The organism is Streptomyces sp. NPDC002536 (assembly GCF_053594995.1).
The window spans coordinates 1-54958 of the sequence record NZ_JBSFWU010000050.1 but is presented as its reverse complement, the minus strand read 5'-3'; the positions used below and the strand labels follow the sequence as shown (position 1 = coordinate 54958).

General features: G+C 73.6%; 43 protein-coding genes, 1 tRNA gene and 1 pseudogene. 31 read left to right on the top strand and 14 right to left on the bottom strand.

Features of this window, described 5'->3' with window-relative positions; translation table 11 throughout:
- Positions 1-293 precede the first annotated feature (293 nt).
- On the top strand, positions 294-623 hold the full coding sequence (locus ACWD4B_RS19545) for a GNAT family N-acetyltransferase (protein WP_451421908.1): 330 nt from the start codon (positions 294-296) through the stop codon (positions 621-623).
- Here ACWD4B_RS19545 and ACWD4B_RS19540 read toward each other — a convergent pair.
- Positions 528-1451 (bottom strand): class I SAM-dependent methyltransferase, encoded by a 924-nt coding sequence (locus ACWD4B_RS19540; protein WP_451421907.1) that lies wholly within the window; start codon positions 1449-1451, stop codon positions 528-530. The genes ACWD4B_RS19545 and ACWD4B_RS19540 overlap by 96 nt on opposite strands.
- Before the next feature lie 110 nt (positions 1452-1561).
- On the opposite strand from ACWD4B_RS19540, the gene ACWD4B_RS19535 reads away from it, so the two are divergent.
- Positions 1562-2410: a helix-turn-helix domain-containing protein gene (locus tag ACWD4B_RS19535; RefSeq protein WP_451421906.1), complete on the top strand. Its 849-nt coding sequence runs from the start codon at positions 1562-1564 to the stop codon at positions 2408-2410.
- Positions 2411-2423: 13 nt separating this feature from the next.
- On the opposite strand, the gene ACWD4B_RS19530 is transcribed toward ACWD4B_RS19535, so the two are convergent.
- On the bottom strand, positions 2424-3968 hold the full coding sequence (locus ACWD4B_RS19530) for a N,N-dimethylformamidase beta subunit family domain-containing protein (protein ID WP_451421905.1): 1545 nt from the start codon (positions 3966-3968) through the stop codon (positions 2424-2426).
- A gap of 121 nt (positions 3969-4089) precedes the next feature.
- On the opposite strand from ACWD4B_RS19530, the gene ACWD4B_RS19525 reads away from it, so the two are divergent.
- The gene (locus ACWD4B_RS19525; RefSeq protein ID WP_451421904.1) at positions 4090-4704 is read left to right on the top strand and encodes a hypothetical protein; all 615 of its coding nucleotides are present in this window, start codon (positions 4090-4092) and stop codon (positions 4702-4704) included.
- Between the two features lie 232 nt (positions 4705-4936).
- Positions 4937-6277 carry a phosphatase PAP2 family protein gene (locus tag ACWD4B_RS19520; protein ID WP_451421903.1) on the top strand — a complete coding sequence of 447 codons (1341 nt, stop codon included), beginning with the start codon at positions 4937-4939 and terminating at the stop codon, positions 6275-6277.
- Between the two features lie 13 nt (positions 6278-6290).
- Here ACWD4B_RS19520 and ACWD4B_RS19515 read toward each other — a convergent pair whose 3' ends face one another.
- Entirely contained in the window at positions 6291-7709 is a 1419-nt protein-coding gene (locus ACWD4B_RS19515) for a glutamate decarboxylase (protein ID WP_451421902.1), read from the bottom strand.
- Between the two features lie 134 nt (positions 7710-7843).
- On the opposite strand from ACWD4B_RS19515, the gene ACWD4B_RS19510 reads away from it, so the two are divergent.
- Together ACWD4B_RS19510 and ACWD4B_RS19505 are read left to right on the top strand one after the other, a co-directional pair.
- Positions 7844-8377 (top strand): TerD family protein, encoded by a 534-nt coding sequence (locus ACWD4B_RS19510; RefSeq protein WP_451421901.1) that lies wholly within the window; start codon positions 7844-7846, stop codon positions 8375-8377.
- Between the two features lie 41 nt (positions 8378-8418).
- Positions 8419-9012, top strand: coding sequence for a DUF4291 domain-containing protein (locus ACWD4B_RS19505; RefSeq protein WP_451421900.1), 594 nt, complete (start codon positions 8419-8421; stop codon positions 9010-9012).
- Positions 9013-9034: 22 nt separating this feature from the next.
- Here ACWD4B_RS19505 and ACWD4B_RS19500 read toward each other — a convergent pair whose 3' ends face one another.
- Positions 9035-9487: an SRPBCC family protein gene (locus tag ACWD4B_RS19500; protein ID WP_451421899.1), complete on the bottom strand. Its 453-nt coding sequence runs from the start codon at positions 9485-9487 to the stop codon at positions 9035-9037.
- Positions 9484-9864 (bottom strand): ArsR/SmtB family transcription factor, encoded by a 381-nt coding sequence (locus ACWD4B_RS19495; protein WP_451421898.1) that lies wholly within the window; start codon positions 9862-9864, stop codon positions 9484-9486. The genes ACWD4B_RS19500 and ACWD4B_RS19495 overlap by 4 nt, the downstream gene beginning before the upstream one ends.
- Before the next feature lie 34 nt (positions 9865-9898).
- Between ACWD4B_RS19495 and ACWD4B_RS19490 the strand changes: the two genes are divergently transcribed.
- The 5 genes from ACWD4B_RS19490 to ACWD4B_RS19470 all read left to right on the top strand — a co-directional run bounded on the left by ACWD4B_RS19490 (position 9899) and on the right by ACWD4B_RS19470 (position 15236).
- Positions 9899-11983: an ABC transporter ATP-binding protein gene (locus ACWD4B_RS19490; RefSeq protein ID WP_451421897.1), complete on the top strand. Its 2085-nt coding sequence runs from the start codon at positions 9899-9901 to the stop codon at positions 11981-11983.
- Between the two features lie 312 nt (positions 11984-12295).
- Entirely contained in the window at positions 12296-13282 is a 987-nt protein-coding gene (locus tag ACWD4B_RS19485) for an ArsR/SmtB family transcription factor (protein WP_451421896.1), read from the top strand.
- A 301-nt stretch (positions 13283-13583) separates the two neighbouring features.
- Positions 13584-14441 carry a hypothetical protein gene (locus ACWD4B_RS19480; protein WP_451421895.1) on the top strand — a complete coding sequence of 286 codons (858 nt, stop codon included), beginning with the start codon at positions 13584-13586 and terminating at the stop codon, positions 14439-14441.
- Positions 14442-14644: 203 nt separating this feature from the next.
- The gene (locus tag ACWD4B_RS19475; protein ID WP_451421894.1) at positions 14645-15091 is read left to right on the top strand and encodes a hypothetical protein; all 447 of its coding nucleotides are present in this window, start codon (positions 14645-14647) and stop codon (positions 15089-15091) included.
- 71 nt (positions 15092-15162) lie between these two features.
- Positions 15163-15236 (top strand) — tRNA-Lys (locus tag ACWD4B_RS19470).
- Between the two features lie 46 nt (positions 15237-15282).
- On the opposite strand, the gene ACWD4B_RS19465 is transcribed toward ACWD4B_RS19470, so the two are convergent.
- On the bottom strand, positions 15283-16287 hold the full coding sequence (locus tag ACWD4B_RS19465) for a helix-turn-helix transcriptional regulator (RefSeq protein ID WP_451421893.1): 1005 nt from the start codon (positions 16285-16287) through the stop codon (positions 15283-15285).
- Between the two features lie 184 nt (positions 16288-16471).
- Here ACWD4B_RS19465 and ACWD4B_RS19460 point away from each other — a divergent pair, with 184 nt between their 5' ends.
- The 13 genes from ACWD4B_RS19460 to ACWD4B_RS19400 all read left to right on the top strand — a co-directional run bounded on the left by ACWD4B_RS19460 (position 16472) and on the right by ACWD4B_RS19400 (position 41420).
- Positions 16472-16666 carry a hypothetical protein gene (locus ACWD4B_RS19460; protein ID WP_451421892.1) on the top strand — a complete coding sequence of 65 codons (195 nt, stop codon included), beginning with the start codon at positions 16472-16474 and terminating at the stop codon, positions 16664-16666.
- A 57-nt stretch (positions 16667-16723) separates the two neighbouring features.
- Positions 16724-16942, top strand: coding sequence for a response regulator transcription factor (locus ACWD4B_RS19455; RefSeq protein WP_451421891.1), 219 nt, complete (start codon positions 16724-16726; stop codon positions 16940-16942).
- Between the two features lie 454 nt (positions 16943-17396).
- Positions 17397-17921, top strand: coding sequence for a hypothetical protein (locus ACWD4B_RS19450; protein ID WP_451421890.1), 525 nt, complete (start codon positions 17397-17399; stop codon positions 17919-17921).
- A gap of 60 nt (positions 17922-17981) precedes the next feature.
- Positions 17982-25160: an amino acid adenylation domain-containing protein gene (locus ACWD4B_RS19445; protein ID WP_451421889.1), complete on the top strand. Its 7179-nt coding sequence runs from the start codon at positions 17982-17984 to the stop codon at positions 25158-25160.
- 41 nt (positions 25161-25201) lie between these two features.
- Positions 25202-26833, top strand: coding sequence for a lyase family protein (locus ACWD4B_RS19440; RefSeq protein WP_451421888.1), 1632 nt, complete (start codon positions 25202-25204; stop codon positions 26831-26833).
- Positions 26796-27785: a GHMP family kinase ATP-binding protein gene (locus tag ACWD4B_RS19435; RefSeq protein WP_451421887.1), complete on the top strand. Its 990-nt coding sequence runs from the start codon at positions 26796-26798 to the stop codon at positions 27783-27785. The genes ACWD4B_RS19440 and ACWD4B_RS19435 overlap by 38 nt, the downstream gene beginning before the upstream one ends.
- 2 nt (positions 27786-27787) lie before the next feature.
- The gene (locus ACWD4B_RS19430) at positions 27788-30040 is read left to right on the top strand and encodes a pyridoxal-phosphate dependent enzyme (RefSeq protein ID WP_451421886.1); all 2253 of its coding nucleotides are present in this window, start codon (positions 27788-27790) and stop codon (positions 30038-30040) included.
- A 50-nt stretch (positions 30041-30090) separates the two neighbouring features.
- Positions 30091-30309, top strand: coding sequence for an MbtH family protein (locus ACWD4B_RS19425; RefSeq protein ID WP_451421885.1), 219 nt, complete (start codon positions 30091-30093; stop codon positions 30307-30309).
- Between the two features lie 53 nt (positions 30310-30362).
- Complete coding sequence (locus ACWD4B_RS19420; RefSeq protein WP_451421884.1) at positions 30363-32123, top strand: condensation domain-containing protein; 1761 nt, start codon at positions 30363-30365, stop codon at positions 32121-32123.
- Positions 32120-35323: a non-ribosomal peptide synthetase gene (locus ACWD4B_RS19415; protein WP_451421883.1), complete on the top strand. Its 3204-nt coding sequence runs from the start codon at positions 32120-32122 to the stop codon at positions 35321-35323. Before ACWD4B_RS19420 ends, ACWD4B_RS19415 begins: the two co-directional genes overlap by 4 nt.
- Positions 35324-35351: 28 nt before the next feature.
- Positions 35352-38561, top strand: coding sequence for an amino acid adenylation domain-containing protein (locus ACWD4B_RS19410; RefSeq protein ID WP_451421882.1), 3210 nt, complete (start codon positions 35352-35354; stop codon positions 38559-38561).
- Positions 38562-38606: 45 nt separating this feature from the next.
- Positions 38607-40142: an amino acid adenylation domain-containing protein gene (locus ACWD4B_RS19405; protein ID WP_451421881.1), complete on the top strand. Its 1536-nt coding sequence runs from the start codon at positions 38607-38609 to the stop codon at positions 40140-40142.
- 12 nt (positions 40143-40154) lie between these two features.
- On the top strand, positions 40155-41420 hold the full coding sequence (locus tag ACWD4B_RS19400) for an MFS transporter (protein ID WP_451421880.1): 1266 nt from the start codon (positions 40155-40157) through the stop codon (positions 41418-41420).
- 74 nt (positions 41421-41494) lie between these two features.
- On the opposite strand, the gene ACWD4B_RS19395 is transcribed toward ACWD4B_RS19400, so the two are convergent.
- Positions 41495-41869: a DUF488 domain-containing protein gene (locus tag ACWD4B_RS19395; RefSeq protein WP_451421879.1), complete on the bottom strand. Its 375-nt coding sequence runs from the start codon at positions 41867-41869 to the stop codon at positions 41495-41497.
- 103 nt (positions 41870-41972) lie between these two features.
- Between ACWD4B_RS19395 and ACWD4B_RS19390 the strand changes: the two genes are divergently transcribed.
- Complete coding sequence (locus ACWD4B_RS19390; protein WP_451421878.1) at positions 41973-42410, top strand: SRPBCC family protein; 438 nt, start codon at positions 41973-41975, stop codon at positions 42408-42410.
- A 77-nt stretch (positions 42411-42487) separates the two neighbouring features.
- The gene (locus ACWD4B_RS19385) at positions 42488-42700 is read left to right on the top strand and encodes a hypothetical protein (protein WP_451421877.1); all 213 of its coding nucleotides are present in this window, start codon (positions 42488-42490) and stop codon (positions 42698-42700) included.
- 20 nt (positions 42701-42720) lie between these two features.
- On the opposite strand, the gene ACWD4B_RS19380 is transcribed toward ACWD4B_RS19385, so the two are convergent.
- Entirely contained in the window at positions 42721-42954 is a 234-nt protein-coding gene (locus tag ACWD4B_RS19380) for a hypothetical protein (RefSeq protein ID WP_451421876.1), read from the bottom strand.
- 263 nt (positions 42955-43217) lie between these two features.
- Here ACWD4B_RS19380 and ACWD4B_RS19375 point away from each other — a divergent pair, with 263 nt between their 5' ends.
- The gene (locus tag ACWD4B_RS19375; RefSeq protein WP_451421875.1) at positions 43218-43754 is read left to right on the top strand and encodes a hypothetical protein; all 537 of its coding nucleotides are present in this window, start codon (positions 43218-43220) and stop codon (positions 43752-43754) included.
- Positions 43755-43942: 188 nt separating this feature from the next.
- On the opposite strand, the gene ACWD4B_RS19370 is transcribed toward ACWD4B_RS19375, so the two are convergent.
- Positions 43943-44722 (bottom strand): GNAT family N-acetyltransferase, encoded by a 780-nt coding sequence (locus tag ACWD4B_RS19370; protein WP_451421874.1) that lies wholly within the window; start codon positions 44720-44722, stop codon positions 43943-43945.
- A 48-nt stretch (positions 44723-44770) separates the two neighbouring features.
- Positions 44771-45736 carry an LLM class F420-dependent oxidoreductase gene (locus ACWD4B_RS19365; RefSeq protein ID WP_336412137.1) on the bottom strand — a complete coding sequence of 322 codons (966 nt, stop codon included), beginning with the start codon at positions 45734-45736 and terminating at the stop codon, positions 44771-44773.
- A 293-nt stretch (positions 45737-46029) separates the two neighbouring features.
- Between ACWD4B_RS19365 and ACWD4B_RS19360 the strand changes: the two genes are divergently transcribed.
- A complete protein-coding gene (locus ACWD4B_RS19360; RefSeq protein WP_451421873.1) occupies positions 46030-47196 on the top strand; it encodes an Ig-like domain-containing protein in 1167 nt (388 codons plus the stop codon).
- A 105-nt stretch (positions 47197-47301) separates the two neighbouring features.
- Positions 47302-49092, top strand: a complete 1791-nt coding sequence (locus tag ACWD4B_RS19355; RefSeq protein ID WP_451421872.1) for a bifunctional metallophosphatase/5'-nucleotidase — start codon at positions 47302-47304, stop codon at positions 49090-49092.
- Positions 49093-49099: 7 nt separating this feature from the next.
- Here the strand turns inward: ACWD4B_RS19355 and ACWD4B_RS19350 are convergent, their stop codons facing one another.
- On the bottom strand, positions 49100-50101 hold the full coding sequence (locus ACWD4B_RS19350) for an AMP-binding protein (RefSeq protein ID WP_451421871.1): 1002 nt from the start codon (positions 50099-50101) through the stop codon (positions 49100-49102).
- 86 nt (positions 50102-50187) lie between these two features.
- Positions 50188-51294, bottom strand: a complete 1107-nt coding sequence (locus tag ACWD4B_RS19345) for a PP2C family protein-serine/threonine phosphatase (RefSeq protein ID WP_451421870.1) — start codon at positions 51292-51294, stop codon at positions 50188-50190.
- 156 nt (positions 51295-51450) lie between these two features.
- On the opposite strand from ACWD4B_RS19345, the gene ACWD4B_RS19340 reads away from it, so the two are divergent.
- Positions 51451-52896, top strand: coding sequence for an NAD(P)/FAD-dependent oxidoreductase (locus ACWD4B_RS19340; RefSeq protein ID WP_451421869.1), 1446 nt, complete (start codon positions 51451-51453; stop codon positions 52894-52896).
- Here the strand turns inward: ACWD4B_RS19340 and ACWD4B_RS19335 are convergent.
- Both ACWD4B_RS19335 and ACWD4B_RS19330 read right to left on the bottom strand, forming a co-directional pair.
- A complete protein-coding gene (locus ACWD4B_RS19335) occupies positions 52883-53545 on the bottom strand; it encodes a hypothetical protein (RefSeq protein ID WP_451421868.1) in 663 nt (220 codons plus the stop codon). The genes ACWD4B_RS19340 and ACWD4B_RS19335 overlap by 14 nt on opposite strands.
- Positions 53546-53689: 144 nt before the next feature.
- Positions 53690-54475 (bottom strand): phosphodiester glycosidase family protein, encoded by a 786-nt coding sequence (locus ACWD4B_RS19330; RefSeq protein WP_451421909.1) that lies wholly within the window; start codon positions 54473-54475, stop codon positions 53690-53692.
- Between the two features lie 389 nt (positions 54476-54864).
- On the opposite strand from ACWD4B_RS19330, the pseudogene ACWD4B_RS19325 reads away from it, so the two are divergent.
- Positions 54865-54958: pseudogene (locus ACWD4B_RS19325) on the top strand (Ig-like domain-containing protein); the annotation flags it as partial.

Below are 54958 nucleotides of genomic sequence, written 5' to 3'. Positions count from 1 at the left end.
GACCCCGCGAGTGATGGCCCGCCGGCTCGGTGCGGACCCCGAACAGCCCGCGCTGGTCTACGTGCTGCGCATGTTCGGCCCCGGGGTGGTGCGTCGACTGCGGGTCGTCTATGGCTGGTCGCGCAGTTCCCCGCGCCCCTTACGGGGCACGGGACCCCGTTTAGGTGCACGGGCCGAGGACTTCGGCCCGCTGACCTCGCCGACGCGCTCGCCGCCGCGCACCTCGCCTTCGGCGAACCCGGCACCCGCATCGGCGCGACGGCCCCGCCCAACTGGCCGGGAAGGCAGGTGACTTGACCGAGGACGCCTCGGTCGCACGCCTGGAGGCCGGTACGTTGGTGCTGGTCGCCGCGCTGCGCGACGGCACGGTGCTGTGCTCCGGCCAGCACCAGCCCGTGGGCTCCGTCAGCGAGGTCGCCGGCATCGGCACCCTGCCGACCGAACGGCGGCGCGGTCTCGCCCTCGCGGTCACGGCGGCCCTGGTGGCGGATGCGCGGCAGCGGCTCGGCGTGGAGACCGTCTTCCTCTCAGCAGGCGACGACGCCGTGGCCCGGGTCTACGCCCGGGCCGGTTTCCGTCGCATCGCCACCGGACTGATCGCCGAACCGGCGGACGGCGCCTGACCCGGAGCAGTGGATCACCCGGGCGCTGACCGCGTCGGCGTCGGGGACGGGCTCGTCGACGTACCGGGCGATCAGTTCCCGCCCGGTGAGGTCCTCGACGCGGCCCAGTTCCAGCGCCTGCAGCTCGTCGGCGATGTCCTCCGGGGCGAAGCAGGTGAGCCAGGGCTCACCCAGCTCCGCGACCATCTCCGCCGCGGCCTCGCGCACGGCACGGAGTTCCGGGGACAACGTCGGCGGCGCTTCGCCGCAGTAGTCGAACACCGCCTGTACCGGCGCGCGGTGCCCGGCCATGAAGCGCAGGGTGGCGAGGACGGCGTCCCGCGTGAGGTAGGGCGTGACCCCGAGCCAGAGGAAGAACGCCGGCCGTGTGCGGTCCAGCCCGGCCGCGGTCAACGCCGCGGCCAGGGTGTCGTGTTCGAAGTCGACGGGGGCGAAGGTCACGGACGGCGGGATGCCGATCCCGGCCGCCGCCAGCTGCTGCCGTTTCCACGCCTGGGTGGCCGGGTGGTCGACCTCGAACACCCGCAGCCCGGCATGGGGGTTGCGGTACGCGAACGTGTCCAGGCCGGCACCGAGGACCACGAGCTGCCGGGTGCCGCCGGCCACGGTGGCGGCGAGCGCGTCCTCGGCGAAGCGGCTGCGTGCGGCGAGAAAACGGATGCCGAACAGGTCCGTCGGATCGTCCGGCAGCGGCGGCAGGTCGTCGGCATCGAGCCGCAGGATCCTCGGCGCCAGCGGGTCGGTGAGGATCCGCCGGGGATCGCTCTGGTGACGGGCCCGGCTGTGCGCTGCGCGCAGGGCGGTACGACTCGGCCGGCCGGCTTCCATGGTGCCTCCTGGGGAGTTGTCGGGACGTGATCCAGGATCGGGCCGGGGCCGGTGGCGTGACAGGGCAGCTTCTGCCCCCTGTGCCGTCACCGGCGGGGGAAAATGCCCGGATGGACCGCAAGACCGCGCTGCGCGACTTCCTCGTCTTCCACCGCTCACGGCTGAGCCCCGGCGACCTGGGACTCCACGTCCACGGCCCGCGCCGGGTCGCGGGCCTGCGCCGCGAGGAGGTGGCCGCACTGGCCTCGGTCAGCGTCGACCAGTACATCCGCCTGGAACGGGGTCACACGTCGCTCGTCTCGGACGCGGTTCTCGACGCGGTCGCCGGTGCGCTGCGGCTCACCCCCGGCGAACGGCGCTATCTGCGTGCCCTGGCAAGGCGCCCGGTGACGGACGACGCCCCGCCCCGGGCGGGGGAGTGGAGCGTGCGGGACAGCCGGCAGCGCATCCTCGACTCCCTGCGCGATTCCCCCGCCTACCTCGTCGGCCGCAACGGCGCCGTCCTGGCGTGGAACCGGCTGGCCACACGCGTCTTCTTCGACTTCCCCCGGATCCCGTCGCGCGACCGCTCGCTCGGCCGGCTGATGTTCACCCATCCCCGCGCCCGTTCGCTGTTCCTCGACTGGGAGCGCACGGCGCGCGAGATCGTGGCGTACCTGCGCACGGAGACGCTGCGGCGGCCGCACGACACCGAACTCGCGGCGCACGTGGGCGGGTTGCTTGCCGAGAGCGCCGACTTCCGGCGGCTGTGGTCGGCGCAGTTCCCGTTCAACAACACCCACGAACCTTCCAGACTGGCCTGCACCGAGCTCGGCACCACGCTGCAGTTGTCCTGGGAGGCGTTCGAGCCGACGGACGCCGCCGACGCCTGGATGGTCGTCTACACCGCGGCCGAGGGGTCGCCGTCGGCCGACGCCCTGCGCAGGCTGGCGAACAGCCCTGCCGTACCGGCAGGATGAGGGCGCCGCGTCCTCACCACAGGTTCCGCCCGGCCCATATCGGATCCCCGGCGTACGGGTCGTACGCCTCCAGGTTGTCCACGGCCGGGTGCTCGCGCCCGGCCGGCCCGCTCGCGAACGCCCGCAGCAGATTCGCCGTCACCCGGCCCGTGAACCGCGCCGCCCCCGGCGGTATCCCGTGCCCGCCGTCCCCCGTGAGCGACTCCACCCACCGCATGGTGCCGCTGTTGAACACCCCCGCCCCGCTGCCCACCGTGTAGTACGCCGTGTCCGCGAACGACCGCACCCCGCGGCACACCAGCCGCGAGTGGGCCAGGATCTCGATCGGGCGCGGGGTGGCCGGGCCGGCGTCGACTCGGTCGTACTCCGTGCCCACCAGGTTGGGGAAGGCGGTGCCCCGCACCGCCCCGGTGCCCTCCAGGAGCCAGTGGCCGGGCTCGGCCACCACGTAGTCCGCGTTCGTCGGGTTCGACTCGTACAGCGTGCCGGTCAGCGAGTTCTCCGGATCCGCGTGCGGCGGCTCGCGCCAGTCCGTCGTCACGGCCGAGTCGTCCTTGCCGTACAGCGGATCCCGCTGCCAGTCCGTCTTGTAGCAGACGACCAGGCGCTGCTCCAGGCGGATGCGGCGGAAGCAGGCGTTCGCCCCGAGGAAGGCGACGTTGGTTCCGGCGTCCCGGGCGGCCGTGACGTGCGCCCGCATCGCCGGGGTCCAGTACTCGTCGTGCCCCAGCGAGACGACGGCGTGTGCGCCGCGCAGCAGCTGCGGGTCGCGGTCGAGGTCCATCGAGGTCGTGTACGCCAGCGGCAGTCCGAGCCGTTCCGCGAGCGCGATGGCGGGCTGCTCGTACGTGGTGAACAGCGGCGCGCCGTCCCGGTCGTACGGCCGGTCGCAGCTGACCGCGAGCGAGCGCGAGCCGGAGTCGTCCTTGCCGCCGGGGCCGTAATAGAGGCTGTACCCGCCCCAGGTGTTGTACGCCTGCCAGGTGGCGACCGCGTTGACCAGGACCAGCCTGCCCGCGGCGCTCGCGGACCGGACGGTGAGGGGGACGTGGCGCTGGTCGCCGGAGTCGGCGGTGAGTCGGATCAGGTACGCGCCCTCGGGCCAGCCGTGGGTGGAGACCCGGAGCGACGGCTGCCAGGAGGCGGCGACGGTCCGCGTCTCGCCGGCCGGCCGGGCCGGGGGCTGCACGGTGCCGGGTATTCGCTCCGACGCCCAGACCCTGCGCGCCTGCGCACCCCCGTACCAGCCCATCCGGAAGGCCTCGGCGCGGAAGCCCTTGGCCGTGGTGGAGACGCACAGGGAGAACACCTCTCCCGGCAGCACGCTGACGCGGTCCGCGTACCCCTCGACCGCGCGGTCCGCGCCCCGTTGCCGCAGGTCCCAGTCGCGGTCGCCGGGGCGCCCGTTCTCGGCCGGGACCGACAGCCGCCCGTCGCCCGCCGGCGCCGCCTCCGGGCCGGGGCCGGAGTCCGCCGTGCACCCGGCGAGGAACGCGCCGGCCCCCGCCGCGGCGCTCGTGCCGAGGAAGTGCCGTCGGTCCCATCCGTGCCTGGCCATGTCGGGCCCATTACGCGCGAGCGCGCAGGGCCCTGCAACCGCAGAGCGCGCCGCCCTGCTCCGATCGGGCGTAGGGGGGGACATGTGGTGTTACCCCTGGGAAAACCGGCAGCATGTTCGCATGAAACGAGCCTTACGTCTCACCCTCGCCCCGGCGGCCGTGCTGCCCCTCACCTTCCTCGCCTGTGGCACCGGCCAGGCGGCCGCCGCCGACCGGGCCGGACTCGAAGCCCGCGCGGAGGCCATCAGGACCACGACCGACTCGATCTACGTGGCATCGATGCCCGGCTTCGTGCCGGCTGTCATGTCGGTCGGCGACGACGGCAATGGCGGCTTCCAGGAGGCGTACGCCGGCCCGGACGGCAAGGTCGTCTGGCTGCGGGTCGAGCGCGGGACGGTCACCGACGCGAACTGCACCCAGGGCGGGATCAGCGTCATCGGCGACGGCACGACGACGTGCGAGCGGGACGGTGCGGCCTGGTACCGCACGATGTCCGGCGCCCATGAGTACGCCCTGAACCTCGACGGCCGTGTCCTGCGCGTCACTTCTTCCCTGAAGGAGGCGGACCGGGCCACCCTGCGTGCCGCGGTCCGCTCCGCGCACCTCGCCGACGACCGGGAGCTGGACGAGACCCTGCCGCCGCTGCGGGAATACCAGGGTCCGACGGAGCGGGGCGACCTGCCGCCGGGCGGCGGCGCTCCCGACAACCGCCCGCCGGAGGGCATGGGCTACTGACGCGCCCGGGGGCGGGTGTCATGGCCACGTTCTTGAACACCCACCCCCTCCGCCATTTCTCCTCGGACCATCCCCGGTACCGGCCGACCGCTCCCCCCGACTGCTCCGATAGCATGTTCGACCTTGCGGTGATCACCCTCATCGCCTGCCCTGCACCGGAAGACATGCCATCCACCACGACGAGCAGCCCATTTAACCAACACCCAGTAAATCGGCCGGACAATTGATACCCATGTCATCGCGAATTTCTTCGCGAATAAAATCCAGAAATGCTTTCGCCGCATTGCGCCGGCCACGGACGATATTGTGGGCCGCGGCGGGTGCAATAACCCTCGGATTCCTCATCGCACTGGAGATCGCCGCGCGTCACTACGGCCTTCCGGGGCCGATGACCAATCAGGCGAAGGAGGTGATACTCGCCCCCAAGTCGGGACCCCTGCTGTACGGCAGCATGGGGCTGATGATGGTGGTGCTCACCTGGCGGGAACGGTTCATCGCCTTCGGTGTCGCGGTCGGCATCGATATCGCCTTCTTCCTGGTGCGCTGGGCGGTCGGCGCCAAGATGATGTTCGGCAACGGCGCGTTGTGGGTGGTTCTGGGCTACGCGGTCATCGCCGTCACGCGCCGCACCGGCCGGGAACGCATCCTGCTGCTGAAGGGCGTCGCGCTGGGGCTGCTGCTGGTGACCGGCCGCAAGACCGGCGACACCTGGCTGCTCATCACGTCGAAGACCCGCCCGATGGTGCTCGACCAGTACCTGGCGACCGCCGATCATGCGCTGGGCAACCCGTCGTGGGTGGTGGGCCGGCTGGTCAGGGCCGGCGGTCCGATCGGCTCCCACATCCTCGACTACGTCTACATCCAGCTCGCGGTGGCCGCGGTCGTCGTCGCGCTGTACCAGCTGCGCAACGTGGCGGCCGAGCGCCGCTTCCCGCGCCATCACCTGGTGCGCACCTTCCTGGTGATCGGCCTGCTCGGGCCGGGCATCTACATGATCTTCCCGGTGGTCGGACCGACCTTCGCCTACACCGTCGGCGACGGCGGGCACTGGGCGCTGGGCAACATGTGGCCGGACACGCTGCCGGCCAATTTGCCGCACCACATGCCCTTCGACGGGACCACCCCGCGCAACTGCATGCCCAGCCTGCACACGGCGTGGGCCACCGCGATCTTCATCCATTCCCGCAAGGGCCCCCGCATTCTGCGGTTCTTCGGTGTGTTCTGGCTGATCGCCACGCTCGGCGCCACGCTGGGCTTCGGCTACCACTACGGCACGGACATCGTGGCCGGCGTGGTGTTCACGCTCACGATCGAGGCGGCCCTGCGCGCGGAGGAACGCGGCTGGGACCGGTCGGGACTCCGGCTGGCCGCCTACGGTGCCGCGGTCTTCGCCGCGCTCCTGGTGGCCTACCGCTATCTGCCGGTGCAGATGGCCGCGCATCCATGGGTGTTCGGGCCTCTCGTCCTCCTGGCGATGCTCTCGGTGATCTACGGCTACATACGGACCACCAACCAGTGGGAACCGAAGGCCGCACCGGTGCGGAAACTGGAACCGCAACCCGAACCGGTGTGAACGCACCGCACTTTCAGTGATGGAACGCCGTCGCCACGCTCTCGGGCCGCCCCAACGGCCCGTGCTGGCGACGCAGTTCCGGCAGGAGGGCGCGCAGATCCTCCAGGAAGTGCTCGGCGAGGTCGCGCGAGAAGCCGTTGCGGCAGACGACGCGCAGCACCGACAGGTCCTCGCGGTTCGGGGGGAAGCTGTAGGCCGGCACCAGCCAGCCCCGCTCCCGCAGCCGGCGCGAGACGTCGAACACGTCGTAGCTGTCGACCCCGTCGGCCGTGGTGAAGGCGAAGACCGGCAGCTCGTCGCCCCGGGTCAGCAGGCGGAAGTCGCCCAGTGCGCCGACCCCTTCGGACAGCGTGCAGGCCACGTCCCGCGCGTTCTGCTGCACGGCGCGGAATCCCTCGCGGCCCAGCCGCAGGAAGGTGTAGTACTGCGCGGCCACCTGGGCGCCGGGGCGTGAGAAGTTCAGGGCGAAGGTCGGCATGTCGCCGCCGAGGTAGTTGACGCGGAAGACCAGCTCCTCGGGCAGCGCCTCCTGGGTCCGCCACAGCGCCCAGCCGACCCCCGGGTAGACCAGCCCGTACTTGTGGCCCGAGGTGTTGATGGACGCCACCCGCGGCAGGCGGAAGTCCCACACGAGGTCCTCGTCGAGGAACGGCGCGATCATCGCGCCGGACGCGCCGTCCACATGGACCGGCACGTCCAGGCCCGTACGCTCCTGCAGCGCGTCGAGTGCGGCGCACACCTCGGCGACCGGCTCGTACGACCCGTCGAACGTCGAGCCCAGCACGGCGACGACGCCGACGGTGTTCTCGTCGCACAGCGCGGCGGCGGCCTGCGGGTCGAGGTGGAAGCGGTCGCCCTCCATCGGCACCTGGCGCGCCTCGACCTCCCAGAAGTTGCAGAACTTCTCCCAGCAGACCTGCACGTTGGCGCCCATCACCAGATTGGGCCGGGCCCCGGCGTGCGGGTAGCGGTCCGGGTGGGCGAGCGCCCAGCGGCGTTTGAGGGCGAGCCCGGCCAGCATGCACGCCTCGCTCGACCCGGTGGTCGAGCAGCCGACGGCCGAGGCCGGGTCGGGGGCGTGCCACAGGTCGGCGAGCATCGTCACGCAGCGCTGCTCGAGTTCGGCGGTGCGCGGGTACTCGTCCTTGTCGATCATGTTCTTGTCCCGGCACTCGGCCATCAGCGCCGTCGCCTGCGGTTCCATCCAGGTGGTGACGAACGTCGCCAGGTTGAGGCGGGCGTTGCCGTCGAGCATCAGCTCGTCCCGGACGAACTGGTAGGCCGTGTGCGGGGCCATCGGCCCGTCCGGCAGACGCAGCCGGGGCGGCTCCACCGCCATGCCGGCGACCGGGTCGGCCTCGCCGTAGAAGGGATTGACCGCATAGCCGCGCTTGCGGGCCGTGCCGCCGCGTCCGCCCTTGTGCAGTGCCATATCCGTGACAATACGGACCAAATCTCTGCGGGAGGCGGGGGCTCACCGCAGGGCCGCGCCGCGGATATCGATCCCCTGCACGGGGTACGTGCATCAGCACGGAGTGGGCGGCATGTGCCAGGGAGGGGAGCCCGGTGAGCGGACTGAACAAGGGGATCGAGAGGGTCGAGGTGCAGCTCAGCTGGGATCCCGCGCCCGTGGGGGCGCCGGACCACGACCTGGACCTCATCGCGGCGACGTACCGCACGGACGACCGGTACGGCGACCCCGCGTACCTGGTGCACTTCGACAGCAGGGCGCCCGACGGCACGATCACCCTCAACCGGGACAGCCGCACCGGCCGGGGCTTCGGCGCCGACGAGGCGATGACGCTGGAGCTGGGCCGCCTGTCGGAGTCCTACGGGCGCGTGGTGGTGGGCGTGGCCATCCAGCAGGGCGGCGGACGCCTGACGTTCGGCGACGTCGCCCGCCCCGGGGTCCGGGTCACCGAGGGGTACCGCGAGCTGACCGTGGACGGCTTCGCGGCCGTCGCGTGGGCGACGGCGGCGACGGTCGCGGAGTTCGTCCGGGACGGGGCGGGGGCCTGGGTCCACCGCCCCGGCGTCCGGGGGTTCGACGCGGACCCGACGGCCTTCGCGGAGCTGATGGGCAGGAAGCCGGAAGCGTAATCCAGTGGCGCCCGTGGGCCGTTCACCTGCACTCTGACCCGGTGAAAGAACCCGAACACCGGATCAGGGCGCAGTACGGCGCGTCCACCGTCACCGTCTACCAGGCCTACGACCCCGGGATCGGGCTGCCCGCCGCGCGCGACGGCCGGTTCCCTCCCGCCTGGAAGCGGGACCGGATGACCTGGATCAAGCCCTCTTTCCTGTGGATGATGTACCGCTGCGGCTGGGGCGCCAAGGAGGGGCAGCAGACCGTCCTGGCCGTCGAGATCACCCGCGAGGGCTTCGAGTGGGCGCTGCGCCACGCCTGCCTCTCGCACTACGCGCCCGGTGTGCACGCCGACCGGGACGACTGGAAGCGGCAGTTGACGGCCGCGTCGGCGCGCGTGCAGTGGGACCCCGAGCGCGATCTGCACCTGCAGCCGCTGCCCCACCGCTCGTTGCAGCTGGGGCTCTCCGGCGAGGCCGCGCACCGGTACGCCGACGAATGGCTCGTCGGCATCCGCGACGTGACGCCGCTCGCGGCCGAGATCCGTGCGCACGTCCGCGAAGGCCGCACGGAACGGGCGGCCGCGCTGCTGCCCGAGGAGCAGCCCTACCCGGCGGACGACGAACTCCTCGGCCGCCTGCGGCGCTGACGGCCCGCCCGCGCGCTGCGGCTCACATGCGGTCGAGCAGGTCCTGCAGACCGGGCAGTACGCGGGACGTCCAGCCGCCGCCCATGATGGAACGGGCGCGCTGCTGCAGGGGGTTGTCCGGGTCGAAGCCCTCGTGCGCGAGGAACAGGCGGGTGCCGGTGCCCTCCGGGTGGAGGGTCCAGGTGATCGTCCAGTCCACGTCGGCGCCGGGCGCCGGGTCGGCGTCCTGCCAGCGGATGCTCAGCATCTTCTCCGGCTCGAACGCCAGCACTTCGGCCTGGACCGTGCCGGAGAAGCCGGTCGCGGGAATCGGTACGGCCTGCATGGTGTAGCGGTGGCCGACCACGAGCCGGAAGTCGCCGGGCATCAGCCACTGGGCGATCAGCTCCGGCTCGGTCAGTGCGCGCCAGACCTTCGCGGGCGGGTGGGACAGGAACCGGTCCGTGCGGACGGCGGTGAGGTCGTCGTCGGTCATGGTGCGTCGTCTTTCTTGTCGGTCTTGTCGGTCTTCTCGTCGGTGTCTTCCATCCGGTCCAGCACGTCCTGCAGCCCGGCGAGCCTCTCGCGCCAGAACCGCTCGAACGGGCCGAGCCACTCCTGCACCTCGTGCAGGGGAACCGGCTCCAGCCGGTACAGCCGCTGACGGCCCGCCCTCCGCTCGCTGACCAGCCCCGCCTCCCGCAGCACCCGCAGATGCTCCGAGAAGCTCGGGCGGGCCATGGCGAAGCGGCCGGCCAGCGAGGAGACCGGCTGAGGCCCCTCCTCGCGCAGCATCCGCAACACCTCGCGCCGCACCGGGCTGGCCAGTGCCGCGAAGACGCGGTCGTGGCGGGTCTCTGCAGTCGTCGGCATGCCCCCACTATAGGTAGGAGATTTCCTACGTGTCATGTCGATCTCCGTGCGGCCGCCCCGGCCCCGCGCCCCACGAACGGGTGGATTGCCGCGGTTCGCCGGGCATCCCACCGGGGGGCTGCGGCATCGTGCAACCGCTCCCACCCGAGCTGTGCAGTACTGCCAACTGCAAGAGAAGGGGACCGAGTTGACTGCAGAGACCGACCGGAGGACGGAGGCGGCGGAGGAGGAATTACGATTCCGCTCGCCCACCCTCGCCGTCTTCGAGAAGAACCCCCTCACCGCCCGCTCGATGAGCAGGCGCCTGCCCCGCCTCGTCCGCAAGGCGCTCGGCCTGGCCTGGCGGGTGGACCGGCGTGCCGTGGTCGCGCTGCTGTGCTGCCAGGGCCTCTCCGGGGCGTTCGAGGCCTTCGGGCTGCTGGCCACCACCGGCACCATCACCGCGCTGATCGCCTCCGGCCACGTCCAGGACCGGCTGCGGGAGGCGCTGCCCTCCCTGGTGGTGCTCGCCGGGGCGGCCGGGGTGCGCGCCCTGCTGGGCATCGCCGTCTCCCACCTGTCCAGCAGACTGGCCCCGCGGATCTCCCGCGAGGCCGAGCTGCAGATGCTCGACGCCGCGCTCGGCGCCGAGCTCGTGGCCTACGACCACCCCGGCTTCAACGACAAGCGCGAGGCCGCCGACCGGGGCGCGGACGTCGCCCAGGACCTGCTCACCGAGTCCCAGGACCTGATGGCCTGCACCGCCTCGCTGATCGCCGCGGCGGGCGTGGTCACCCTGCTGCATCCGGTGCTGCTGCCGCTGCTCGTCCTGGCCGCGGTCCCGCAGGGCATCGCCGCCGTGCGCGGCGCCCGCGTGCACTACCGGACCTCGAAGGCCCTGAGCGCCGACCGCCGCGTCCTCAGCCACCTGCGCTGGTACGCCACCGAGAAGGACTTCGCCGACCAGCTCCGCTCCGGCACCATGTCCGGCTTCCTGCTGGGCCGTTACCGGGCCATCGGCGACCGCATCGACCGCGCCACCGACGCGGCCGTCCGGCAGAGCTCCCGCTACGCGCTGGCCGGGGCGCTCGCCGGAGGGGTGGCCTCCGGGCTGGTCTGGACGGCGCTGGCCGGGCTGCTGGCGACGGGGCACATGTCGGTCGCCTCCGCGGGCACGGCGGTCTTCGCGCTGCGCTCGGTCGGCTCGTCGCTGCGCGGCATGGTCGGGTACGGCGCGCGCCTGTTCCGCACCGGGCTGTACCTGGACGACTGGGCGGACTTCATCGCCGAGGCCGGCGGCCACCAGGTGCAGCGCGGCGGCGCGGACCCGGGGCCCGAGGCGCCGCAGACGGTCCGGGCCGAGGCGCTCACCTACTGCTACCCGGGTTCGGACCGCCCGGCCCTGGAGAAGGTCGGCCTGGAGGTGCGCCGCGGCGAAGTCCTCGCCCTGGTGGGGGAGAACGGCTCCGGCAAGACCACCCTCAGCAGGCTGCTGGCCGGGCTCTACCTGCCCACCGACGGCAGCGTCACCTGGGACGGCCGAGACACCGCCACCCTCGATCCGCAGGCGCTGTGGCACCGCTCGGCCGTCGTTCCCCAGCACTTCGCCCACTGGCCCCTGACCGCCCGCGAGAACATCACCCTCGGGCAGCCGCACGGCTCCGGGGGCGACGAGGCCGTCCTGCGCGCCGCGGAGCACGCGGGCGCCGGCGAGGTCGTCGACGGGCTGCGCAGCGGACTCGACACCCTGCTGGCCCGGGAGTGGTTCGGGGGAGTGCAGCTGTCCGGCGGGCAGTGGCAGCGCATCGCCATCGCGCGGGCCTTCTACCGGCCGGCGGGGCTGCTCGTGATGGACGAGCCGACCAGCGCCCTCGACGCGCGCGCGGAGCACCGCATCTTCGCGGGCCTGCGGGAGGCCGCCCGGGACCGCGCCGTCGTCCTGGTCACGCACCGGCTGGCGAACGTCGCCGTCGCGGACCGCATCGTCGTCCTCGACCACGGCCGGGTCGTCCAGTACGGCACGTACGCCGAACTCGTCACGGCCCCCGGGCTGTTCAGGGAGCTGTGGGAACTCCAGAACGACCGGGGGGTGCCGACGCAGCGCGGCGCGGGGGCGGACGGCGAACCGGTTGGCACGTGAATGTCATTTTCGTGTACGGCGGAGCGGTGGCGGGCCGGGCTGGGCGGCAGGTTGACGCACTGTCCAGCTGGAGTTGACGAGCCGGACCCGGACGGCGCCGGTCCGTTCCCGCCGTGGGACGCCCACGGCACCGCCGCCACCTGCGAGCTTGGCGCGCCGCCGGGCCCCGGCGCCGCCGGGAAACCGCACGGAGTGGCCGGAACCGGTGGACATCCGTTGAACGCCGGGCAGGCTGCGCACACGATGTAGCCGGACCTGGCGACCGGGTGGCCGGCCGAGTGCGCCCGCCGGGCCGGTGGGAGGCGAGGGCCCGTGGCACTGCGTATCCACTTCAGCAGCGAGGACTTCCCGCAGACGCGGCTCGCCCAGGCGCCCGACCCGCTGTGGGAGGTCCTGCTCAGCCTGCACATGCTGCAGACCAACGACGGGCCGCTGGTGTTCGACCAGTGGCGCCGCCGCACCCGGGCCCGGCTGGACGGGAGCATGCGGCAACTCCTGGCCCTGGCACCGCCGCGCGGCTACTCGCCCGACTTCCTCACCCCCGCGGCCGCCACCGGAGGCCTGGAGGCCGGTATCGGGGCCGTGCTGTCCACCCCCCGGGCCCGGCTGCGCGATGACCTGATCCAACTCGCCGTCTCCCAGCGGAGGATGCCGCCCGGCGCCCGGCTGCTGGCCGAGGGCGACCCGCGGGCCCTGCGCGAGCTGGGAGAGGCCGTCCGCGCGTACCACCGGGTGGCCCTCGCCCCCTACTGGTCGCGGCTGCGCAGCGACATCGGTGCGGACCTGGCCGCCCGTACCCGGGCGGCCACGGGGTCCGACGCCTTCTTCGACCACCTCCTGCGCACCCTGCACCCCGGCCTGCACTGGGAGCGGCCCGTGCTGACCATGCTCGGGTCGCACGTGGACGGCGACCTGCATCTGGGCGGCCGCGGGCTGCTGTTGCTGCCCTCGTACTTCTGCTGGCGCAAACCCACGATGCTGCGGAACCAGGACCTGCCGCCGGTCGTGGTCTACCCGGTCGAGCACGCCACCGGGCGGCTGCTGCAGGACCCCGCGGGCCAGGGCGGCCTCGCCGCGCTCGTCGGACGGACCCGGGCGGCCCTGCTGGAGACCATCGCCGAGGGCAGCACCACCACCGAACTCGCCCGCTCCGCCGACATCGCCGCCGCGACCGCGAGCCATCACCTCACGGTGCTGCGTGAGGCCGGCCTCGTCGTCACCCGGCGTGTGGGCGGTGCCGCGCACCACACCCTCACGCCGCTCGGCGCGGAGCTGCTGGGCAGCGGTTGCGCCCCGTAAGGGGCGCGGGGAACTGCGCGACCAGCCCTCCACGGCCCGCAGCCGACGCACCACCCCTGTGGTCCGGGGCGAAGCCCCGGGAGCTTCGACTGCGGGTGCGTCGTGGCTGGTCGCGCAGTTCCCCGCGCCCCTTCGGGGCGCCCCCGCTGACCTCGCGGATTAGATACCGGTCTAATGCCGTGGCCGTACGGCCACGACTCCGGCACCCTGGGTCGGAGAAGACGGGGGATGCGGGGGAAACGGGGGATCCACCGTGACGAGTCGCGGGCCGTGGCACGCAGGAGGACCAGTCCGGCCGATCATGGCCACTGCCCTGGTACTGGCCTTCCTGGTGGTGTCCGTCACCACAGGTGTGGCGCGGTCCGCGCACTCGGCAGCGGCCGTGATGCCGGCGGGGATGACCGCCGGGGTCGCCGTCTTCGACCGCCGGACGGGGGCGTTCACCGAACGGGTCGGCGCGGACCGCCCCTTCCGGTCGGCATCGGTGGTGAAGCTGCTGATCGCACTGGACGTGCTGTGGGACCGGGGCCCGTCGTACGACCTGCCGCCCGACGACCGGGCCCGGCTGGAGGTGATGCTCACCGCGAGTGACGACGATGCGGCGAGCCACTACTGGGCGCAGCGCGGCGAGTCGGCCCTCGTGACGCGCATGGTCTCCCGGCTCGGTCTGCAGAACACCGCGGGGCCGCCCTCGGAGTTCCCCGGCTACTGGGGATATTCGGCCATTACTGCGGCCGACACCGTACGCATCTACCGGTACCTGCTGGACTCCGCACCAGGCCCGGTGCGCGAGTTCGTGATGGGAAACCTGCGACGGTCCGTGCCGTACGGGACGGACGGGTTCTTCCAGCACTTCGGCATCCCGGCGGCGTTCGAACGCCCGTGGGCGGTGAAACAGGGCTGGTCCGGCTTCACTTCGCCGGCCCCCACCACGGGCCCCACCCCGGACGACCGCAGGCGGGCGGCGGTGACGGGCATCGACCTGGTCCGCCCGGCGCTGCACACCACCGGCACCGTGGGCGACGGCGACCGCAGCATCGTGGTCGCCCTGACGCTGCAGCCCGTCGGCACCACCGCCGACGCCGCGTACGCGGCCGTCGACGACCTCGTCCGCTCCCTCCCGGTGCCCGGCGCGACGCCGAGGCGGCCACCGGCGTAGGGCCTGCCCGATGGATCCCCGCGCCCCTGACGGGGCGTCCCGCACCGCCGTGGCGGAGCCGCGAGCGCTCGTCCGGGCAGGTGATATATCGAGGCCATCGACGGCGGTCGCCCGCCGACGGGTGCCCCGCCGCGCGACGATGCCCGGGCCGGGTCGTGCACTGCCGTCCCCGGTTCCGACCGTCGTCGTCGCGTGGAGGTGCCGTGTATACCGCCGAGCTCGCTGTCAAGACCCTCGAACCCACCGCCCAGGAGGACCAGTTGGCGGAGGACTACGCCAGCATCCTCGACACCGTCGCCCACATCGACCGGAGCCTGCGGGACGGTGAGTGGCACAGCGTCCGGGACGGCCTCGACCAGCTCATCAGCGCCGCCGAGGACATGTGGTCCTCGCTCTCCGCCTCCGATCCCGGAGCCGAGGACCCGGACGAGGACTTCGACGACGGCCGGCCGGACCCGGCCCTGGACACCGACACCGCGAAGGTGCGCCAGCTCGTCGCTGTCTACACCGAGCCCCACGCCCTCGGCCGCACTCTCTACCCGGTGAGCGACATCAACGACCCGCAGCTGCGTGCCGCGGTGGAGCGCGAGGACGCCGGGCAGGAGCCCGTACGGGAACAACAGGGCGTATCCGCCGAACTCGTTCACTGAAACCCTGCACCGTGTGCCGCCATCGCGGACCCCGGCACGACCACGCCAGCGGATCGGGTAATATTCCTATCGCGCCGCTAGCTCAGTTGGTCAGAGCAGCTGACTCTTAATCAGCAGGTCCGGGGTTCGAGTCCCTGGTGGCGCACTGGACAGTGAGGGCCCCGCCGACCGGCGGGGCCCTCGTCCGTGTGTCAGCGGCCGGCGGGCGGTGCCGGTTCGACGGCGGAGCGGAGCAGGCCGCGGGAGACGGCGGTCGCCCCGGCCTGGAACCGGCTCGTGGCGTCCAGTTCGTCCATGATGTCGGCGATATGACGCCGGGTCGTGCGCAGGGACATGCCGAGGCGGCGTGCGATCGCCTCGTCCTTCAGGCCGGCCGCGAGCAGTTGCAGGATCGTCTCGTCGACCTCCCGGGCCACCTGCTCCAGACCCTGGCCGGCGGCGTCGGCGAACGGGGTCGCACGGTCCCAGGTCTGCTCGAAGATCTCGCACAGGTAGGCCACGGTGGACGGTTCGCGGATCACCACGGCACCCCAGGAGCCGTCCGCGACGGGGATGAAGGCGAGCTCCCGGTCGAAGGCGATGAGCCGGCCGAACAGTTCGTGCGCGGTGCGGTACCGGGCGCCCAGGGCGGAGGCGGCGGCGACGTAGGCCTGGCTGGGGCCGTTGAAGCGGGCCGTGTGGTGGTAGAGCGTACGGATCCGGATGCCGCGCTCCAGCATGGCCCGGTCGCGGCCGAGGGCCTCCTCCATGGCCGCGGGCACCCGGGAGCCGCCGCCCGGCTGGCTGGTGAGCATCTCCTCGCGGCAGCGCGACGAGGCCAGGTTGAGCGCGTCGCGCACCTCCTCCAGGCTCTCGACGACCTCCACCGCCGCGGTGCGCGAGCGGCGTTGGTGGTAGTACGGCACGAAGCGGTCGAGCTCCTCGCGGAGCGTGGCAAGCTCCTGCTGCTGCTCGCGGATCCGGGCCTCCAGCGGCGCGGACAGCCGCTCCGCCGCCTGCTCGGGCGCCACCGCGAAGCCCGCCCCCGGGTCGTCCGGGCTCTGCCGCACCAGACCCGCCGCGAGCAGCCGCTTCATGCCGAGCCCGGCCTCCTCCGGGGGGAGCCCGGTGCCCGCGGCGACCGCCCCGGGATCCGTCAGGCGGTGCTCCAACACCCAGGCATAGACAGTCAGGTCGGCATCCTGCAGGCCGTTCACGGCCCAACTCCAGCCACTCTGACCTATTTCTTCCACATCCGTCCCCGGGTCGCTTTGCTGCCAGACAGTTTGGTGAGGCATTCGCCCCATAGCGTCAGGATAGGCACCCGCACAGACTGTTCGTACCACCGCACAGCAGAGGCCCCCGCGATCCGGGGCCCGTACCGAGCACCCGAGGACCGTCATGAACCCCCCCAAGCTGCCCAAGAAGTCCGCCCTGGCCGTCCTGGCCGTCGCGCTGCTGGCCGTCGCCGCGCCCACTGCGTCCGCGAGTCCGGCCCCGGCCGCCGCCGATCAGCCGCACAAGATCGTGATCACGGGCCAGACCGGTCCCCGGGGCGGCGGCCACCACACGGCCGACAGCTCCTGGGGCGGCTGACCGGCCCGGTCCCCGCGCACCTCCTTCTCCGCCACCCCCCTGCCATCGGAGCCCGACATGCCGGACACCGCCGTCTCCCCGCCCGTGTTCTCCCGCCGTGAGCAGGAAGTGCTCGTGCTGCTCGCCCGCGGCGAGACCTACGGGACCATCGCACGGCAGATGGGGCTCAGCCCCCATACCGTCGACACCTATCTCCGCCGCCTCCGCAGCAAGACGGGCGCCGCCAACCGCACCCAACTCGCCTTCCACGCCTTCCGCCTGGGCTACGGGGCCTAGGGTGCGTCCGGCGGATCCTCGCCCCGTCAGGGGCGCGGGGCTGTTGACATATGTGCGACTCCGCCGCGTGGGCGCGACCAGCCACGACGCTCCGGCAGTCGATGTCCCCGGGGCCTCGCCCCGGACCCCTGGGTAGTGCGTCGGCTGCAGGCCGGCTGTGGCTGGTCGCGCAGTTCCCCGCGCCCCTGACGGGGTGCTGTGGTGCCGCACGACGAAGATCTGCCGGACACGCCCTGACCCCCGCCCCCGCCGGGCTCCCGCGGCGGCGCGCGTCCACCCCTGTCGCGCCGGTCCGTCGCCGACGGCCGTTCCCCTGCACCCAGCCGTGCACGGGAACGGCCGTCGCCGTGTTTCCCCGGCCGTTCCCGTGTCACGTGAATCCGGTACCGGACATGCGGTAACCGCCCTGCGTGTAACGGAATTCCGTGGCTGTACCGGCCGTGCGGTGCCCGGCATGCTCGTTACTGCCACCGGGAATTCCGGCGGGCCGAGAATTCCGGACGAGGAGTGCTTTCCCGTGTGCCTGGGGGCAGCAGTGCAGCAGGAGTGTCCGCCGCAAGGGCAACCGGACGGATTCCAGAGGGAACTGGCCCGTTTCCTCCGGGGGCACCTCGGGTGCGGTCCGGGCCTGCTCTGGCCGGAGTACGAGGACGGCGACCCCGCGGACTGGGACCGCCCCTGGGCGGACCGGCTGGCCACCGGGCTCACCCGCCTCCTGGGCCGCCCCGTGCACCATGTGCCCGGCGACTCCGCCCGGTACGTCACGGCCGGCCCCGAAGCGCAGCACGACCTGCTCGTCCTCCAGGCCACGGGGGGAAGCGGCTGGCACCTGCTCCCGCCCGACGGGCCCGACGTCCCGCCGCGGGCCCTGCGGCTGCGCGGCGGCGAGGCGCTCTACATTCCGGCCGGCTGCCCGGCAGCCGTCCGGCAGCGGGCCGGCGCACGTCACCTGCGCTTCGTCATCGGCGCCCCGGGCTGATCCACGGTCCCGCCCGGATCCACCCATCGGAAAGCGTTGCACGACCCCAGGGAATTCATCGTGTCCATTGACGACCGCCCCGATTCCGCACTCGGCCCCCACGATTCCGGGAATTCCTTTCCGGCGTCCCGGGAACAGCGCAGGATGTATTTTCTGCACCGGCTGGAGGACGGCGGAACCGCGTACCACATGCCCGTCTTCCACGCCTTCGACGGCCCGGTCGACGGCGCCGTCCTCGCCGAGTGCGCCCAGCGGCTGCTGGACCGGCACGAGGCCCTGCGCACCCGGTTCGCGCTGCAGGACGGCGAACTGTTCCAGGTCGTCGACGACGATGCCCGGCTCGTGTGGCACACCGCCGACGCCGCCGGGGCGGAGGACGTCGAACGCTGGATGGAGGCCGAGCACCGCCGGCCCTTCGACCTGCACACCGGACCGCTCTTCCGCGCCGGACTGCTCACGGCTCCGGACTCCGCGTACCTCGTGCTGAACATGCACCACATCGTCGCGGACGGCTGGTCGGTCGGCGTCATGATGCGCGAACTCCTGAGCGACTACGCGGCACTGACAGGTGACGGTGCACCGGACACCTCGAAGGCCTCGGACGAGGAGCCCGGTTTCCAGTACGCCGACTACGCCGCCTGGCAGGAGGAGTGGCTGGACAGCCCGGCCGCACAGCGCCGGCTCGCCTACTGGGCCGCACAACTCGCCGGAGAACTGCCGCAGTCCGCCCTGCCGCGCGACCACCGCTCGCCGGCCCCCGGCCTCCGCGACACCGCCGCCCTGCACGAGTTCCCCGTCCCGGCGCCCGCCCTCGACGCCCTGCGCGCCCTGTGCCGGGAGACCGGCAGCACGCTCTACACGGGCATGCTCGCCGTGTTCCAGGTGCTCATGAGCCGGTACACGGGACAGGACGACGTCCTCGTCGGAACCCCGGTCGCCAACCGCAACCGCAAGGAGTTCCAGGACACCGTCGGCCTGTTCGTCAACACCGTGGTCATCCGCTCCGGTCTCGCCGACGGCCCCTCCTTCCGGGAGCACCTGGAGCGCGTCCGCGACACGGTCCTCGACGCCCAGGACCACCAGGACCTGCCGTTCGAACGGATCGTGGAGCACCTCAACCCCGAACGCACCGGCGACGGCGCCCCCCTGTTCCACGTGATGTTCGGCCACCACGACGAGAGCGGCATGACACAGGGCCTGCCCGGCCCCCGCGCCCGGTACGTCGAAGGCCCCGCAGGCAGCGCCAAGTTCGACCTGACCTTCGACGTCGTGGAGGGCGACGACGGCGTCCGGTGCCGGCTGGAGTACCACGCCGGTCTCTACGAGGCCGCCACCGTCGAGCGGTTCGCCCGCCACTACCGGCGGCTGCTGGTGGAGGCCACGGCCCGCCCGGCGCTGTCCGTCCACGACCTGCCCATGCTCGCCGACGACGAACAGCGAGCCATCGGCACACCGCTGCCCTCCGCGGCCGCGGACCCCGGCCTCTGCGCCCACGAACTCTTCGCCCGGCACGCGGCCCGCACGCCCGACGCCGTCGCCCTCGTCCACGAAGGCACCCGCCTCACCTACCGCGAACTCGACCGGCAGGCCAACCGAATCGCCCACCGGCTGCGCGCCCTGGGTGTCGGCCCCGACACGCTCGTGGGCCTGTGCATCCGCCGCTCACCGGAACTGGTGACCGGACTGCTCGGCATCCTCAAGGCCGGCGGCGCCTACCTGCCGCTCGACCCCGACAACCCGCCCGAGCGGCTGCGCTACATCATCGGCGACGCACAACTGACCCACCTCGTCGGCACGTCCGACACCGCACCCCTGTGGGACGGCCTGCCGCTGCACGCGATCGACCTGACGGCCGACGCCGCGTCCCTCGCCGCCGAGCCGGACACCGCGCCGGACACCGGGGTGACCCCGGACCACCTCGCCTACGCCATCTACACCTCCGGATCCACCGGCCGCCCCAAGGGCACCCTCATCCCGCACCGGAACATCACCCGGCTCTTCTCCGCCACCGACCACTGGTTCGGCTTCGGCCCCGACGACGTCTGGACGCTCTTCCACTCGGTCGCCTTCGACTTCTCCGTCTGGGAGCTGTGGGGCGCGCTCGCCCACGGCGGCCGCCTCGTGGTGGTGCCCTATGGGACCAGCCGTTCCCCCGAGGACTTCCACCGGCTGCTGCGCACCGAACAGGTCACGGTGCTCAACCAGACGCCGTCCGCCTTCTACCAGCTGGCCCGCGCCGACGCCCTGCACACCCCGGACGGGGACGGCGAACTCGCCCTGCGGTACGTCGTCTTCGGCGGCGAGGCGCTGGACGTGGCCGCGCTCGCCCCGTGGTTCGACCGGTACCCGGACACCGCGCCGCAGCTGGTGAACATGTACGGCATCACGGAGACCACCGTGCACGTCACCTACCGGCCGCTGACCGCGCGCGACGCCCGGGAGGGCCGCGGCAGCGTCATCGGTGTGCCCATCCCCGACCTGCGGTTGCACCTGCTCGACCGGCACGGCCGGCCCGTACCGCCCGGCGTGGCGGGGGAGTTGTTCGTCGGCGGGGCCGGACTGGCCCGCGGCTACCTCGGACGTCCGGGCCTGACCGCCGAGCGGTTCCCCGCCGACGCGTCCGCGGACCGGCCCGGTGACCGCCTCTACCGCACGGGGGACCTGGCCCGCGTGCTCGCCGACGGCGAGCTCGAATACCTGGGGCGCATCGACGACCAGGTCAAGATCCGGGGCTTCCGCATCGAGCTGGGCGAGGTCGAGGCCGCCCTCGCGGCCCACCCGCTGGCCGACGCCGCGGTCGTGCTCGTCCGGCCCGACGCCACCGGAGCGGACATGCTCGTCGGCTATGTCGCCGTCGCGTCCGGCACCCCGGAGGGCGAGCCCGGCGTGGAGGCCCTGCGCGAGCACCTCGCCCGGCGCATCCCCTCCTACATGATCCCCGCCGCGTTCGTGCTGCTTCCCGGGTTCCCCCTGACCCCCAACGGCAAGGTGGACCGCCGCCGGCTGCCGGACCCGGCCCTCGCCGCGGCCGGCGCGGACACGGCGTACGAGCCGCCGCAGGGCCCCGTCGAGACCGTCCTCGCCGAGGTCTGGCAGCAGGTGCTCGGCCGGGAGCGGGTGGGCGCGAACGACAACTACTTCGCCCTCGGCGGCGATTCGATCCGCAGTATCCGGCTGCTGGCACAGGCCCGGGAACGGGGACTGGAGTTCAGCGTCGCCGACGTGATGCGCCATCAGACCGTCCGCAGACTGGCCGCCGTGGCCACCGCGTCCGGCACCGGCACCGCCCTGGCGCCCTTCGCCCTGCTGTCCGACGAGGACCGTGCCGCCCTGCCCGACGGGCTGGACGACGCCTACCCGATGACCCGGCTCCAGGCCGGCATGCTCTTCCACAGCGACCTGCCCGCCGACGGGACCCTCTACCACAACGTCGCGAGCCACCACGTGCGGGCGGCCTACGACGAGCAGGCCTGGCGCGACACCGTGGCCCTGCTGGCCCGCCGCCACGAGATGCTGCGCACCTCCTTCGAGCTGAACGGGTTCGGCGAACCCCTGCAGCTCGTGCACCGGGACGCCGCGCCCGTCATCACCTTCGAGGACCTGACCGCGCTGGACGAGGACGGGCAGCGGGCGGCCGTCGCAGCACACTACGAGGCCGAGCGGCGCCGCCCGTTCGACTGGCGGCAGGCACCCCTGCTCCGCTTCCACGTGCAACGCCGGCCGGGCGGCACCTTCCAGCTCTTCATGGCCGAGCACCACGCGGTCATGGACGGCTGGAGCGAGCGGTCACTGTTCACGGAGCTGAGCACCTGCTATCTCGACCTCATCGCCGGACGGGACGCGGCCGCCGAAGGCCCCCGCTCGCGCTTCGCCTCCTTCGTCGCCCTCGAACGCGCCGCCCTCGACAGCGGGGAACAGCAGCGGTTCTGGGCGGAGCAGACGGCGGACATGGCCGTCACCCGGCTGCCCCGTCTGCGGCAGGCGGGCGGCCCCGCCCGGATGAGCTGGCACCTCGCGCCCCTGCCGGACGGTCTGCACCCACAACTGGCCGCTCTGGCGCGGGAGTCGGGCGTCCCGCTGCGCACCGTCCTGCTCGCCGCGCACCTGCGGGTGATGGCACTGCTGGGCGGCACCGACGACGTCACCACCGGCGCGGTCTTCAACGGGCGCACCGAGGAGACCGACGGCGACCGGACCGTCGGCATCTTCCTCAACACCCTGCCCTTCCGGCTGACCCTGCCCGGCGGCAACGGGCGCACGTTCGTCCAGGCGGTCGCGGAGCAGGACCTGCGCATCCAGGAGCACCGCCGCTACCCGCTGGCGGAGATCGTGCGGACCGCGGGCGGCACGGCCCTCTTCGAGACCTTCTTCAACTTCACCCACTTCCACGTCGAGCAACAGGCCCCGGCAGCAGGCGACTTCGCCGTCCTTGCGGAGGACGGCGAGGCCGGGACCGACTTCGCCTTCGGCGCGGAGTTCTCCGTCACCCCCGACGGCGAGCGGCTGGAGCTCGGACTGCGCTACGACGCCGCACAGTTCACCGAGGAGCAGATAGCGGCCGCCCACGGCTACTACGCCACGGCACTGGGCCTGCTGGCCGACGCGCCGGACGCGGACTTCCTCGCAGCCGACCTGCTCTCCGAGGCGGAGCGCCGCACCCTCGCGCAGTGGAACGCCACGGACGCCGTGTACGACGCCCCGCACCTGCTGCACCGGCTGATCGAGCAGCAGGCCGGGGCGACGCCGGACGCACCCGCCGTGCGCTTCGAGGGCCGGAGCGCGACGTACCGGGAGCTCGACGCACAGGCCGGCCGGCTCGCCGCCGCCCTGCGCGAACACGGCGCAGGGCCGGGGACGTTCGTCGGTGTCCTGCTGGAACGCTCGCACGCCCTGCCCGTCACCCTGCTGGGCATCCTCAAGTCCGGCGCGGCCTACGTGCCGCTGGACCCCGGCCACCCCGAGCCGCGCGTGACCGCCCTGCTGGCCGAGGCCGGCATCGGGCTCGTCGTCACCGACGAGCGCTGGACGGAGCCCCTGCAGCGCGCGGGCGTCCGGGCCGTCCGGCCGGATGCCACCGCGTCGCACGAGACGCCCGGCAGTGCGGCGGGACCGGACGACCCCGCGTACATGATCTTCACGTCGGGCTCCACGGGGAAGCCCAAGGGCGTCGTGGTCTCCCACCGCGCCATCTGCAACCGGCTGTTGTGGATGCAGGACGCCTACGCCCTGCAGCCCCTGGAGCGCGTGCTGCAGAAGACGCCCTACACCTTCGACGTCTCGGTGTGGGAGTTCTTCTGGCCCCTGATGACCGGCGCCACCCTCGTCCTGGCCCGGCCCGGCGGCCAGCGCGACCCCGAGTATCTGGCGCGCACGATCCGCGAGGAGCACATCAGCACCGTGCACTTCGTGCCCTCGATGCTGAGCGTCTTCCTGGAGGAGCCCGCAGTGGCCCGCTGCACCGGCCTGACCCGGGTGGTGTGCAGCGGCGAGGCCCTGCCGTACGAGGTGCAGAGCCGCTTCTTCGAGCGGCTGCCGGACGCCGGGCTGCACAACCTGTACGGGCCGACGGAGGCCGCGGTCGACGTCACGTACTGGAGCTGCCACGAGGACGGCACCGGCGTGGTGCCCATCGGCCGGCCCATCGCCAACATGCGCACCCACGTCCTCGACCGGCGCCTGCACGAAGTGCCCCTGGGCGTGACCGGGGAGCTCTACCTCGAAGGCGTCGGCCTGGCCCACGGCTACCACGGGCAACCGGAGCTGACCGCCGAGCGCTTCGTCACGCACACCGGCCGCGACGGGGCGACCCGCCGCCTCTACCACACCGGCGACCTGGCCCGGCACCGGCCCGGCGGCGAGCTGGAGTACGCGGGACGCACCGACCACCAGCTGAAGATCCGCGGCTTCCGGGTCGAACCCGGCGAGATCGAAGCCGTGTTGACGGAACATCAGGAAGTGCGCGAATGCGCCGTCCTGCTGCGCGGCGAGCGGCTGACCGCCTACGTCGTCGCCGTCACCGGGCACGCGGCGGACCCCGCCGGTCTCGCCGGGTTCGCCCGGCAGCACCTGCCCGAGTACATGGTCCCCACGGCCTGGGTGGCACTCGGCGCCCTGCCGCTGACCGCCAACGGCAAGCTCGACCGGGCCGCCCTGCCCGAGCCCGACGCCGCGGCGGTCACCGGCGGCCGGATCCCGGCACCGCCGCGGGACGAGACCGAGTCGCGCCTGATCGGCATCTGGGAACGGCTGCTGGACGGCGGCCCGGTCGGCATCCACGACGACTTCTTCGCCGTCGGCGGCCACTCCATCGCGGCCCTCCGGCTGATCGGCCGCATCAACGAGGAGTTCGGCGAGCGGCTGAGCGTCTCCGCCGTCCTGGAGCACCCGACCGTCGCCCGGCAGGCCGCCCTTCTCGGGGACACCGCACGCCGGACCCCCGACGACGGCGTGGTGCTCCTGCGCCCCGGCGGCGACCGGCCCCCGCTGTTCCTGCTGCACCCCGTCGGCGGCCACGTCTTCTGCTACCGGGCCCTGGCCACCGCCCTGGGCACCGGCCGGCCCGTCCACGGCCTGACCGCCCCCGGACTGGCCGAGGACGCCCGCGAGTTGCAGCCCCGCACCGTCGAGGACCTCGCCGCGGCCCACGTCCTGGCCCTGCGCCGGGTGCAGCCCGCCGGGCCGTACCACCTCGCCGGCTGGTCCTTCGGCGGACTGCTCGCCTACGAGGCGGCCGCCCAACTGCGCGCCGGGGGCGAGGAGGTGGCCACCGTCGCCCTGCTCGACAGCTCCTACCCGGACCCGCAGAACGTCCCCGGCGACGAGGCCGGAATGCTGGAGTGGTTCTACGAGGACCTGGCACGGGCGGCCGGCTCCGACTTCGACGACGCCTCCCGCAGCGCCCTGCGCGCGGCACTGGACGCCGCGTCCGACGCCGGCGACCGGCTGAAGGCCCTGGCCGCACAGGCCGCCGAGGAGCAGGTCGCCCCCGGGCTCGACGCCGCCCGGCTGGCCCGCCACTACGCGGTCTTCCGCACCGGCATCCTCGCCGCCGCGCAGTACCGGCCGCCGGTCCTGGCCGGCCCGGTGCTCCTCCACCAGAGCACCGACGGCGCCGCCCTGGACTCCGCACGCCGCTGGGCCGCACGCGTCGACGGCGGCCTCACCGTCCACGACAGCGACGCCGACCACTACACGCTGATGCGCTTCCCGCACATCACGGCCGTCGCCGACACCCTGTGACCCCCGGCAGACCTGCCCCCGAACCGAGAACGGAACACCACGTGACGAGCGAAGAAGACGACCGGCCGGCCGCACTGAGCGGCCGGATCGCCGGCGGCCCGAGCGCACTGCTGCACGACGAGGTGCTCGAGCCCCAGTTCCGCTTCGAGTCCCGCCACCTGATCGGCCACTACGTCGCCATCGAGAAGGTGCTGGCCGCCGAGTACGAGCGGATGGACATCCTGACGCCCGGCGAGGCGCACGCCATCGCCGCCCGGCTCGACGGCGTCGGCACCGCCACCCTCACCGCCCGGCCCGGCGCCAACATGTCCGACATCGCCTTCGCCCTGGAGCGCCACGTCGAGGAGGGCCTGGAACGGCCCGTCGCCCGCTGGCACGTCGACCGCAGCCGCAACGACCTCCAGTCCTGCGCCCAGCTGATGTTCGGCCGGGACCGGCTCGCGGGCTTCGCCCGCAGTCTGCTCGAACTGGGCGCGGCCGCACGCGACTTGGCGGAGGCCACCCGCGAACTGCCCATGCCCGGCTACACCCACTTCCAGGCCGCCCAGGTCATCACCCCCGGCTTCTACCTCGCCGCGGTCGGCGAGCAGGTGCTGCACACCGCGCGGCGGCTGCTGGCCACCTACGACGGTATCGACGCCTGCCCGCTGGGCGCCGGCGCCATGGCGGGCCAGGAACTGCCCTGGGACCGCGACCGGATGGCCCGCCTGCTGGGCTTCGCCCGGCCCCAGCCCAGCGCCCTGACCTCCGTCGCCTCCCGGCGCTGGAGCGCGGAGAGCACCGCGGAGCTCGGCCTCCTCGGCGCCGCCCTCAGCCGCTTCGCCACCGACCTGCTGACCTGGGGGAGCAGCGAGTACGGGTTCATCGAGCTGCCCGACGAGCTGTCCGGCATCTCCTCCGCCATGCCGCAGAAGAAGAACTACCCGGTCCTCGAACGCATCCGGGGCCGCACCGCGCACCTGGGCGCCTTCCACCTCGACGCCCTGCTCGGACAGCGCAACACCCCCTTCTGCAACCTGGTCGAGGTCTCCAAGGAGGCCAACACGCACCTGCTGGACGCCTTCGAGTCGGCCCACGGCACGGTCCGGCTGTTCACCGAGGTGCTGCGCCGCCTGTCCTTCCGGCCGGAGCGCATGCGCGAGGCCTGCGAGCGCGAGTTCCTCGGCGGGTTCAGCCTCGCCAACGCGCTGACCCTGACGGCCGGTGTGCCCTGGCGCACCGCCCAGGTCGTCGCCGGGCGGTACGTCGTCCTGGCCGCCGGGGCGGGCCTCGCCCCCGCCCCGGGCGACCCGGCCCTGCTGGAGGCGGCCGCCGCGGAGAAGGGCGTGACCGTCACCGGAGCGGCCGCCCTGCTCGCCGAGGCCTTCGACGTCCGGCGCGGACTGGAGCGCATGTCCTCGGCCGGCTCGGCCCACCCCGAGGCCGTGCGGCGGCTGTTGGAGGAGCTGGACGCGGAGCACGTCCGGCTGAGCACGGAGTGGGACCGGCGCGCAGCGGCGGTACGGGCCGGGGCGGACGAGACGGATCAGGTGCTGGGACTTGCCGAAGCCGCGCCCCGTCAGGGGCGCGGGGAACTGCGCGACCAGCCACGGACGACCCGCAGCCGTAGTGAGGCGTGGGAGCGGGGTGAGAACAATGTCGGGACCGACGACGGCGCACGCCGCGAGCACTGAAGGCCTCGCGTCCACGGCCCAACGGACCGGCGAGGGGCGGGCGTTCGGCACCTTCGGCGAGCTGCTCCAGGGCGCCCTGCCCGGACCCGGCGGCGACTTCCTCGTCACCTTCCCCCTCGCCCGCTGGTCGACCGCCGTCTTCCGCCACCGGCCCGGCGCCCGCGGCGTGACCGTGCACCCGGCCCACAAGGGCAAGTCCCGTGCCGTGGCCGAGCAGGTGCTCGCCGCACTCGGGATGCCCGGCGGCGGCGATCTGGAGATCTCCGCCGACCTGCCCGAGGGCAAGGGCCTGGCCAGCTCCTCCGCCGACCTCGTCGCCACCGTGCGCGCGGTCGCCGCGGCCTGGGGCGTGCGCTTCCGGCCCGCCGAGATCGAGGCGTTCCTGCGTGGCATCGAGCCCGCGGACGGGGTGATGTACGACGAGATCGTCGCCTTCCACCACCGCGAGGTCCGGCTGGCCCGCCGGCTCGGCACGCTGCCGCCGCTCGCCGTCGTCGCCCACGACGAGGGCGGCCAGGTCGACACCGTCACGCACAACCGCCGGCCCCGGACCTTCGACGCGGCGTCCCGGCACGAGTACGCCGCCCTGCTCGACCGCCTGACCACGGCCGTCGCCGACGGCGACCTGCGCACCGTCGGCGCCGTCGCCACCCGCAGCGCCGAGCTCAACACCCGGCTGCGCCCCCGCGGCGGATTCGCGGAACTGCACGCGCTCTGCCGCGAGGTCGACGGCCTCGGCCTGGTCCTCGCCCACAGCGGCACCATGCTCGGCATCCTCCTGGAGGCCGCCGACCCGGCCCTGGAGAGCAAGACGCAGCACGTCCGCGCCGCCTGCACGGCCCTCGGCGGCGAGGTCTCCGTGCACCGCTCCCTGGGCACGGGCGACATCTGGAGCCCTGCAACGGCCGCCCCCGAGCCCGTACTTGCCCGCCCCCACCGTCCGGAGTACTGACCATGCTGTTCGACACCATGACCGAGGCCATCGGTCACACCCCCCTGGTGCGCCTGCGCATCGGCGCGGACCGGGGCGTGGAGGTCTACGCCAAGCTGGAGCTGCAGAACCCCTTCGCCATGAAGGACCGGGTGGCCCGCCACATCGTCCAGGAGGCCCGCCGGCTGGGCGTCCTGCAGCCCGGGGCGCCCGTCATCGAGAGCTCCTCGGGCACCATGGCCCTCGGCGTCGCCCTCGTCGGCCGTTCGCTCGGGCACCCGGTGCACATCGTCACCGACCCCCGCATCGACCCCGTCACCCTCGCCAAACTCCGTGCCCTGGGCTGCGAGGTGCACATCGTGCAGGCCATGACCAGCCACGGCTGGCAGAGCGCCCGCCTGGAGCGGCTTGCGGAGCTGATGCGCGACCTGCCCGGCGCCTTCTGGCCCCAGCAGTACGCCAACCCCGACAACCCCGGCGCCTACCGCACCCTCGCCGCCGAACTCCTCGCCGACCTCGGCCCGTTCGACACCCTCGTCGGCGCCGTGGGCAGCGGCGGATCCCTGTGCGGCTCGGCCCGCGCCCTCAAGGAGTCCCTGCCCGGACTGCGCGTCGTCGGCGTCGACTGCGTCGGCAGCGCCCTGTTCGGCCAGCCCGATGTGCCGCAGCGGCTGCAGAGCGGGCTCGGCAACAGCCTCCTGCCCAAGAACCTCGACCGCCCGCTCGTCGACGAGGTCCACTGGCTCAACGACCACGAGGCCTTCGCCGCCGCCTGGGACCTGGCCCGCGAACAGCAGATCTTCGCCGGCAACACCTCGGGCTCGGTCTACCGCGTGCTCGGCGGCCTCGCCGCCGAAGCCGCCCCCGGCACCCGCATCGTCGGCATCTTCCCCGACCGCGGCGACCGTTACGCCGACACCGTCTACAGCGAGGAGCACTGGGCCGGACACCGCCTGGAGCAACTGCCGGTGAACCCCGCGCCCGAGGCAGTCGCTCCCGGCGAGACCGCCCTGGCCTGGTCCCGCATGCCGCTGCAGCGGCCGCAGGAGCTCAGGCGGCACCTGGTGTTCGTGGAGTCCAACACCACCGGCACCGGCATGCTCGCCCTCGGCCTCGCCCGTGAACTGGACACCGTGCCCGTCCTGCTCACCAACGACCCCGCCCGCTACGCCGGACTGCAGGAGACCGGCTGCGAGGTCATCGTCTGCGACACCAACTCCCAGCCGGAGCTGCGCCGTACGGTCCAGGAGCGGTTCCGCCGCGAGGAGCTCGCCGGTGTCACCACCACCAGCGACTTCTACGTACCCGCCGTGGCCTCCCTGGCCCGCTGGCTGGGCCTGCCCGGCAACCCCGAGGAGGCCGTGACCCGTTGCCGCGACAAGGCCGACCTGCGGCGGACCCTGCACCGTGCCGGCGTGCGCCAGCCCCGGTTCGAGGTCGTCACGGAGGCGGCCGGCGTGGCGGCGGCGGTGGCCCGCATCGGACTGCCCTGCGTGGTCAAGCCCGTCGACGACTCCGGCTCCACCAACGTCCTGCTGTGCGCCGACGAGCCCACCGCGACCGCCCAGGCCGAACGGATCCTCGCGATCACCGAGAACGTGCGCGGCATGCCCACCGCCCGGGCCGTGCTCGTCGAGGAGTACCTGGACGCGCCCGAGTACAGCGTGGAGATGTTCACCTGGGACGGCGGCACCGAGTGCGTGGGCATCACCGCCAAGTCCGTCACCGGGGCACCGCACTTCGTCGAGCACCGCCACCTCTTCCCCGCCGACCTCCCGGCGCCCGTCGCCCAGGAGATCACCGAGACCGTCCGCAGCGCCCTGGACGCCGCCGGCATACGCCTCGGCGCCACGCACACCGAGGTGCGGCTCACCGCGGAGGGCGCCGCCGTCATCGAGATCAATCCGCGCCTCGCCGGCGGGATGATCCCCGAACTCGTCCGCCTCGCAAGCGGCGTACGCCTGCTCGAACAGCAGCTCCGGGTCGCGCTGGGACTCCCGCCCCGCCTCAAGCCCGACCGCCACGGCCACGCCGGCATCCAGTTCCTGCTCGCCCCACAGGACGGGGTCCTGGCCGCCGTCGAGGGCACCGAGGAGGCCGCGGCCGTCGAGGGCGTCGAGACCGTCACCGTCACCGCCGCACCCGGCAGGCCCGTACACCGCCCGCGCAGCGCCGCCGACCGGCTGGGCCACGTCATCGCCCGGCACGACAGCGGACAGGACGTGACCCGGGCGCTCGACACGGCCGGCGAACGGCTGCGCATCGTCACCGACTGACTCTGCTTGCCCGTCATTTGCCCCACTCAGGAATCCGAGGAACCACAGCCATGAGCAACCCCTTCGAGAACGACGCCGCCCCCTACCTCGTGCTCAGGAACCACGAGAACCAGCACTCCCTCTGGCCCGCCGCCACCGCCGTCCCGGACGGCTGGACCCGCGTGCACGGCGAGGACACCCGCCAGGGATGCCTGGACCACGTCGAGGCCCACTGGACGGACATGCGCCCCGCGAGCCTGGTGGCCGCCCTCGGGGACCCGCGTCCCTGACCTCGGAACCCGCGAAGACCGAGGAGAACTGCGGAGAACCGTGGAGAACCACCATGCCTGACGCACCGAGCACCGCCACCGCCGAGGACACCCTCCGCGCCCTGTTCGCGGAGGTCCTCGGGGTCCCGGAGGCCGGCCCCGACGACAGCTTCACCGGGCTGGGCGGGGACAGCATCCTGGCCATCCAGCTGGTCAGCCGAGCCCGGCTGGCCGGGCTCGTCCTCAGCACCCGCGACGTGCTGCGCAAGGACACCGTCCGCGCCCTGGCCGCCGCGGCCCGCGAGCCCGAGCGCACCGCCCCGGCGGATCCGCCGCAGCGCACCGGCCGGATCACCCCCACCCCGATCATGCACTGGCTGCGCGAACTGGGCGGCCCCGTGGACACGTACCACCAGTCCCTGGTGGTCCGCACCCCCGCCGGGCTGCAGCAGGAGGCCCTGGAGACGATCCTGCAGGCCCTGCTCGACACCCACGACGCCCTGCGGCTGCGGCTGCCCTCGGGCACCGCGTCCGCGGTGTGGGAGCCGGTGATCGAGCCGCCGGGGGCCGTCGCCGCGGCCGGCCTGCTCGTCCGTGCCGACGCACGGGACGTGGACGATGCCGCCCTGCCGGAGATGATGAAGCGTCATATAGCCGTAGCGCGAGGTCTGTTGGCCCCGCAGGACGGCGTCATGCTCCGGGCGGTGTGGCTGGACCGGGGGCCCGGCCGGCAGGGCCGGCTCGCCCTGCTCGTCCACCACCTCGTCGTCGACGGCGTCTCCTGGCGCATCCTCCAGGACGACCTCGTCACCTGCTGGGAGGCGCTGTCCCGGGGCGAGCAGCCCCGGTTGGAGCCCGCCCGCACCCCCTTCGCGCACTGGTCGGCCGTCCTCGCCACCGAGGCCGGCCGCGGCCGGCGGATGGCGGAGGCCGATGCCTGGCACGACACGCTGCGCAGCGACCCCGCCCCGCTCGGCGGGATCTGCGCCCTGGACCGGCTGGCCCCGGAGCGCGCGGAGTGCACCTTCACCGTCACCCTGCCCTCCGAGGTCACCGTCCCCCTGCTGACCGGCGCCCCGTCCCTCGTCAACGGCACGGTCAACGACGTCCTGCTGACCGGCCTGGCCCTGGCCGTCCTCGCCTGGCGGCGCGGGCAGGGCGGCGGCGCGGACGACGGAGGAGCGGTGCTGGTCGACCTGGAGGGCCACGGCCGCGAGGAGCTGATCGAGGGTCTGGACCTCTCCCGCACGGTCGGCTGGTTCACCTCCGTGTACCCCGTCCGCTTCGAGCTCGGTGCGGTGGACACCGACGACGCGCGCTCCGGCGGCGCGGCCGTCGGAGCCGCCCTGCGGCAGGTCAAGGAGGCCCTGCGGGCCGTCCCCGACAAGGGCATCGGCCACGGACTCCTGCGCCACCTCAACTCCCTGACCGGCCCCGGCCTCGCCGCCCGCGGCATCCCCGGGATCGGCTTCAACTACCTGGGCCGCTTCCCGATGGGCGACGAGGCCGACTGGGCGGCGGCCCCCGGGCACGACTTCGCTCTCGACTCCGCCGACGAGGGCCTGCCCATGGCGCACGCCGTCGAGGTCAACTCCGCGGCCCACGAGGGCCCCGGCGGGCTCGTCCTGACCGCCACCTGGACCTGGGCGGACAACGCCTACCGGGCCGGGCAGGTCCGGGCCCTGGCCGACGAATGGTTCGCCATGCTGACGGCCGTCGCCGCCCACGCACAACGGCCCGGTGCCGGCGGCCTGACCCCGTCCGACGTGTCCCTCTCCGGGATCAGCCAGGCCGATCTCGACGACTTCGCATCCCAGCTGGGGGAGTTGCTGTGACCCTCGTACCACCGACCGACCTCGTCCCCCTCTCCCACGCCCAGCAGCGGCTGTGGCTCCTCGCCCGCACCGGCGACGGCGCGCTCTACAACATCCCCCTCGGCCTCCGGCTGCAGGGCCGCCTGGACCGCGACGCGCTGCACGCCGCGCTCACGGATGTGACGGCACGTCATGAATCGCTGCGGACCGTCTTCCCCGAGCACGACGGACACCCCGGTCAGCTCGTCCTCGACGCCGGCAGTGTCACCCCCGCATGGACGGTGACGCACTGCCCCGCGGAGGAGCGGGAGCCGCACATCCGCAGCGCCGCCGAGTACTCCTTCGACCTGGCGGCCGAACCGCCGCTGCGCGCCGACCTCCTGGCCCACGGTGAGGAGGACCACTACCTGCTGCTGGTGCTGCACCACATCGCCGGCGACGGACACTCCATGGAACTGCTCGTGCGGGACCTCGCGGCCGCGTACACGGCACGGCTGGCGGGCGGCAGCCCCGACTGGCCCGAACTGCCCGTCCAGTACCCGGACTTCGCCCTCTGGCAGCGTGACCTGCTCGGCGACCCGGCCGATCCCGGCAGCCTCCACGCGCAGCAGCTCGGCCACTGGGCCGGGCAACTCGCCGGGCTGCCCGAAGAGCTGGACCTGCCGTTCGACCGGCCCCGCCCGGCGGCCGCGAGCCACCGCGGCGCCGTGGTCTCCGCCCGCCTCGGCGCGGACGCGCACCGGGCCCTGGCCGCGCTCGCCGGCACGCACCGGGCCACGCCGTTCATGGCGGTCCAGGCCGCCTTCGCGGCCCTGCTCACCCGGCTCGGCGCCGGGACCGACCTGCCGCTGGGCTGCCCCGTCGACGGCCGCGACGACGAGGCTCTGCAGGACCTCGTCGGCTTTTTCGTCCACACCCTCGTCGTCCGCGCCGACACCTCCGGCGACCCGTCCTTCGGCACCCTGCTGGAACGGGTGCGGGACACCGTCCTGGAGGCCCGGACCCACGCGGACGTCCCCTTCGAGGCCCTGGTCGAGCAGGTCAACCCGGCCCGGTCCCCGGCCCGGCACCCCCTGTTCCAGGTGGCCGTCGCCCAGCAGACCGGCGGCGGCACCGGGCCGCACTTCCCCGGCCTGACCGCCGCGACGGAGCCGGTGCGCACCGGGACCGCCAAGTTCGACCTCACCCTGGAGGTCGACGAGCACGACGGCCCCGGCGGGATCGGCCTCACCCTCGAATACGCCACCGACCTGTTCGACGCGGCCGGCGCGCAGCGCCTGCTCGACCGGCTGGTGCGGCTGACCGCCGCGGCGACCGCGGATCCCGGCACCCCGCTGAGCCGGCTCGACGTCCTCGACCCCGCCGAGCGCCACGCCGTCCTCACCGGCTGGCAGGGCCGCCCAGCCGCGGATGCGGAGCGCACCGTCCACGGCGTGTTCGCCGAGCAGGTCCGCACCGGACCGGACCGTCCCGCCGTCGTCTGCGGGCCGCGGCAGGCCACCTACGGCGAACTCGACGCCCACGCCGAGCGGATCGCCCGCCGGCTGACCGCCGTGGGCGTGCGCCCCGGCGACGCCGTGGCCGTCCTGATGGAGCGCTCGGTCGAACTCGTCGCGGCCTGCCTCGGCATCCTCAAGGCCGGTGCCGCCTACGTCCCCCTGGACGCCCGGGCGCCGCAGGCCCGTACCGCGGGCATCGTCGCCGACACCGGGGCCGCGGTCCTGCTCGCCGACGACGGCTCCGCCGCCGTGCCCGGCATCCGGCACACCCTGCGCATCGCGGGGGACGAGGAGGAGCCGCTGCCGCCGCTCGTCCGTACCGCGGCCGTCACCGGTCACCCCGACGCCCTCGCCTACGTGATGTACACCTCCGGGTCGACGGGCACGCCCAAGGGCGTCGCGGTCCCCCACCGCGAGGTGGTCGCGCTCGCCCTGGACCACCGCTGGCGCGGCGGGGCGCACGAGCGCGTGCTGTTCCGCTCGCCGCACGCCTTCGACGCCTCCACCTACGAGCTGTGGGTGCCGCTGCTGACCGGCGGCCTGGTCGTGGTGGCCCCGCCCGGCGAGCTGGACGTCGACGCACTGGGCCGGCTCATGGCCGAACAGCGCGTCACCGGCACCTTCCTGACGGCTGCCCTGTTCAACGTGCTCGCCGACCGCTGTCTTCCTCAACTCGCCACGCTGCGCGAGGTGATGACCGGCGGCGAGGCGGCCTCGCCGCCCGTGGTGCGCCGGGTCCTGGAGGCCTGCCCGGACACCGTGGTGACCAACGCGTACGGTCCCACCGAGACCACCACGTTCGCCGCGACCCTCGCCCTGCGCGCGGGACAGGAGGTGCCCGCCGGCCAGGTGCCCATCGGCCACCCCCTGGACGGCACCCGGCTGTACGTCCTCGACGAGCATCTCGCGCCCGTCCCGCCCGGCGTCCCGGGCGAGCTCTACATTGCCGGATCGGGCCTGGCCCGGGGCTACTTCGGCCGTCCCGGACAGACCGCCGAGCGCTTCGTCGCCTGCCCGTTCGGGCCCGCGGGGGAGCGGATGTACCGCACGGGCGACCGCGCCCGGTGGAACACCCGCGGCCAGGTGGAGTACCTCGGGCGTGCCGACCGGCAGGTCAAGATCCGCGGTTTCCGCATCGAGCCCGGCGAGATCGAGGCGGCGCTCGCCGCCCACCCCGCGGTCGGCCAGGCGGCCGTCACCGTCGTGGCCGGCCCCTCCGGCCCCGCCCTCGCCGGCTACGTCGTCCCCGCCGACGGCGCTCCCGCCCCCGAACCGGCCGACCTGCGCGGCCACTTGAGTGCAACGCTGCCGGACTACATGGTCCCCGCCGACCTCGTCACGCTCGACCGCTTCCCCGTCACGCCCAACGGCAAGCTCGACCTCGCCGCGCTCCCCGCCCCCGGGCAGGGCCCGGCCGGCGGCACGTACGCCGCGCCGCGCAGCGACAGCGAGCGGGCCCTGTGCGAGGTGTGGCAGCGCGTGCTCGGCCGCGAACGCATCGGCGTCCAGGACGACTTCTTCGACCTGGGCGGGCACTCCCTGCTGGCCACCCGGCTGCTGTCCGAGATCCGGTCCGCCCTCGGCGCCGCACCGACCGTCCGCCAGTTCTTCGCCGGTCCCACCGTCGCCGCCCTGGCCGCCCTGCTCGATGCCGGAAGCGCCCCCGCCGCCGACGAGGAACCGCCCGTCGTCCGCCGCGCCCGCCGCCGCCCCGCCCACTGACCCGCCGCACCCCGAGGAACCCACCCGCATGAGCCAGCCGACCCCGCAGTCCCGCATCGAGGACGTCCTGCCCCTGTCCCCCCTGCAGGACGGCCTCCTCTTCCACGCCCAGTACGACGAGAACGACACCGACATCTACGTCGCCCAGCTGCTGTTCCACCTCTCCGGCCCGCTCGACCCCGAACGGCTGCGCAGCGCGGCCGACGCGGTCCTGGAACGGCACGCCGTCCTGCGCGCCGGCTTCCTGCGCCGCTCGAACGGCGACCACGCCCAGGTCGTCCAGCGCGGCGTTCAAATACCCTGGACCGAAACGGACTTGACCGACCGGGACGAGGCCGCCCAGCGGGCCGCCCTCGACGCGCTGCTCCACGAGGACCGGCGGCGCCGCTTCGACCTCACCCGTGCCCCGCTGCTGCGCTTCACCCTGCTGCGCACCGGACCGCAGGAGCACCGGCTGCTCCTGACGTACCATCACATCCTCATGGACGGCTGGTCCTGGCCCGTCCTCGTCCGCGAGATGCTGGCCGTCCACCACGCGGAGCCCGGCCGGGACCCGCTGCCCGCCGTCACGCCCTACCGCTCCTTCCTGACCTGGCTCGGCGAGCGCGACCGCGAGGCGGCCCGCGAGGCCTGGGCGGGGGCGCTGGCCGGCCTGAGCGGCGGCACGCGCACCGCCCCGACGGCCCCGGGCCCCGGCGGGGTGCTGCCCGACCGGGTCGAGACCGCCCTCACCGAGGAGGCCACGGCACGCCTCACCGCCCTGGCCCGCAGCCGGCGCCTCACCCCGAGCATCGTGCTCCAGGGCCTGTGGGCGGTGCTGCTCGGCCAGCGCGTCCGCAGCGACGACGTCGTCTTCGGCGCCGTCGTCAGCGGCCGCGCCCCCGAACTGCCCGGTGTCGCCGACATCGTGGGGCTGCTCATCAACACCGTGCCGGTCCGGGTGCGCATCGACCGCGCCGAGCCCCTGACGGAACTCCTCGGACGCCTCCAGGAGGAACAGGCGCAGCTGATCGACCATCACCACCTCGGCCTCACCGAGATCCAGCAACTGGCCGGTGCAGGTGAGCTGTTCGACTCCTGCGTGGCGTTCCAGAACTTCCCCGTCGACCCGGCCGGCCTGGCCGCCCTCTCCGACGGCGAGCTCACGGTCACGGCCGTGGAACCGTACGACGCCGCGCACTACCCGCTGAGCCTGACCGCCATCCCCGGGCCCCGGCTGTGCCTGCAGATCGACTACCGTCCCGACGTCTTCGACCGGGACGATGCCGACGCCCTGCTGGCCCGGCTGGTCCGCGTCCTCGACGTGCTGACCGCCGACCCGCAGCTGACCGTCGGCGACCTGGACACCCTCTCCGCCGCCGAGCGGCACCGGGTCCTGACCGAGTGGAACGACACCGCACGGGAGGAGGACTACGCGGAGGCCGTCGAGCGCGTACGCGCCTGCGCCGCGCGCACCCCCGACGCCCCGGCCGTCACCGCCGAGGGCCAGGAGATCCCCTACGGGGAACTGATCGCACGCGTCGACGCCCTCAGCAACCGGCTGCTGGACGCGGGCGTGCGCGCGGGCTCCCTGGTCGCCGTGCTCTCCGAGCCCACCGTCCGGGTCCCCGTCGCCCTGCTCGGCATCCTCGGCGCGGGCGCCGCCTACGTGCCGCTCGACCCCGAAGGCCCCGTCGGCCGCACCGCCGGGCTGCTCGCCGACGGCGGGATCGGATGGCTGCTGGCCGCCCCGGACCGGCGGGCCCGCGCGGAGGAGATCGCCGCCGCCGCGGGCGGCGCGGTCCGGGTGCTGACCCTGGACGACGCCGCCGGTGCCGCGGAACGGCCGCCGGCGGCCGGGGGCCGCGACGCCCTCGCCTACGTCTGCTTCACCTCCGGCTCCACCGGAAAGCCCAAGGGCGCCATGGTGCACCGCCGCGGCATGAACAACCACCTCCTCGCCAAGGTCGAGGACCTGGAACTGACCGCCGCCGACAGCGTGGTGATGAACGCGCCCCTGACCTTCGACATCTCCGTCTGGCAGATGCTCGCCCCGCTGATCACCGGCGGCCGGGTGCACATGGTCTCCCGCGACACCGCACGCGACAGCCAGGCCCTCTTCGGCGAGGCGGCCCGCGAGGGCATCACGGTCCTGGAGACCGTCCCCTCCTTCGTCCGCGCCGCGGTGGACCTGTGGGACACCGGAGCCCCCGTCCCCGCGCTGCCCGCACTGCGCCGCTTCATCGTCAACGGCGAGGTCCTGCCGCCCGAACTCTGCGAACGCTGGTACGCGCGCCACCCCGCCGCCGCGATCGTCAACGCCTACGGCCTCACCGAGTGCTCCGACGACAACACCCACGCCTTCATCCCGCACGACGTGGCCGGACAACTCGACCAGGGGCGGCTGCCGGTGGGCCGGCCGCTGCGCAACAACCGCCTCTACATCCTCGACCAGGGGCTCGCGCCCGTCCCGCCCGGCGTCCCCGGCGAACTGTTCATCGCGGGCACCGGCGTGGGACCCGGCTACCTCAACGACCCGCGCCGCACGGCCGAGCGCTACGTCCCGGACCCCTTCTCCGGCGAGCCCGGCGCCCGGATGTACCGCACCGGGGACCTGGCCCGGTTCCGCGCCGACGGCCAGCTCGACTTCCTCGGACGGCAGGACCACCAGGTCAAGATCCGGGGCAACCGCATCGAACTCGGCGAGGTCGAGACCGCCCTGCGCGCCGCCCCCGGCGTCACCGAGGCCGTCGTCGCCGTCGACCGGGACGGCGCCGGACAGCAGCGCCTCATCGCCTACTTCACCGGCGCCGCGGCCCCCGGCGAGGTCCGTTCCGCGCTGGCGGCGGCCCTGCCCGGCTACATGGTCCCCTCGATGTTCCTGCACCTGCCGGCCTTCCCGCTCACCACCAACGGCAAGCTCGACCGCAAGGCCCTGCCCGCCCCCGCGACGGTCGCGCAGAGCACGGGCCGGGCCCCGGCCACGGATCGCGAGCGGGCCGTGTGCGAGGTCTTCGCGGAGGTCCTCGGCCTGCCCGCCGCGGGCCTCGACGACGACTTCTTCGCCCACGGCGGCCACTCGCTGCTCGCCTCCCGCCTCGTCGGCCGCATCCGCACCGTCCTCGGCTCCGACATCGGCATCCGGGACCTGTTCGCCACGCCCACCCCGGCCGGCATCGCCGCCCGCCTCGACGCGGCCGCCCCCGCCCCCGCACGCCCGGCCCTGCGCCCCCGCGCCCGGCGGGCCGCCGGAGCCTGACGGGCCCGCACCCCGCGCCGAACCGACTGGAGAGACCCGACCCTCATGACCTGGACGCACACCCCCGTCCCGCTGCGCATCGCGCAGCAGGCGGCCCGTACCCCCGACGCCGTCGCCGTGAGCAGCCCCACCGGCGACCTGACGTACCGTCAACTCGACCGCAGGGCCCGGGCACTGGCCCGGGACCTGCGCAGTGCCGGGGCGGGCCCCGAGCAGCCCGTGCTCCTCGGCGTGCGGCGCGGGGCCGACTGGGCCGTCGGGCTGCTGGGCATCTGGTACGCGGGCGCCGCCCTGCTGCCCGTCGACCTCGCCGCCCCCGACGAGCGGCTGCGCACGATCGTCGCCGCGTCCGGCACCCGGCACGCCGTCGTGCCCACGCACGAGGACGCCACCGCGCTGCGACGGCGCTGCGACGCCGAACTGTTCTGGGCCGCGACGCGCGAGGCGGCTCCCGGGGACGGCCCCGTGGCCGAGGTCCTGCCCGGCTCCCTCGCCTACGTGCTGTTCACCTCCGGCTCGACCGGCGTGCCCAAGCCCGTGGCCGTCGCCCACGCCAGCCTGGAGCACCAGGCGATGGCCCTCGCCGGGCGCTACGGCCTGACCGGCGAGGACCGCGTCCTGCAGTTCGCCGCACCCGCCTTCGACGTGTCGCTCGAGGAGGCCGTGCCCACCTGGTGCACCGGCGGCACCGCCGTGTTCGTCGCCGACAACGTCCTCTCGCCCGCCGAACTGGAGCCGGTGCTCGACGGCCGCGGCGTCACCGTCGTCAACCTGCCCACCCCGTACTGGGCCCAGTGGGCCCGGGACGTCGACCGCCGCCCCCGGCCGCTGCCCGCCGCACTGCGCCTGGCCGTCATCGGCAGCGACGCCGGCCGCATGGCCGACCTCGTCCGCTGGTCCGCCGCGGGCGGCCCGCCGGTCGTCAGCTCGTACGGCCTGACCGAATCCACCATCACGGCCACCTGCTACGAGCCCGCCCCCGCGGAGCTCGCCGGGCGGGACGGCGACGAGGTGATCCCGATCGGCGTGCCGCTGCCGGACGTGCACGCCCACGTCCTGGACGCCGCCCTGCACGAGACGCCCGCGGGCACCCCGGGGGAGCTGTACCTGGGCGGCCCCTGCCTCGCCCGCGGCTACCACGGCCGCCCGGGCCTCACCGCCGAACGGTTCGTCGCCGACCCCTTCTCCGGCGAGCCGGGCGCCCGGATGTACCGCACCGGGGACCGCGTCGTGCGCGGCCCGGACGGCACGCTGGCCTTCCTCGGCCGCTCCGACGACCAGGTCAAGATCCGCGGGCACCGCGTCGAGCTCAAGGAGGCCGAGGCGGCCGTGGCCGCCCATCCCGCCGTGCGGGACGTGGTGGTGCGGGCCGTGCACGACCTCGGCGAGCCCCGCCTCGCCGCCTACGTCGCCCTCGACCCGGCAACTCCCGTACAGCCGGAGGAGATCCGCGACTTCGTCGTCGGCCGGGCACCCGGCTACCTCGTACCCTCCCACGTCCTGGTCCTGGACGCCCTGCCGCGCACCCCGGGCGGCAAACTCGACCCCCGCGCCCTGCCGGCCGCCGAAACCCACCGCTAAGGAAAGACCCAGGTGTCCGTCCCCACTGCCTCCGCCGCCCCCGAGACCGCCGCGCTGCAGCGCCAACGCCGCTGCGACTTCCGGCTGTTCATGTCCACCCACATCTGCAACGAACTCGGCGGCAGCATCACCTACGTCGCGCTCCCGCTGATGGCGGTGCTCACCCTGCACGCCTCTGCGCTCCAGGTCGGCCTGCTGTCCGCCGCGGAACAGGCCGCCTTCCTCGTCCTCGGGCTGCCCGCGGGCGCCTGGGTCGACCGGATGCGCCGCCGCAACGTCATGATCGCGGCCGACCTGCTGCGGGTCGTCCTCCTCACCGCCGTGCCGGTCGCCTATCTGCTGGACCTGCACTCCATGGCCCTGCTGTACACCACGGCGCTGCTGCTGGGCTGCGCCCGGCTGTTCGGCGACGTCGCCGACCAGAGCTATCTGCCCACGCTGGTCGGCACGGACTCCCTCATCAGCGGCAACTCCAAGCTGGAGACCGTCCGTTCGGCCGCCGAGTTCGGCGGCCCCGGCATCGCGGGCTTCCTCGTCCAGGCCTTCGGCGCGGCGGGGACGATCGCGAGCCAGGCCGTCACCTCGCTGGCGTCGGTGGTCTTCCTCGGCAGCATCCGGGCCCGCGAGGAACGGCCCGCCCCCGCCGCGCGCGGCGACCTGCTGAAGGACATCCGCGAGGGCCTGTCCTTCGTCCTCGGCCACCGCATCCTGCGCCTCATCGCCCTCAACACCGCGGCCGTCAACCTCTTCCTGAGCGCGATCTTCGCGATCAACGTCCTCTTCCTGACCCGTACGGTCGGCCTGCCGCCCGCCGCGGTCGGCTGGGTCATCACCATGTCCACGCTCGGCGCCATGGCCGGTGCAGTCCTCACCGAGCGGCTCTCCCGGGCCGTGGGAGCCGCCCGGCTCACCTGGCTGTCGCTGCTGGTGACGGCCCCCTTCGGGCTGCTGCTCCCGCTGGCGGAGAAGGACTGGCGCATCGGGCTGTTCGTCCTGGGCTCGATCGTGCAGTCGGCGGGCATCACCGTCTACAACATCTGCCAGGTGACGTACCGTCAAACGGTCTGCCCGCCTGCCCTGTTGGGCCGGATGACCGCCACGATGCGGTTCCTGGTGTGGGGCGTTCTCCCGCTGAGCGGGATCATGGCCGGTGCGCTCGGGCAGTTCGCCGGCGTCCGGCAGACGATGTGGATCTGCGCGGCCGCCCTGGCACTGGCCCCGCTGGTCCTGCTCTGCTCGCCCCTGCGCCGGATGCGGGACTTCGACCCGGCGGCCTGAAGCGCGCCCCGGACCCCTGGGACGGTGGTCGGCTGCGGGCCGGTGGGGGCTGGTCGCGCAGTTCCCCGCGCCCCTTACGGGGCGCCGGACCCGCCCAGGACGTCCGTGAGCACCGCGGCGGCGCTGATCTCGCAGTCCCTGGTGGCGGTGAGCAGCGTCAGCGTCCGCTTCCCGGCCAGCTCCCGCAGGTGCCGCAGGGCCTCGGTGTGCTCCGCGTCGCGCAGTTCGGCCCGGTAGCGGCGGCCGAACTCCGCGAATTTCTCCGGGTCGTGGCCGTACCACTGGCGCAGCGCGGTGGACGGCGCCACGGCCTTGCACCACTCGTCCAGGGCGGCCTTCTCCTTGCTCAGCCCGCGCGGCCAGATGCGGTCGACGAGCACCCGGGTGCCGTCGCCGCGCTCGGGATCCTCGTAGACCCGGCGTGCCCGCACCTGCTGCCCGTGTGCCACCGTCGCCTCCTCGGGCTGCTGGGGTGTCCGGTTCCGTCCTATCCTGTGCCGGGAAGGCCGTGTCCGCATCCGGTGCCGGCCGGTCCGGGAGGAGGAGAAGCCGATGCGTCAGATCGCCACGGTGGTCGACATAGCCGCGACCCCGGCCCGGGTCTGGGAGGTGCTGACCGACCTGCCGCACTACTCCGACTGGAACCCCTTCATCCGGGAGGCGTCCGGCGAGGTCGCCCCCGGGGCGCGGCTGCGGCTGCGGATGTTCCCCGCCCGCGGCCGTCCGGTGACCTTCCGGCCGCGGATACGCACCGCCGTCCCGCAGCAGGAGCTGTCCTGGATGGGGCGGCTCGGGCTGCCCGGCCTCTTCGACGGGCTGCACCGGTTCGTCCTCACCGACCTGGACGGCGGGGGCACCCGGGTGGTCCAGGACGAGAAGTTCACCGGGGTGCTGGTCCCCGCCCTCGCCAAGGCCGTCGCCCGGACGACCGAGGACTTCGACGCCCTCAACCGGGCGCTCCGGAAGCGGTGCGAAGCGGTACGGGTCTGACACCCTCGCGATGCGCCCCGGCACCGTCCGCGGTAGAAGTGGAGCGCAGGCCGCCGATCACCCGAGGGAGCCCCTCCATGCCGACTGACGAACTGACGCGTTTCCTCGCGGCGCTGAGCCCCGCGAACCGGCAGAAGGTCGAGCAGCAGCCCGCGGAGCAGCAGGCGAAGCTGGCCGCCGCCTGGGAGGCCGAGCTCCGTGAGGACCGGGACCTGGACACGCTCAGTGAGCTGTCACCGCACGCCGCCGAGGACGAGGCGGCCGAGCGGATCGTCCGGGAACTGCTCTGACGCCGCCGTACGCACCGCGTTCACACGTGGTCGACGAGCCCCTTGACGCCTTTCGAGAGCGCGCAGTGCGCTCCGCAGTAGAAATGCCCGCCCGCTTCCACGCCATGTCCGACGATCTTGACCCCACAGTGCTCGCAGATGGGGGCCATCTTGTGAATGGCACACTCGAACGAGTCGAACACATGTCGTGCACCCTGGGCCTCCACCGTGAAGGCCATCGCGTATTCGTTGCCGCACACTTCGCACTGAGCCATGCCCGCATGGTCCGGTGCGGTGCCGGGCGTGGCAATGCCGCTGCGGGCGGGTCGCCGCCGGCCACCCGTCCGGCCGCCCGCCGCCTGCACGAACGGAGGGCCGCTGCGGCCCCGGTGGCACATTCAGGTCAAGTCGTACGCATGTTCCCGAATGGTGTCCCGCCCTGCACCAGCGCCGCGTGCCAGTTGTCCGTCCTGTCCCCTGGCCGGTCCTGATCGGGCGGTGCTGTCAGACCGTTCGTGTCTTCCTACGCTCCACCGCCATGACCACCACACGGCTCAGACGTTTCGGCCTGTCCGCAGTCCTCGCCACCGCCCTCGGCGCCGGCCTGGCCCAGCCCGCCTCGGCGGCCCCGGCCCCGGCCATGGCCATCGCCGCCGACAAGGCGTCGGCGACGCCGGGTTCGACGGTCACCATCACCATGACCTTCACCAACGACCAGACCACGAACACCCAGTTCGTGTACCAGTCGATCCAGCCGACGTGGAACACCTCGCAGGACCCGGGGCTGAAGTACACCTTCAAGTCCTGCTCCGGCGATGCGGTCCAGTGCGACGTCAGCAACCAGAGCGGTGTGGTGCGCTACAACGTGCCCGTCGTGCCCGGGGCCAGCCGCACGGTCAAGCTGACCTACCAGATCGCCGCCGACTCGGCCTGCGGCCCGAGCAGGCGGATCGAGCTCTACTCCTACCTGTACTACGAGTACCAGGGCGGACAGGCCAAGAAGGACGGGATCTACCCGGTGGCCACGGACATCACGTGCGCCACGACGCCGGGCGCGACGGCCGCGCACCACTAGCGCCGTCACGGCGCCCCGTAGGAGGCGCGGGGCTGTTGACATTTGCGGCTCCGCCGCGTGGGCGCGACCGGCCCCCACCGGCCTGCAGTCGACGCACCACCTCGGGTCCGGGGCGGAGCCCCGGGAGCTTCGGCTGCGGGCGCGTCGTGGCTGGTCGCGCAGTTCCCCGCGCCCCTACGGGGCGCACCCTAAGGCCGGAACACCCACGGAGTGGTCACGCTCAGCGCCGCGAACCCCAGCCGCTCGAGGATCGGACGGCTCTGGTCGGACGCGTCCACCTGCAGGTAGCGCACGCCGCGCTCGCCCGCGATGCGCGCGCGGTGGGCGATCAGCGCCCGGTAGATGCCCCGCCCCTGCCACTCCGGCACCGTCCCCCCGCCCCACAGCCCGGCGAAGTCCGTTCCCGGGCAGAACTCCATGCGGGCCGAGCTCACCGGCCGGTCGCCGGCCAGGGCGAGGACCGCGACGATCCGGTCCGGATCCCGCTCCAGCAGCTCCAGGATCGCCTCCCTGAGGCGGTTGCCCGGCGTGCCGAAGGCCTGTTCGTGGACCTCCGTCATGAGGTCCACGCCCGCCGCGTCGGTCACCGGCTGCAGCCGGACGCCCTCCGGCGGCCCGGCGTCGAGCGACAGGGCGGAGACCGGCGCGACCATCAGGGTCTCCGCGGGCTCGGGCACGAAGCCGGCCGCCCGCAGCCGGCCGGCGAGGTCCGCGGGCCGGTCGTGGGAGTACAGCTTCCACTCGAACTCGCGGCCCAGGGCGGTGAAGTGCGCCACCTGGGCCCTGACCACCCCGTCCGCCGTCGCCTCGTCGAGGCCGGACCACAGGATGCCGTGCCAGCCGTGCTCGGCCGCGCACACCTGCCGCACCACCCCGTCCGCCTGCTCGATCCGGGCCCCCGGGCCGTCGGGGCGGGCGTTCCGGCGCATCTGGCGGTCGAACAGCGCCAGCAACTCGTCTCGATCCATTCGCACACTGCAGCACCGGGACGGCCGGCAGGCAACCGATTTCCGTGGTCAGAGGGCGCGCAGGGCGGGCAGCAACTCCTCGGCGGCCCAGCGCAGATAGCCGGTCTGGTGGTCGCCGCCGATCTGCACCAGGGCGACCTCGGTGAACCCCGCCTCGACGAACGGCCGTACGGCCGCCACGAAATCCTCGACCCGGGACCCGCAGGGGATCGTCCCGGCGACGTCGTCCTCGGTGACGAACCGGGACGCGGCGGCGAAGGAGAGCTCGTGCGGCAGCTCGGACAGGACCCGCCAGCCGAGACCGGCCCAGCGGAACTGCGCGTGGGCCCGCTCGACGGCCGCGTCGCGGTCCGGGTCGTAGCAGACGGCGAGCTGCCCGATGCGGGGCTTGCCCGCCCCGCCGAACCGGTCGAAGGACTCCACCAGCTCCTTGTCGGGCTCGGTGGCGATGAGCAGGTCGGCCAGCCCGCCCGCGATCCGGCAGGAGCGTTCGCCCGAGGCCGCGATGCCGATCGGCGGGGGAGGGGAGGGCAGGTCCCACAGTCTCGCGTGCTCGACGTCGAAGTGGGCGCCGTGGTGGTTGACCGTCCCGCCCGCGAACAGGGCCCGGATGATCTGCACCGCCTCCTGCAGCCGCTCCTGGCGCACGTCGATCGCGGGCCAGCCCCAGCCGACGACGTGCTCGTTGAGGTTCTCGCCGGACCCGAGCCCCAGCCGGAACCGGCCCTCGGACAGCAGCTGGACCGTGGCGGCCTGCTGGGCGACCACGGCCGGGTGGTAGCGGGTGGTCGGGCACGTGACGAACGACATCAGCGGAATGCGGGACGTGGCCTGCGCCGCGGCGCCCAGGACGGCCCAGGCGTTGGGCGAGTGGCCCTGGGCGGCCAGCCACGGGAAGTAGTGGTCGGAGACGACCGAGAAGTCGAAGCCCGCCTGCTCGGCGCCCACCACGTGCTCGACCAGCTCCCGGGGACCCGCTTGCTCGGACATCATCGTGTAGCCGATTTGCACCATGAAGTCCCAGTTCCCGAAGTGGCAGGGGAGTAACCGGAATCCCCAACCCTACGTGTTCGTAGGGTTGCGCAAAGTGTCGATCCGGCGCGTGATTCCCGTCATGGCGCCCCGCGCGACGGCCGGCGCAGACTGAACCAGGCCACAAGCGGTTCTAGTCGGACAAATTTCTTCACTCCAGGAACCGCAGACGCATGTGGATCATCTGTACGGATGGTGGGGGGAGCACAACCCGTCTGTTCCGGTGACAGGGCAGGGCCCGCCACGGATTTCTTGCAGCTATGGAGGTCGCACACGTGCGCATCGGATCGGGCCGTCGCCCCGTCCTGCTGGTACCCGCCCTTCTGGGTTCCCTGGCGCTGACCGCATGTTCGGGCGGTGCCAAGGCGGATGCCGGCCCCGAGGCCAAGGTCACCGTCACCCCGTCCGCCGACGGCAAGGCGGCCGCGCTCGGCTCGCCCATCTCCGTCAAGGCCGACGGCGGCAGGCTCACTGCCGTGGACGTCAAGGACGACAAGGGGCAGAACGTCGCCGGGCAGCTGGCGGACGACGGGTCCTCGTGGACCTCGCAGGGGAAGGTCAGGCCGCAGGCCACCTACACCGTGCACACCACGGCGAAGTCGGCCAAGGGCCGGGAGTCCTCGACGACCTCGAAGTTCACCACGCAGCAGGCCGAGAAGGTCAACAAGCTCACCAACACCCCGGCCGACGGGGAGACCGTCGGCACCGGCATGCCCGTCTCGATCCTCTTCGACCACAAGGTCGACAAGGACAAGCGCGCCGAGATCGAGAAGGCCCTGAAGGTCGGCACCTCGGTGCCGGTGGAGGGCGCCTGGGGCTGGGTCACCGACTACTCCGGCAACGACCGCATCGACTGGCGGCCCAAGAGCCCCTGGCCCGCCGGGACCAAGGTGACCGTCAAGGGCTCGCTGGCCGGCATCGACTCGGGGGAGGGCGGCTGGTTCGCCCGCGACTACAACTACGGCTTCTCGATAGGCAAGGACCGCAAGGCGGTCATCGACGTCCCCAGCCACAGCCTGACCATGTACGAGGACGGCAAGGAGGTCGGCACCATCAAGGGCTCGGCGGGCTCCCCCGAGGCGCCCACCCGCGGCGGCATCCACACCGTGCGCAGCAAGGCCGCGGACGAGGTCATGAATTCGGAGACCATCGGCTACGGCAACCAGTGGTCGCTGCCCTCGAAGTGGGTGACCCACATGACCGCCTCCGGCACCTTCCTGCACTCCGCGCCCTGGAACCATTCCATCGGCGTGGAGAACAACAGCCACGGCTGCTTCGGCATGACCACCGAAGACGCCAAGACCGTCTACGACTTCCTGCCGATCGGCTCCACCGTCGAGGTCAAGAACACGACGAACACGGAGAAGACCGACGTCGGCAACGGCCTCGAGGTCTGGCAGGAGTCCTGGGACCAGTGGCAGAAGCGCAGCGCGCTGAAGTAACCCCCTTGCGGGGCAGCCCGGTGTGACCGGCGCCCATGGCCGGCGGACATGCCGTCCGTCGGCCCAATGGGACGACCCGCCGGACCCGCCCCGCACGCTGGGGCCATGGTGCGGGAACCCCTGCGGCGACGAAGCCTCTTGACGGCCGGTGCCGCCGCCGTGGTGTCGGCCGCGGCACCCGGCCCGGTCCGGGCCGCGGCCCCCGACACCGTCGAGGTGCAGCTGCTCAACATCACCGATCTGCACGGCTGTCTGCAGGCGGCTCCCGGCTCCGACGCCCTCATCGCCGGGGCCGGGGGAGCGCAGTACACCGTGGGCGGGGCCGTTTACCTGGCTGCGCACCTGGAGCGGCTGCGCAGGGGGCGCCGCAACTCGGTCCTCTTCGCCACCGGAGACCTCTTCTCCGGCTGGGAGTTCGATGCGACGGCCTTCGCCGACGAACCGACGATCGAGGTGCTCAACCGGCTCGGCCTGCGCTTCTCCACCGCCGGGAACCACGAGTTCGACCGCTCCCCGGCTTTTCTGACCCGGCACATGGAACGCGGCGAGGCCTACCCCGAGGCGGGCCGGGACGACTCCTTCACCGACTCCACCGGACGGCCCTTCCGCGGCGCGGACTTCCGCTACTACAGCGCCAACGTGGTGTGGTCCGCGACCGGACGCACCGTCCTGCCGCCCTACAACGTCGAGTGGGTCGACGCCGGGAACGGGCGCCGGCTCCCCGTCGGCTTCATCCACCTCACCGTCCCCGGCACCGAGGCCTTCCCCTGCTCCTACCAGCCCGCCCTCACCACCCTGGACCTGCTCGACACCGCCGACCGCTGCGCCGCCGAGCTCACCTCCCGCGGCGTCCACGCACTGGTCCTCAGCGTGCACGACGGGGCCTACGCCGGGCCCGACTTCACCACCGGTGCATCCCCCTCCGGACCCGCCTACGAGCTCGCGCGGCAGGTCTCGCCCGTCGTCGACGCCGTCGTCACCGGCCACTGGCACCACCGCTTCACCATGAGCGTCCCCGACCCGGACGGCGTCCCCCGGCCCTTCGTCGAAGCGGGCTGCCATGGTCAGGTCGTCAACGAGATCGTCCTCCGGCTCGACCCCGGCACCGGACGGGTCGTCAGGGAACTGACCACCTCCGTCAACCACCCCAATACGCGCGACATCGCCCCCGACCCCGGCATGCAGCGGATCACCGCATACTGGGCCGGGCAGGCCGCCGCCCGGGCCCGCACGCCGGTCGGCCGGCAGACCGGCTCTTTCACCCGCCGGCGCACCGCGGACGGGGAGAGCACCCTGGGCAACCTGGCCGCGGACTGGGCCCGTTGGGCCGGCAGCCGCCCCCTCGGCCCGTTCGACGACGGCAACGTCCACCCCGCCCGCCCCGCGGACCTCGGCATCGTCGCCACCGCCCCGCGCACCGGCCCCTGCATCCTCGCCGGCGACCTGGTCCACGACGGCGCGTCCGGCACCGTGGTGTTCGCCGCCGCATGGAACGCCGTGGGCTACGGCGACCCGGTCCTCACCGTCACCGTCACCGGCCGGCAGATCCACCGGGCCCTGGAGGACCAGTGGTACCTCGCCGACGGGCACCTGCACTTCGCCCCGCTGGCCGTGTCGCGCAACGTGCAGTACACCTACGACGCCGCAGGCCCGGCCGGAGACCGCATCGCCCCCGGGGACGTCCTCCTCGACGGCCGGCCCCTGGACCCGTCGCGCTCCTACCGGCTGGCCGCACCGGCCTACACCCTGCTGGGACTCGACGGCACCACGGCGTTCGCCGGATTCCGCACACCGGTCCGCCACGCACGCGACCACGAGAGCTTCATCGATTTCGTCCGCGCGCACACACCACTGACCCCGGCCCCTCCGGGCCGGGTCCGTGCACACCGCCGGTGACGGCCGTTCAGGACCGCTGCGCGACGGGCCGTGAGGGCTTCGGGGCCGGCACCCGGACCACGGCGTCGGGCCAGAAGCCCGCCACCGCGTACGCCCCGACGAAGGCGCCGAGCCGTTCCTCGTCCACCCCCTGCTCCGGCGCCAGCACCAGCCGCCACCGGCCGAGCTGCAACGCGCACCGCTGCGCGTAGTCCGCCCCGTGCGGCAGGTCGAGGGCACCGGGCGGGATCACCCCCGTGGTGGCCCGCTGCTGCGACATCGCCGTCAGCCAGCGGCGCGGGTCGCGGGCCACCGTGCCCGAGGGCAGGGCCCAGGTGCTCATGCCGGTGAAGAGGGGCAGCAGCACCTGTGTCGTCAGGCCGGTGCCGTCGTGGGCGGGCAGCCAGCCGACCATGCGGTCCCGCGTTCCCAGCCGGGCCTCCGCCGTGAACGCGGAGAGCCCCGCCATGGCCACGCCGTGCGTGACGGGCACGGCCCGCGGCGGGCCGAAGGACCGTGGGGCGTACTGGACATAGGCGAGGTCGGAGGCCTCCGCCGGCACCGGTTCGACCGGGCGGCCCGTCGGCGGCCCGATGGCCACCACCGCCCCGCTGCGGCTCCCGGGGCGCGAGGCGAACAGCGGCAGCCACCCCGGCACGGTGCACACCAGCGCCGGCCGGCAGTCCGCCTCGGCCGCCGCGTACACCGCCGCCCGGGCCGCCCCCCGGGGCGCGGGCACGGGCACCGCCACCACCCCCGCGTACAGGCAGCCGAAGAACGCCGCTGCGAACTCGGGGCCGTTGGGGAACGCCAGCAGCACCCGGTCGCCCCGCTGCACCCTGGTCCGCAGGAGCGCCGCCACCTGCCGGGCCCGGCGGTCCAGCGCCGCGAGGCCGAGCTCTTCCGTCCGGCCGCCCACGGCGTCCGGGAGGTAGGTGCAGAACACCGCGTCGGGCCGCGCCGCCGCGCTGCGGGACAGCATGTCGGTCAGGGTGCCTGCCGCGGTGCGCGGGGACATCGTCATCGTCATGACACCGACCATGCGTGATGGTCATCAACGGATGATCGCCATCCGATTAACGGGGACGGGCCTTTTGTTGCGGCCCGGCGCCCCGCTCACTCGCAGCGCTCGACCACGACCACCGCCACGTCGTCCTCCAGTGCCCCGCCGGCGTGGGCGAGCAGGTCGTCGTGAATGTACTGCACGAGCTGCTGCGGCTGGGTGCCGCCCCAGGCGGCCACGCGCTCCGCGAGGGGGTAGAAGGCGCCGCGCGCGTCGCGGGTCTCGACCACCCCGTCCGTGTAGAGCACCAGGAGGTCGTCGACGGCGAAGGGGAACGCCTCGGCCTCGTAGGCCGACGCGGGCAGGCCGCCGCCCAGGCCCAGCGGCAGGGCGGGGTCACTGACCGTCAGCTCCGTCACCCGCCCCCGGTGCACCAGCAGCGGCGGCGGATGCCCGCAGTTGATGAGGCGGATCAGCGGTTCCTCGTCGGGGACGTCCAGCACGGCGGCGGTGATGAAGCTCTCGCCCGCCGTCTCCGGGTCCGCGGGCTCCACCGTGTCCCAGTAGATCGTGTTCTCCAGGTGGGCCACCAGGGTCGGCAGCGTGGGGTTGCGGTGGGCCGCGGCGCGGAACGCACCCAGCAGCAACGCCGCGTCGCCGACCGCCGTCAGCCCCTTGCCCCGCACATCGCCGATCATGATGCGGCTGCCGTAGGGGGTGCGCACCGTGGCGTAGAGGTCGCCCCCGATGCGCGCCTCCGCCTCGGCCGCCACGTACACCGAGGCGATCCGCAGCGGGCCGATCCGCGCGGGCAGCGGCCGTAGCAGAACCCTCTGCGCCACCTCGGCCACGCCCCGGACCTGGACCAGCTCCTGCTCGTGCCGGTTGTACGCGTAGCGGAAGAACACCACGAAGACCGAGACCACGATGAGCGCCAGGATCTGCGCCTCGTGGTTGGAGGTGAACAGGCCGCCGTGGAACACCCCGATGAAGATCTGGGCGCCCACGGCCAGCGCGCCGATGACCCCGGTGAGCACCGGCCCGCCGAAGGCCGCCGTGAGCGCGGGGGCCGCCACCAGCAGCGGGCCGAGATGAATGTTTGGGGATGTCAGTAAGTCGACCACCGTGACGAGCGCGATCAGCCCGAGGGGTACCGCGACCAGTCCGGGGACACGGGGCCGGTGCCGTCGGAAGGCCGGCGGAGCATGTCGAGGGTGCACGGTTCCTGCTTACATGCCTCCGGGCCCGGCGTCCGCGATGCCGCGGCCCGCGCCGCCCCGGCTTGCCCCGGACGGGCCCCGGAGCCCGGCACCGGCCGACGGCCGGTACGGTGACCGGCGGCAGGACGAGCGGAACGACCGAATGGGGTGGACACGGTGACGGAATCCGACGCGCAGCAGGACGTACGGACCCTCAGCAGGCGGGCGGACGGCGGCAGTCCGCGGCGGCACGCAGTCGTCATCGGCGGCGGGCTGGCCGGTCTCCTCGCCGCACACGTGCTCGCCGAGCACGCGGACCGGGTCACGCTCGTGGAGCGCGACCGTTTTCCCGAGGAGCCGGCGTCGCGGGCCGGTGTGCCGCAGGATCGACAGGTCCACGTCATGCTGGAGAGTGGCCAGAACGCTCTGGAGGCGCTCCTGCCGGGCATCAACGGCGAGTTGCACGAGCTTGGCGCCCCGCGCCTCGGCATGCCCGACGACATCGTCCAGTGGCAGGCCGGCCGCTGGTACAGGCGCACCCCGGCGAGCATTCACATCCTCACCGGCTCGCGGCCGTTGACCGACTGGGCCGTACGGCGCCGCGTCCTGGCCGGCCCGCGCATCGAGGTCGTCGAGGGCGCCGAGGTGACGGGTCTGGCCGGGGACGCCCGCCGGGTGCGCGGCGTCCGCCTGCGCAAGCGCGGAGCAGCGGCTCCCGGGCAGGAGCCCCGGGTTCTGGAGGCCGACCTCGTGGTGGACGCCTCGGGCCGCTCCTCCCGTGCCCCCGCATGGCTGGCGGCGCTCGGCGCCGAACCGCCCCACGAGGAACTCCTCGACAGCGGCCTCGCCTATGCCAGTGCCATCTATCGTGCGCCCCGGGACGGCGGCTCGCCCTTCCGCGGTGTCTACGTCATCGCCAATGCCACCCAGCCCATCGGAGCCGTCCTGCTGCCGATCGAGGGCGACCGCTGGTTCGTCACCCTCTCCGGGATGCGCGGCAGCGAACCGCCCACGGACGAGGCCGGGTTCACGGACTTTGCCGCCCGCCTGCCGCACCCCGTGCTGCACGAGTGGCTGCTCAAGGCGGAACCCGTCTCGCCCGTGTACGGCTTTCGCAAGACCGCCAATCTGCGCCGCCGTTACGACCGGCCGGGCCGGCGCCCGGCGGGGTTCCTGGCGACGGGTGAGGCGCTGTGCGCCTTCAACCCCGTGTACGGGCAGGGCATGTCGGTGGCCGCGCTGAGCGCTCTCGCCCTGCGGGAGGCGCTGTCCGACCCGCGCCGGGTGCCGACGACGCACCGCGTGCAGCGGGCCCTGTTCGCCGCGGCCCGGCCGGCCTGGGACATCTCGGCGGGTGCGGACAAGAAGATGCCCGGTGCGACCGGCAACGCCGTCGGATCCCGGGCGGTCGACCGCCCGGTCGACTGGTACCTGCACCGCGTGGAGCAGCGGGCCACCGGAAATCCGGTCGTGGGAGCGGCCTTCCGTCGCGTGCTGTCCCTGAGTGCCCCGCCGGCCTCCCTGTTCGCCCCGTCCGTCGCCCGGGCCGTCCTCTTCGGTCCCACGCCGTGGACGCCGCCGGAGCCCCCGGCCGAGCCGGAGGCGGACGCTACGGCGCGCTGACGAACTCCTCCGCCCCGTACCGCACCCGCGCCTTCTTCCAGTCGACGCCGAGCTTGGTCGTGAACGTCCGGGCGAGGGCGAGGTCCTTGAGCGGGGCGACGAGGATCAGCCGTCCGCCGAGGGTGACGGAGCCGCCGCCGAGTTCGTCGCGGACGGCCGGGTCCGCCACCAGGGCGTCGTGCAGGCGCCGGGAGTCGACGCCCGGCGCCTCGATGTCGACCGCGTTCGTGCCCGCCGCCGTGCGCGGCAGGTACCGGAACGTCAGCACCGACTCCTGGTGGTACTGCTTGGCCAGCACCCCGGCAATGTGGTGCAGCCCGGTGGCGGAGACGTGGTCGACGTCGAACTCGCGCGAGCGTTCGTACGTCGTCTGCTTCAGGTCCGAGGACCAGAACACCCCGTCCAGCAGCCGGGAGGCGCCGGCGCGGGCGCCCTGGGCGCGGATGGTGCCGCGCACCTCCCGGTCGAAACGGCCGAGCCGCGTCTTCAGCCGCGGGTCGGCCGGGTCGGTGATGACGGCCGTGTTGCTGGTGGCGAAGATCTCCGCCTGCGGGGCGGCGGAGCGGGGCGCCGCCTGGGCGGTGCCCGTGCCCGCCGCCCCCGTTGCCAGGACGCAGACCGTCACCAGGGTGCCGAACCGTCGCTTCATACCCGTTTCCCCTCGCCTGTTGCTCCGTCACGCCGCACCGGCGGGCGCGGCGGGATCACGCTAGGGGCTGCGGGGCGGGGTGCGCGCCGGTTCGCGGGGGAGTGGCCGGATCCGTCTCCGCCGGACGGGTGAGCCCCCGAGCGGTCAGCGGACGATGAGGGCGTTGGCCACCTGCCGGGGACCGGTGCTGTCCGAAGGCCGGTTGACGAGCCTGCCGTTGACCACCATGGCCGTGGACCCGCCGCCGTCGAGGTTGACGGCGTCCACGGCGCCCAGGGACTTGAGGACGGCCGCGCTCTCGTTGAACGAGACCCCCTCGCTCCAGCCGGGCCGGCGGCCGTCGACGGTGACGAAGAGCAGTGAGCCGTCGGCGGTGATCCCGGCGAGGGTGCGGGGGTGCCGGTGGGTGGCGAAGTAGTCGAAGAAGGCAGGATCCTCGGGGTAGTTGAAGCCCTCGGCGTCCGCGGGCACGACGATGCGGCCGTTGCGCAGAAGCTGCGGGCCGCCGGAGACGACGTCCGCGCCGCGGCCGGCGGTGGCGGGCAGCGACTTGTGGTCCTGGTTGACGATGTCCGTGGTGACGGTCAGCCTGCTGCCCTTGCGGGCGTGGTCGCGCAGCCACTGCGCGCCGCTGCCGATGCCGGCGAGCACGGTGTCGCCGCGCGGGACCGTCCCCTCCCGGTGGTCGCGCACCTCGAGCACCTTGCCGTCGCGCCCGAGCACCACTGCGGTGCCGTCGCCCTTGTGGATCGGGCCGTCGAAGAAGCCGGTGTACTGGATGATGTCGTTGGTGTCGGTGCACAGCCAGTCGTGCCGGGGCCGGGCGGTGGGCACCTCGTCCGCGGGGCCGCCGCAGGAGCGGATCACGCCCGGGGCGCGGTTGAGCCCGTCGAGGGTGCGCTGCGCCCCGTCGCCGGCCCGCAGCCGCATCGTCGTGCTGAGCTGCTGCACCGACGGCTTCCGGTGCTGGTCGGAGGGCAGGACGAGGGCGCTGCGCCCGCGGACGGCCTCGCTGATCAGCTCGCCGTGCAGCACCGACAGGCCGGCCACGTCGCCGAAGGTGCCGTCCTCCTCGTCGGAGCCGTAGCTGCCGTTGATGCCCGCGACGGCGTGGGTGCGCTGCACCATCTCGGCGAGGGTCTCGCCGCCCGGCACGTGGTCCAGGGACTGCCGCGCCTGGACGCGCTTGCGCTGGTCCGCCGGGACCCGCAGGACGTCGACCACCCAGGGGCCGGAGTGCGCGCGGTCGTCCTCGCCGGTGAAGTAGGTGCGGGTGGGCTTGAAGCCCGCCGCCCGCAGGTCCTTCACCAGCCGGGCGCCTGCGGGTCGACTCACAGCCCTCCGTCAAGGGCGCCTGGTACTGGGTGGACAACCGCACCCTGCACTACCGCCCGCAGGAGTACTGGCCCGCTC

What these genes read in the sequence shown, in the direction of transcription:
- ACWD4B_RS19540 (WP_451421907.1), bottom strand. Translation starts at nt 1,451, where the DNA reads ATGGAAGCCGGCCGGCCGAGTCGTACCGCCCTGCGCGCAGCGCACAGC.
- ACWD4B_RS19535 (WP_451421906.1), top strand. Translation starts at nt 1,562, where the DNA reads ATGGACCGCAAGACCGCGCTGCGCGACTTCCTCGTCTTCCACCGCTCA.
- ACWD4B_RS19530 (WP_451421905.1), bottom strand. Translation starts at nt 3,968, where the DNA reads ATGGCCAGGCACGGATGGGACCGACGGCACTTCCTCGGCACGAGCGCC.
- ACWD4B_RS19525 (WP_451421904.1), top strand. Translation starts at nt 4,090, where the DNA reads ATGAAACGAGCCTTACGTCTCACCCTCGCCCCGGCGGCCGTGCTGCCC.
- ACWD4B_RS19520 (WP_451421903.1), top strand. Translation starts at nt 4,937, where the DNA reads ATGTCATCGCGAATTTCTTCGCGAATAAAATCCAGAAATGCTTTCGCC.
- ACWD4B_RS19515 (WP_451421902.1), bottom strand. Translation starts at nt 7,709, where the DNA reads ATGGCACTGCACAAGGGCGGACGCGGCGGCACGGCCCGCAAGCGCGGC.
- ACWD4B_RS19500 (WP_451421899.1), bottom strand. Translation starts at nt 9,487, where the DNA reads ATGACCGACGACGACCTCACCGCCGTCCGCACGGACCGGTTCCTGTCC.
- ACWD4B_RS19495 (WP_451421898.1), bottom strand. Translation starts at nt 9,864, where the DNA reads ATGCCGACGACTGCAGAGACCCGCCACGACCGCGTCTTCGCGGCACTG.
- ACWD4B_RS19490 (WP_451421897.1), top strand. Translation starts at nt 9,899, where the DNA reads ATGTCGATCTCCGTGCGGCCGCCCCGGCCCCGCGCCCCACGAACGGGT.
- ACWD4B_RS19480 (WP_451421895.1), top strand. Translation starts at nt 13,584, where the DNA reads ATGGCCACTGCCCTGGTACTGGCCTTCCTGGTGGTGTCCGTCACCACA.
- ACWD4B_RS19460 (WP_451421892.1), top strand. Translation starts at nt 16,472, where the DNA reads ATGAACCCCCCCAAGCTGCCCAAGAAGTCCGCCCTGGCCGTCCTGGCC.
- ACWD4B_RS19455 (WP_451421891.1), top strand. Translation starts at nt 16,724, where the DNA reads ATGCCGGACACCGCCGTCTCCCCGCCCGTGTTCTCCCGCCGTGAGCAG.
- ACWD4B_RS19450 (WP_451421890.1), top strand. Translation starts at nt 17,397, where the DNA reads ATGCTCGTTACTGCCACCGGGAATTCCGGCGGGCCGAGAATTCCGGAC.
- ACWD4B_RS19435 (WP_451421887.1), top strand. Translation starts at nt 26,796, where the DNA reads ATGTCGGGACCGACGACGGCGCACGCCGCGAGCACTGAAGGCCTCGCG.
- ACWD4B_RS19430 (WP_451421886.1), top strand. Translation starts at nt 27,788, where the DNA reads ATGCTGTTCGACACCATGACCGAGGCCATCGGTCACACCCCCCTGGTG.
- ACWD4B_RS19425 (WP_451421885.1), top strand. Translation starts at nt 30,091, where the DNA reads ATGAGCAACCCCTTCGAGAACGACGCCGCCCCCTACCTCGTGCTCAGG.
- ACWD4B_RS19420 (WP_451421884.1), top strand. Translation starts at nt 30,363, where the DNA reads ATGCCTGACGCACCGAGCACCGCCACCGCCGAGGACACCCTCCGCGCC.
- ACWD4B_RS19410 (WP_451421882.1), top strand. Translation starts at nt 35,352, where the DNA reads ATGAGCCAGCCGACCCCGCAGTCCCGCATCGAGGACGTCCTGCCCCTG.
- ACWD4B_RS19405 (WP_451421881.1), top strand. Translation starts at nt 38,607, where the DNA reads ATGACCTGGACGCACACCCCCGTCCCGCTGCGCATCGCGCAGCAGGCG.
- ACWD4B_RS19390 (WP_451421878.1), top strand. Translation starts at nt 41,973, where the DNA reads ATGCGTCAGATCGCCACGGTGGTCGACATAGCCGCGACCCCGGCCCGG.
- ACWD4B_RS19385 (WP_451421877.1), top strand. Translation starts at nt 42,488, where the DNA reads ATGCCGACTGACGAACTGACGCGTTTCCTCGCGGCGCTGAGCCCCGCG.
- ACWD4B_RS19380 (WP_451421876.1), bottom strand. Translation starts at nt 42,954, where the DNA reads ATGGCTCAGTGCGAAGTGTGCGGCAACGAATACGCGATGGCCTTCACG.
- ACWD4B_RS19375 (WP_451421875.1), top strand. Translation starts at nt 43,218, where the DNA reads ATGACCACCACACGGCTCAGACGTTTCGGCCTGTCCGCAGTCCTCGCC.
- ACWD4B_RS19370 (WP_451421874.1), bottom strand. Translation starts at nt 44,722, where the DNA reads ATGGATCGAGACGAGTTGCTGGCGCTGTTCGACCGCCAGATGCGCCGG.
- ACWD4B_RS19365 (WP_336412137.1), bottom strand. Translation starts at nt 45,736, where the DNA reads ATGGTGCAAATCGGCTACACGATGATGTCCGAGCAAGCGGGTCCCCGG.
- ACWD4B_RS19355 (WP_451421872.1), top strand. Translation starts at nt 47,302, where the DNA reads ATGGTGCGGGAACCCCTGCGGCGACGAAGCCTCTTGACGGCCGGTGCC.
- ACWD4B_RS19350 (WP_451421871.1), bottom strand. Translation starts at nt 50,101, where the DNA reads ATGACGATGACGATGTCCCCGCGCACCGCGGCAGGCACCCTGACCGAC.
- ACWD4B_RS19335 (WP_451421868.1), bottom strand. Translation starts at nt 53,545, where the DNA reads ATGAAGCGACGGTTCGGCACCCTGGTGACGGTCTGCGTCCTGGCAACG.
- ACWD4B_RS19330 (WP_451421909.1), bottom strand. Translation starts at nt 54,475, where the DNA reads ATGCGGCTGCGGGCCGGCGACGGGGCGCAGCGCACCCTCGACGGGCTC.